Genomic DNA, 56106 nt, shown 5'->3' with positions numbered 1-56106 from the left:
CCTGTACTTCCTGGCCTGGGCCGTGCTGGGCGTGGGCATGCGGCTGTGCCTGTACGACGCGGCCTTCGCGTCCCTGGCGCGCGCGGCCGGCCCCCTGGCGCGCCGGCCCATGTCGCAGATCACGCTGTTCGGCGGGTTGGCCTCCACCGTGATGTGGCCGGTGGGCCATGCGCTGTCGGGCTGGCTGGGCTGGCGCGGCGCGGTGCTGGCCTACGCCGGCCTGGCGCTGGCCACGGTGCCGCTGTATCTGGCGCTGCCGCGCGAACGCTACGCCGCAGCCCCGGGCGGCAAGGACAAAACGTCGGCCGGCCTCACCCGCAACGCGGCCGAACGCCGGCTGGCGGGCGTGCTGTACGCGCTGATCGCCATGCTGACCAACTTCCTGGCGGCGGGCAACGCGGCCCACCTGATTTCGCTGCTATCGGGCCTGGGCCTGGCCGCGGCGGCCGCGGTCGGCGTGGCGGCCCTGTGGGGCGTCGGCCAGTTCGCGGCCCGGCTCGCGGACGTGGCGCTGGGCTCGCGCCTGCATCCGCTGACGCTGACGCTGGCGGTCGGGACGATCCTGCCCCTGTGTTTCCTGCTGGCCGTGCTGTCCGGCGGCAACCTCTACGCCACCGCCGCGTACGCGCTGCTTTACGGCGCCTGCAACGGCCTCTTGACCATCACGCGCGGCACCTTGCCGCTGGCGCTTTTCGATTTCCGCAGCTATGGCGCGCTGGTGGGCGCCCTGCTGGTTCCCAGCTTCCTGCTGACAGCGGCCTCGCCGGTCGCTTATGCCTACGTTGCCGAAAGCCACGGCGCGCGCGGCGCGATGATGCTGTCGCTGGGCCTGGCCGCGGTGATCCGCGCTGCGGCGTTCGCCCTAAGAGGCAAGTTCATTGCGCGCTGCTGACCCGCGGCCGCCGACGATGCGTTCGACCAAGGCAAGCTGGCCGCCATCGAGCGCGCGCAGGGGCAGGATCAGGGGTTCGCTTTCGCGCCGCAGCAGGATCAGATGCTCGCCCTGGCGCTCGACCCCTGCAAAGCTGGCCGCGTCGAAGCTGTTGCACCAGTCATCCTGCCAGACCTCGAGTCTGTCATCGTGGAGCCGTACCTCGTACTCTTCGGCCGGCATCCGCTGGTGCAGCCGCCGGGCAAGCGCTTGCGCCTGCCGACGCCGCGCCCAGGGCTGCAGGACGATGGTGGCCGCGGCGAGCGCCCAGAGGCCGAGCACATACTGCCAGATGGTGCTCGCGAACATCTCGGCGAAGAGCGGCAATGCGTGACGGAAGGGGATCCGCTCGGAGTCCAGCAGCCAGAGCACGATAAAGCACAACGGGACGAGGAGCGCGGTGATCAGGAAGGCCAGCATGTAGCCGCGGCGGCGACGGCGCTGCATGCCGGGACGCTCCATTTGCCAACGCAGCGCTACAACGCGGTCTTCCTCGGCGTACATGAAGCGGGACACCAGCAGCGGCGGCGGATCGGAAGCCGTGCCCTGTTCCAACGGAAGGCGAGCCGCCCCGCCGGCGCCGGCATGGCAGGTTGCGGCCCATGCCTTGATCTGCTCGACCTGCCCGGCAGACAGCGCGCTCAACGGCAGGGCGTAGACATCCTCGATGTTCCTGAGCCGGACGATGAGATGCGCGCGGACTTGCGCCACGCCATCGATGCGCGAGCAGGCGAGAACGGTCTTGCGTCCAGGCTGGGTCACGTCCAGGCCGTCCGGCCCGAAACGATAAGTCACGGCAATGGGCTGGTCGAGATGCTCGTCGCGGCACCAGCGCTGCAAGCTGCGGCGCACGATCGCGGGCTGAACCGCGTAATAGGCCAGGACCGGTATGGCAACAAACAGAATGGCCAGGCCGCCCAGGCCGAACAGATCATGGAAAAAGGTGGAGGCAAGGCGGCCCGCGCCCTCTCCCCCACTTTTCCGCCAGGTGGGGATCCCCATCGCCAGCAGCATCAGCAGCGCCACCCACCCGAGCAGGTACAGCAGGCGCCGGCGCGCCGCCGCAAACATGTCGGCAAAGGTGTAGAGCGCCGCCGCTGTCCGCGCCTCCAAGTCGATCGGAGCCACGACCCTGAAGGCGTCCGCCGGCTCCCCGGCGGTGTTCCCGCGTGGGGCTGCGTCGCGCGATGCGTGTCCCGCATGGCGGACAGCCTCGTGTTCAAGCATGGGGATTCCGTCGCCGTCGGCAGTGACTCGCCGGATCATCTCAACCTTCGGCGGCTGATGCCACCACCCACTTTTCCCAGCCGATCTTCCTGAGCTTGCAGGCGGGACATTCGCCGCAGCCATAGCCCCAGTCATGGCGCGCGCCGCGTTCGCCCAGGTAGCAGGTATGGCTTTCCTCGACGATGGTTTCCACCAGCGCGTCGCCACCCAGCTGATGCGCCAGCGCCCAGGTCTCGGACTTGTCGATCCACATCAGCGGCGTCTCGATCGTGACCCGGGATCCCAGGCCCAGCCCCAGCGCCACCTGCTGCGCCTTGATGGTGTCATCGCGGCAATCGGGATAGCCGGAGAAATCGGTTTCGCACATGCCGCCCACCAGCACGTCCAGCTGGCGGCGGTAGCCCAGCGCGGCGGCCAGGGTCAGGAACAGCAGGTTGCGGCCGGGCACGAAGGTGTTGGGCAGGCCATTGGCCTGCATCTCGATGGCGCGGTCGCTGGTCATGGCGGTATCGCCCACCTGGCCCAGCACCTTCAGGTCCAGCAGATGGTCTTCGCCCAGCCGCGGCGCCCAGTCGGGAAAGTTGGCGCGGATCTCGCGCAGCACGTTCAGGCGCGCGGTCAGTTCGATGTGGTGGCGCTGCCCGTAATCGAACGCCACGGTTTCCACATGGGCATAGCGCTCCAGCGCCCAGGCCAGGCAAGTGGTGGAATCCTGGCCGCCCGAAAACAGCACGAGCGCGCGACGTTGATGATTTTGCATAAAAGGGGGCTTCTGGAAAGACGAAGGGACGGCAGGCTTGTACGCACAGGGAGCAGCCAGCCTTTAGTGTAAACATGCTGCTGGCGGACTTTAAAGTGCCCCCGGCGGTTGCCGCTAAAAGTCTGCGTAAAATCTTCCTGATTCTTTTTCCCGGTTTACCTGCAACGCCTCTTCTTACCTACCTTTCCCCTTTCTCAGCAGCCTCGACGGATCCCCGCCAGATGAATGCCATGCGCCCGCAGTCCGATTCAGCAGAACCCTTGCGTCACGATATCCGGCTGTTAGGCCGATTACTGGGCACCGTCATCGAGGAATGCGAAGGAAAACGCGTCTTCGACACCATCGAGACCCTGCGCCGCACGGCCGTGAAATTCCGCCGCGAAGGCAACGACGCAGACGGCAAATTGCTGGAACAGCGCGTCAAGCGCCTGCAAGGCAGCGATCCCAACTCGGTGGCGCGAGCCTTCAGCTATTTCCTGCACCTTTCCAATATCGCCGAAGACCGCGACCAGAACCGCCGCCAGCGCGCCCGCGCCATCGCCAGCGGCGCGCCGGAGCGCGGCAGCCTGCGCGACGCCGTACAGACCCTGGGCCGCCAGGGCGTGGGCGTGGCGCGCATCCGCCGCCTGCTGGCCGAGGCCTGCGTGATGCCGGTGCTGACCGCCCACCCCACCGAAGTGCAGCGCAAGAGCACGCTGGATGTGCACCGCGAGATCGCCAGCGCGCTGACGCAGCGCGAAGGCACGCTGACGCCCGAAGAACTGGCCGACCTGGACGCTTCCCTGCTCGGCCGCGTGGCCACGCTGTGGCAGACCCGCATGCTGCGCTACACGCGCCTCACGGTGGCCGACGAAATCGAGAACGCGCTGTCGTACTACCGCAGCACCTTCCTGCAAGTCATTCCGCGCGTGTACGGCGACCTGTCCAAGCTGCTGAGCCGGGAATCCGCCAAGCCCTTTGCCGCCCCGCCCGCGCCGCTGGAACCGTTCCTGCGCATGGGCAGCTGGATCGGCGGCGACCGCGACGGCAACCCCAACGTCGACGCCAGCACGCTGGAACGCGCATTGCTGCGCCAGGCCACCGTGCTGTTCGAACACTATCTGCAAGAGGTCCACGCGCTGGGCGCGGAGCTGTCGGTCACCACCTTGCTGATCGGCGTGGACGCCGAACTGCTGGCGCTGGCCGATGCCAGCGGCGACGATTCGCCGCACCGCCGCGACGAACCCTACCGTCGCGCGCTGGTCGGCGTGTACGCGCGCCTGGCCGCCACCGCACAGCGCCTGACGGGCCAGGACCTGGCGCGGCGCAGCACCGTCGCGGCAGCCCCCTACGAAGGTCCGCAAGAGCTGTCCGCCGATCTGGCCGTGATCGCGGCGTCGCTGGCTGCCCACCATGGCTCGCCCATCGCCAAGCTGCGCCTGGCCGGCTTGCAGCAGGCCGTGGAAGTGTTCGGCTTCCATCTGGCCACGGTGGACCTGCGCCAGAGTTCCGACGTGCACGAACGCGCGCTGGCCGAGCTGTTCACCCTCGCTGGCACGCAGCGCGACGGCAAGCCGCTGGACTACCTGGCGCTGAATGAAGAGCAACGCGTCGAACTGCTACGCGCCGAACTGGCGCAGGCGCGTCCGCTGGCCTCGCCCTGGATCGCCTATAGCGAAGACACCACGCGCGAGCTGGCCGTGCTGCGCGCCGCCGCCGCCGGCCGCGCGCGCTACGGCAAGCAGGCCGTGCGCCAGACCATCGTGTCGCACACCGAAACGCTGAGCGACCTGCTGGAAGTGATGGTGCTGCAGAAGGAAGCCGGCCTCATCGCCCCCGCCGGCCAGGAGATCCAGCCCGAGGACGGCCTGATGGTCGTGCCGCTGTTCGAGACCATTCCCGACTTGGAGCGCGGCGCCGACATCATGGCCGCCTGGCTGGACCTGCCGGAAATCCGCCAGCGCGTGAAGCTGGCGCAGAACGGCGCGCAGGAAGTCATGCTGGGCTATTCGGACAGCAACAAGGACGGCGGCTTCCTCACGTCCAACTGGTCGCTCTACCAGGCCGAACGCGCGCTGGTCGACGTGTTCTCGGCCCGCAACGTGCGGCTGCGCCTGTTCCACGGCCGCGGCGGTTCGGTCGGACGCGGCGGCGGCTCCAGCTTCGACGCCATCCTGGCGCAGCCCCCGGGCACCGTGGCCGGCCAGATCCGCCTGACCGAACAGGGCGAGGTCATCCAGAGCAAGTACAAGGACGCCGAAGTCGGCCGCTGGCACCTGGAACTGCTGGTCGCCGCCACGCTGGAATCCAGCCTGGCGCCGCGCGCCGAGGCCACCAGCGCGGAAGACGCGCACATGGCCCAGCACGGCCCGGCCATGTCCTTCATGTCCGAAACCGCGCAGCGCACCTACCGCGGCCTGGTCTACGACACCCCGCGCTTCGCCGACTACTTCTTCGCCGCCACGCCCATCAGCGAAATCGCCGGCCTGAACATCGGCTCGCGTCCGGCCTCGCGCAAGAAGGGCCAGCGCATCGAAGACCTGCGCGCTATTCCCTGGGGCTTTTCCTGGGCGCAATGCCGCCTGATGCTGACCGGCTGGTACGGCATGGGCTCGGCCATCGAGGCCTATCTGGAAACCGGCGCCCCCGACGCGCCCCGCTCGCGCCGCGGCCGCCTGGCCCAGCTGCGCGAAATGGCGCGCGACTGGCCCGCCTTCCGCACGCTGCTGTCCAACATGGAAATGGTGCTGGCCAAGTCCGACCTGGCGATCGCCGCGCGCTACGCGCAGCTGGTGCCGCAGCGCGGCGTGCGCGAGCGTATCTTCGGCGCCATCAGCGCCGAGCACGGCCGCACGCTGGCCATGCTCAAGCTGCTGACCCAGCGCGAACTGCTGGCCGACAACCCCACGCTGCAGGCGTCGCTGCGCGAGCGCTTCGCCTACATCGATCCGCTCAATTACCTGCAGATCGACCTGATCCGCCGCCACCGCGCGGCACAGAAGCATCCCGAGGCCGAGGTCGACAAGCGCGTGCAGCGCGCCATCCACCTGACCATCAACGGGATCGCGGCGGGGCTGCGCAACTCGGGCTGAGTCCGGCCATCCCGGGGGACGGGGCCGCGCGCAGCGTCGCCCCGTCCCTTTTGCAGCAGCCCTTGGCTGCGTCTCTACCGCGGTGTCTCCACTGCGTATCCCTACTGCGATATCGCGGCGGCTGCATCCCTGGTGCGGTACCCGCCGCATTCGTCCGCGTCCGTCTCGCGCTGACGCCCCTCTCACCGTCCGCCAGACGGACACCCAAAAATCCCCATTTGTCCGCTCCCCGCGACTTTTAGTACTATCTCTTTCAGAAATTCTATATACGCACAAATGTTCGTATATAGAACATAAAGATTTTTCTGGCCAGGCGCACAGGAAGGCACACCGGAAGAGACAGAAAGCACCCTGGTTCCGCCCGTGCCCGCCCGCAAGCCCGGCGTCTCAGCACCAAGCGAACCATCATGGATACTCCCCTCAAGAATCTCGCCATCGTCGGCGCAGGCGCCATGGGCAGCGGCATCGCCGCGCTGTTCGCCTCGAAGGGACTGAACGTCGTCCTGATCGACCCGATGGCAGGCGCCCTGGAGCGCGCGCTCCAGACCATCGACCGCCAGCTCAATGTCTACGCTCCCGGCCAGGTCCAGGAAGCGATGCAGCGCATCCAGGTGGCGCCCGGGCTGGAAGCGGCCTGCAACAGCGACCTGGTGATCGAGGCCGTGCCGGAAAACCTGGAACTCAAGCGCGGCATCTTCGCCAAGCTGGATTCCCTGTGCCCCGCGCACACTCTTTTCGCCACCAACACCTCGGGCCTGTCCATCAACGCCATCGCCAGCGCGGTGGTGCGCCGCGACCGTTTCGTGGGCACCCACTTCTTTACGCCCGCCGACGTGATTCCGCTGGTGGAAGTCGTGCGCAACGACGGCACGTCGGAAGACACCGTGGCCCAGGTGATGGCCACCTTGCGTTACGTCGGCAAGCGCCCGGTGCTGGTGCGCCAGGACATCCCCGGCTTCATCGCCAACCGCATCCAGCACGCCCTGGCGCGCGAAGCCATCTCGCTGCTGGAGAAAGGCGTGGCCAGCGCCGAGGACATCGATGAAGTGGTCAAGTGGAGCCTGGGCATTCGACTGGCCCTGTCGGGTCCGCTGGAACAACGCGACATGAACGGCATCGACGTGCACTACGCGATCGCCAGCTATCTCTACAAAGACCTGGAAAACCGCACCGAACCTTCCGAACTCCTGAAGAGCAAGGTCGAAAGCGGCCAGATCGGCGCCAAGAGCGGCCAGGGTTTCTACACCTGGAGCCCCGAGCGCCGCGAACGCGTGCTGCGCGAGAAAAGCGCCGCGCTGGGCGAACTGGCCGCGTGGCTCAACGGCAAGGCCAGCGGCTCCTGACGGTTCCGCCAGCAAGCATTCACTACATAAGGCGCGGGGCTTCCCGCCACCAGCGCCAGCGGGCCACAAGCCCAACCACACAAAGAAAGCAATCGTCCCACCCGCCCCCGCCGACACCCGGCGCCGGGCGGCGCAAGACGCGAAAAAACAGCCTGACCGGAGTTTGTAGGAAGCATCATGAATAAACTGGCTTCATTCTTTACCGAGCTGATGCGCAAGTATCTGCCCGATCCCTTCGTCTTCGCGATCACGCTGACCCTGCTCACCGTGCTGCTGGCCATGGGCGTCGAAGGCAAGGGCATCGGCGACATCACCCGCGCCTGGGGCAACGGCTTCTGGAGCCTCTTGGCCTTCACGACCCAGATGGCCGTGATCCTGGCAATGGGCTATGTGCTGGCCACCGCGCCGCTCACCGACCGCCTGCTCAACCGCATCGTCAGCCACGTGCACAAGCCGCATACCGCCATCATCGTGGCGACGCTGGTCGGCGGCATTGGCAGCTACCTGAACTGGGGCTTCGGCCTGGTCATCGGCGGCATCGTCGCCAAGAAGCTGGCGCTCAAGGTCAAGGGCGTGCACTACCCGCTGATCATCGCTGCCGCGTACAGCGGCTTCACCATGTACGGCCTGGGCCTGTCGGCCAGTATTCCCGTGCTGGTGGCGACGCCCAACCACCCCACCGCCAAGCAGATGGGCACCATCCCGCTGTCGGAAACCATTTTCTCGGTGCCCATGCTGATCACCAGCCTGGTCATCATCGTGACGCTGCCGCTGCTCAATGCCTGGCTGCACCCGAAGAAGGGCGAGAAGATCGTTGAAGTGGACCCGGCCATCGATCGCGACGCCAACACGTCCAACGCCGCCGAAGACATGCTGGAAAAGGGCACCATCGCCTCCAAGCTGAACAACAGCCGCATCCTGAGCCTGCTGATCGGCGCGCTGGGCATCGCCTACGTGACCTTCCACTTCATGGACGGCGGCTCGCTGGACCTGAACCTGATCAACTTCATCATCCTGTTCCTGGGCATCATCCTGCTGGGCACGCCGGCCGCCTACGTGGCCAAGCTGACCGAAGGCATCAAGACGATCTCCGGCATCATCCTGCAGTACCCCTTCTACGCCGGCATCATGGCCATCATGGCCGCTTCCGGCCTGGTCACCACGATCTCCCAAGTGTTCGTCGACGTGGCCACGCCCGAATCGCTGCCGTTCTGGGGCCTGATCAGTTCGTTCGTCATCAACTTCTTCGCGCCGTCGGCCGGCGGCCACTGGGTCATCCAGGGGCCGTTCATGATCGACGCCGCCAAGGAAATCGGCAGCGCGCTGAACCAGACCACCATGGCCGTCATGCTGGGCAACGCCTGGAACGACCTGGTGCAGCCCTTCTGGATCCTGCCGGCGCTGGCGCTGTCCAAGCTCAAGCTGCGCGACGTGATGGGCTATACCGTCATCATGATGCTGTGGGTCGGCGTGATCCACATCACCGCCGTCCTCCTGTGGGGCTATCTGACCCACTGACCGGCGCGCTTACTCTAGGAACGGAACCGATATGAGCAAACCTACTGCGTATCTCGTGACCGGCGGCAGCGCCGGGATCGGGGCGGCGATCATCCGCATGCTGCTGGATGCGGGGCATAAGGTCGTCAACATCGACTACAAGCTGCCCGAGAACCCGCCCGCGGGACTGGTGTCGTATCAGGCCGACCTGACCGACGAAGCGCGCACCAAGGAAGTCGCCCGCGAGGTGACCGCGGCCTACAACATCGTGGGCCTGGTCAACAATGCGGGCGCGACCCGCCCCGGCACGGCCGACACGGCCACGCTGGCGGACCTGGACTACGTGGTCAACCTGCATCTGCGCACCGCGCTGATCCTGGTGCAGGCCGCGCTGCCCGCCATGCGCGAAGCCGGCTTCGGCCGCATCGTGAACATGTCGTCGCGCGCCGCGCTGGGCAAGCCGGACCGCGTGGTCTATTCGGCCACCAAGGCCGGCCTGGTGGGCCTGACCCGCACGCTGGCCATGGAACTTGGCGGCGACGGCATCACCGTCAATGCCATCGGTCCCGGCCCCATCGCCACCGACCTGTTCACCAAGAGCAACCCGGCAGGCGCGCCCCAGACCGAACGCATCATCAACAGCATCGTGGTCAAGCGCCTGGGCACGCCCGAGGACGTGGCGCGCGCCGCGATGTTCTTCCTGTCTCCGGACAACGGCTTCGTCACCGGCCAGATGCTGTACGTCTGCGGCGGCACGACGCTGGGCGTCGCCCCCATCTGAGGCCCGCCATGCGCACGCCAGCCGCCGGCATCCGCCCCCTGCCCCGCCTAACGGCGCAGCAGGGCGTGGTTGATCTGGTCGGCCGCGTGGCGCAGGGGCGGCAAGAAGGCCGCCAGCATTTCCTCGCGCGTAAAGCGATTGGCATGGCCGCTGACGTTCATCGCGGCGATCACGCGGCCGCTGCGGTCCATGATGGGCACGGCCACCGACTGCAGCCCCGGCTCCAGCTCCTGCGCGACGCAGGCGTAGCCGTCGGCGCGCACGCCGGCCAGCACGCGCTTGAGTTCGGGGATATCGGTGACGGTGTGCGGGGTGTAGGTCTGGATCTGGCTCAGCGCCAGCACCCGGTCCAGCTCCGGCTCCGCCAGCCCCGCCAGCAGCACGCGGCCCATCGAGGTCACCCAGGCCGGCAGGCGGCTGCCCACGGCCAGGTTGATGGTCATGACCTTGTGCGTGGACAGGCGCAGGATGTAGACGATGTCCGCGCCTTCCAGCACCGACACGGAGCACGACTCCCGCGTCTGCTCGGCCACTTCCTCCATGTACGGCAGCGCCAGGTTCCACAGCGGCGTGCCGGACAGGTAGGCGTAGCCCAGTTCCAGGATGCGCGGGGTCAGCGAGAACTTGCGGTCGTCGACGGTGACGTAGCCCAGGTGCTCCAGCGTCAGCAGGATGCGGCGCGCGCCGGCGCGGGTCAGCCCCGTCACCGCCGCGACCTCGGACAAGGTCATCTCCGAACGGTCGGGGCCGAAGGCCCGGATCACGGACAAGCCGCGGGCGAAGGACTGCACGTAGCTGTCGCTGGGTTGCTGGGTATCTTGCTCGGCCATCCGTCTACCGCGAAAAGAGTAAATGGGGATGACGCCGCGCCGGCTCGCCTTGACGCTCGGCTTATCCCCATGAAACGATGTTCTTCAGAAGAACGAAAGTTCTAATTAAGAACAAATTATGACACGCCACCTATGAGCAAACATCATGATTTCTAAGCTTGTTGCAAGCGCGGCGGCCGCCCTGGCGGACGTACCCGACGGCGCCACCGTCATGATCGGCGGCTTCGGCACGGCCGGCCAGCCCATGGAACTGATCGACGCCCTGCTGGAGCAGGGCGCGAAGGACCTGGTCATCATCAACAACAACGCCGGCAACGGCACCACCGGCCTGGCCGCGCTGCTGGGCGCCAACCGCGTGCGCAAGATCATCTGCTCGTTCCCGCGCCAGGTGGACTCGCAGATCTTCGACGGCCTGTACCGCAGCGGCAAGATCGAGCTGGAACTGGTGCCCCAGGGCAACCTGGCCGAGCGCATCCGCGCCGCCGGCGCCGGCATCGGCGCGTTCTTCACGCCCACCGGCTACGGCACGCCGCTGGCCGACGGCAAGGAAATCCGCGAGATCAACGGCCGCCAGTACGTGCTGGAGTACCCGCTGCACGCCGACTACGCGCTCATCAAGGCCGAACGCGGCGATCGCTGGGGCAACCTGGTCTACCGCAAGACCGCCCGCAACTTCGGCCCCATCATGGCCAGCGCGGCGCGCGTGGCCGTGGCGCAGGTGCGTGAAGTGGTCGAACTGGGCGAGCTGGACCCGGAAACCGTTGTCACCCCCGGCATCTTCGTGAAACGCGTCGTGCAGATCGCAGCCACCCCGGCCGCCAAGGAGCAGCAATGAGCACCAAACTGACCCGCGACCAGATCGCCGCCCGCGTGGCGCAGGACATTCCTGAAGGCGCCTACGTGAACCTGGGCATCGGCCTGCCCACGCTCGTCGCCAACCATCTGCCGGCCGACCGCGAAGTCATCCTGCACACCGAAAACGGCATGCTGGGCATGGGCCCCGCCCCCGCCAAGGGCGAGGAAGACTACGACCTGATCAACGCCGGCAAGCAACCCGTGACCGAACTTCCGGGCTGCTCGTTCTTCCACCACGCCGATTCGTTCGCGATGATGCGCGGCGGCCACCTGGACATCTGCGTGCTGGGCGCCTTCCAGGTGTCGCAGCACGGCGACCTGGCCAACTGGCACACCGGCGCGCCCGACGCGATTCCCGCCGTGGGCGGCGCGATGGACCTGGCCATCGGCGCCAAGGACGTCTTCGTGATGATGGAACTGCAGACCCGCGAAGGCCAGAGCAAGCTGGTCGAGGCCTGCACCTATCCGCTGACCGGCGTGCGCTGCGTGTCGCGCGTGTACACCGACGTGGCCGTGTTCGACATCCGCGCCGACGGCGTGACCGTCATCGACATGTTCGGCGACACCACCGCCGATGAGCTGCTGCGCCTGACCGGCCTGCCGCTGAAGTTTTCCCGCTGAGTTTTGTGCGCGCTCCGGCACCGCCGGAGCGGCTTTACAGGAGAGAGTCATCATGTTGTTCATGGTTCAAATGCAAGTCAATCTTCCCGTCGACATGCCCGCCGACCGCGCCGACAAGCTGAAGGCCGACGAAAAGGCCCTGGCACAGCAGCTGCAGCGCGACGGCAAGTGGAAGAACCTGTGGCGCGTGGCCGGCCGCTACGCCAACGTCAGCATCTTCGACGTCGAAAGCAACGACGAGCTGCACACGCTGCTGTCCTCGCTGCCGCTGTTCCCGTACATGGACATCAACGTCACGGCGCTGGCGCGCCACCCCTCGGCAATCTGACCAGGAGCGGCTGATGCCCTACATCATCGAAACCTTCGACAAGCCCGGCCACCAGGAAGTGCGCCAGCAGCATCGCGCCGCGCACCTGGAATACCTGGACGCCAACAAGCAGCTGCTGCTGGCCTGCGGCGCCAAGCTGCAGGACGACGGCAAGGACGCCGGCGGCGGCCTGTACATCGTGGCCCTGGAAACGCGCGAAGCCGCGCAGCAGTTCATCGACGCCGATCCGTTCTCCCTGGCCGACCTGTTCGAGCGCGTGACCATCACGCGCTGGCGCAAGGCCTATGTCGACGGCGTCTGCCATCTGTAATCGCAAGGAATAAACCCGCATGTCTTACGCCGATCTCAGCCAGGCACGGCTGTATTACGTCATCGATGGCCCCGCCGACGCGCCGGTGCTCGTGCTCTCCAACTCGCTGGGCACCTGCTCCGACATGTGGGCCCGCCAGATTCCCGAACTCAGCAAGCACTTCCGCGTGCTGCGCTACGACACCCGCGGCCATGGCAAGTCGTCGATTCCCGAAGGCGAGTACAGCTTCGAGCAACTGGGCAACGACGTCGCCGAACTGCTGGCGCACCTGAACATCAAGCGCGCGCACTTCTGCGGCCTGTCGATGGGCGGCCCCACCGGCCTGTGGCTGGCGCTGGCGCGTCCCGAACTGCTGGACAAGCTGATTCTCTGCAACACCGCCGCGCGCATCGGCTCGGCCGAAGGCTGGAGCGCCCGCATCGCCGCGGTCGCCGAACAGACCCTGGAAAAGATGGCGCCCACGCTGGTCGAACGCTGGCTCACCGACAGTTACCGCGCGGCCGAGCCGGGCCTGACCCAGGTGCTGATCGACATGCTGCGCCGCACGCCGGACGCTGGCTACTCGGGCAACTGCGCCGCGCTGCGCGACGCCGACTTCCGTGAGCAAGTGGGTGGCATCAAGGCGCCCACGCTGGTCATCAGCAGCACGCACGACCTGGCCGCCACCCCGGCCCAGGGCCGCGAACTGGCCGAAGCCATTCCCGGCGCGCGCTACTTCGAAATGAACACCTCCCACATCTCGAACTGGGAGCAACCGGAAGTCTTCACCCGCACGGTCGTCGACTTCCTGAAGGGGTAAGCGGCATGCAGCGCTGGAAACACCGGCCCGAAGGCTCCAATTGGGGCGACTTCGGGCCCGACGACCAACTCGGCCGCCTGAACCTCATCACCGAAGAACAGGTCCTGAAAGGCGCGCGTGAAATCCGCGCGGGCAAGACCTTCTGCCTGTCGCTGCCGCTGGACCTGCCCGGCGGCAACGTGCTCAACCCGCGCCGCCATCCGCCGCAGCTGAGCCCCACGCGCCTGGCGGACACGCCCTACCTGAACTTCCCGCTGCGCAACGTCAACCCGGACGCGGTGGACGTGCTGAGCGACGACCAGGTGCTGCTGTCGATGCAGTATTCGACGCAATGGGACGCGCTGGCCCACGTGGGCGCCCTGTTCGACGCCGATGGCGACGGCAAGCCCGAACTGCGCTACTACAACGGCTACCAGGCCGGCGTGGACGTCATCGGCCCGGCTGACGGCGACCATACCGGCTGCGGCTGCAACAGCGGCGGCCCGTCAGCGGCGCTGAAGCTGGGCGTGGAAAACCTGGCGCAAAAGGGCATGCAGGGCCGCGGCGTGCTGGTGGACCTGTTCCGCCACTACGGCCCCGGCCGCACGCTGATCGGCCACGCGGAACTGATGCATGTACTGAAGACGGACGGCATCAGCGTCGAAGCCGGCGACATGCTGGTGCTGCGCACCGGCTACGCGGAAGCGGTGGTCGCCATGAACGGCACGCCCGACGCCGAAACGCTGCACACCTACGGCGCGGCGCTGGACGGCACCGACCAGGCGCTGCTGCAATGGATCACGGACAGCGGCATCGCCGCCATCTGCGCCGACAACTACGCCGTGGAAGCCTACCCCGCGCGCGAGAAGACCGGCCCACGCGCCATGCTGCCGCTGCATCACCATTGCCTGTTCAAACTGGGACTGCCGCTGGCGGAACTCTGGTACCTGAAGGACCTGGCCGACTGGCTGCACGCCAACGGCCGGCACCACTTCATGCTGACCGCCCCGCCCCTGCGCCTGCCGCATGCAATCGGTTCGCCGGTCACGCCGATCGCAACGGTGTAATCGCCAGCAACCCGGCGCCATCGCGCAAATGAAAAGAGCTCCAGACCTGGAGCTCTTTTTTTGATGCGGCGATCGTTACTTCATGCCTTCCCAATGTGGTCCCGGCACGACGATATCGAACAGCTCCAGCACCCGCGCCACGGTATGGTCCACCATCTCTTCGATGGAAGCGGGCCGGTGGTAGAACGCGGGCAGCGGCGGAAACACGATGCCGCCCATTTCGGTAACGGCGGTCATGTTGCGCAGATGCGCCAGATTGAAGGGTGTCTCGCGCACCATCATCACCAGGCGCCGGCGTTCCTTGAGGGTGACGTCGGCGGCGCGGGTGATCAAGTTATCCGAGAGGCCGTGGGCCACGGCCGCCAGCGTGCGCATGGAGCACGGCACGATGACCATGCCGGCCGTCTGGAACGCGCCGCTGGCTAGCGTGGCGCCCACGTCTCGCACGCTGTGCACGTGGTCGGCCAGGGCATAGACATCGTGACGGCTGACGTCCAGCTCGTGCTTGATGTTCAGCACGCCGGAGGCCGACACCACCAGATGCGTTTCGACATCGTCCACGCCGCGCAATGCCTGCAGCATGCGCACGGCGTACAGGGAGCCCGTGGCGCCCGTGATGCCGATGACCAGTCGCCGCATGGGCTTGATCAGGCCGTTGCGCCGGATTGATCCAGCAGCGTCTTCAGTTCGCCGGACTCGTTCATCTCGTTCATGATGTCCGAACCGCCGATGAATTCGCCAGCCACGTACAGCTGCGGAATCGTGGGCCAGTTGGAGAATTCCTTGATGCCCTGGCGGACTTCGTCGTCTTCCAGCACATTGACGGTGACCAGCTTCTTCACGCCACAGCCCTTCAGGATCTGGATGGCCTTGCCGGAAAAGCCGCATTGCGGGAATTGGGCGGTGCCCTTCATGAACAGCACGACGGGGTGCTGGGTCACGGTTTCGCGGATGAATTCTTGAACGTCGCTCATGGTGGTCTCTTGGACAGGCATAACGGAATACGCCAATTATAGGTACAGCAGGAAAATCCGCCCGGATACCCTGGGCGCCCCGCCGGGAATCCGGTCAGGCGGCCAGCCGCCCCCCGGAAATACGCTCGATGCCGGCCAGGTCCTGTCGGCTGTGCACGTCCTGGAATCCGGCCGCGGCCAGCAGGTCCCGCACGGCTTGCGCCTGGTCCCAGCCATGCTCCATCCACAGGGCGCCGCCCCGTTTCAGGTGGCGGCCGGCGCCCTGGACGATGCGGGCCAGGTCTTCCAGACCGCCCGCGCCGTCGGTCAGCGCCCCGCGCGGCTCGAAACGCACGTCGCCCTGATCCAGGTGCGGGTCGTCGCAAGCCACATAGGGCGGATTGGACACGACCAGGTCGAAACCCTCGCCTGCAGGCACGGCGTCATACCAGCTACCTTCGACCAGGCGCACGGAAGCGGCCAGGTCCCAGGCGTTGGCGGCGGCGACCGCCAACGCGGCGGCGCTGACGTCGGAGGCCATCACCCGCGCGTCGCGGCGCGCCAGCGCAATCGAAATGGCGATGGCGCCGCTGCCAGTGCCCAGGTCCAGCACGGCGGGCGCGGCCAGGCCGGCCAGGCATTCCAGCGCGGTCTCCACCAGCACCTCGGTGTCCGGGCGCGGAATCAGCACGTCCGGGGTCACGCGGAAGCGGTGGCCCATGAATTCGCGGTGGCCCACCAGATAGGCCATGGGCTCCCCGGCCAGGCGCCGCTGGGCCAAGGCCTCGTAGGCCGCGGCCGTTTCCGGCAGCAAAGGATCAGTATCGTGCGCGAGCAGCCAGGCGCGCGGCTTGGCCAGCACGTGCTCCAGCAGCATGCGCACCTCCAGGCGGGGCAGGCGCGTGTCGAGCAGCAGGCTTTTCAGCTGGGGCGGCGTCATGGCCGGGCTCAGATATCGTCGCCCAGCGCCGCCAGCTGCTCGGCCTGGTGTTCGGAGATCAGGGCGCCGGTCAGCTCTTCCAGATCGCCTTCCATGATCTGCTGCAGCTTGTACAGCGTCAGGTTGATGCGGTGATCCGTCACGCGGCCCTGCGGGAAGTTGTAGGTGCGGATGCGCTCGGAACGGTCGCCCGAGCCGATCAGGCTCTTGCGCTCGGCGGCTTCCTTGCTCTGCCGTTCGCGGGTTTCCTTGTCCTTGAGACGCGCGGCCAGCACCTGCATGGCCTTGTCCTTGTTGCGGTGCTGGGAACGGTCGTCCTGGCATTCCACCACCAGCCCGGTCGGCAGGTGGGTGATGCGCACCGCCGAATCGGTCTTGTTGATGTGCTGGCCGCCCGCGCCGCTGGCGCGAAAGGTGTCGATGCGCAGATCGTTGGGGTTGATGACGATTTCCGACATCTCGTCCGCCTCGGCCATGATGGCCACCGTGCAGGCCGAGGTATGGATGCGGCCCTGCGCCTCGGTGGCGGGCACGCGCTGCACGCGGTGCGCGCCGGATTCGAACTTGAGGCGGCCATAGGCGCCGTCGCCGTCGATGCGCGCGATCACTTCCTTGTAGCCGCCCAGCTCGGATGCACTCTCCGACATCAGCTCCACGCGCCAGCCGCGCTGTTCCGCGTAGCGCGTGTACATGCGCAGCAGGTCGCCCGAGAACAGCGCGCTTTCGTCGCCGCCCGTGCCGGCACGGATTTCCAGGAACACGCTGCGTCCGTCGTTGGGGTCGCGCGGCAGCAGCAACAGCTGAAGCGCGCCTTCCAGTTCCTCGAGCTTGACGCGGCCGGACTTGATCTCGTCCTCGGCCATGGATTTCAGGTCCGGGTCGGACAGCATTTCCTGGGCCGCGGCCAGATCATCCTCGGTGCGGGCGAAGGCCGTGAACGCCTCGACCACGGGTTCCAGCTCCGCGCGTTCGCGCGAAAGCTTGCGGAAACGGTCCATGTCGGACGCGGTTTCCGGTTCGGCGAGCAGCGCGTCGACCTCGATCAGGCGGTGACACAGATGCTCCAGCCGGCTGCGCATGGAAGATTTCATGGGGAATGACCAAAAAGAAAAGCGGGAAAGCGGATAGCGGGCGCCCAAAAGACGAACGCCCGCCAGAAGGCGGGACGTGGGGCAGAGTCGCTAACGGCGGGAGTCGCGGCCGGGGAACAGGCGCGGCATCCAGGCAAGCAGCTGCTTGCGGTCGTCGCCCTCGCTGCGGTTCAGGGCCGCCAGCGGGCCGTGCAGGTACTTCTGCGTCAGGCCGTGGGCCAGTTGTTCCAGCACGGCTTCCGGCGATTCGCCCCGCGCCAGCAGGCGGCGGGCGCGCTCCAGCTCGGCGCTGCGCACGTCTTCGGCGGCCTGATGCAGGTCGCGGATGACGGGCACCACTTCGCGGGACTGCATCCAGTGCATGAAGCCCTGGACGCGGGTTTCGATGATGGCTTCGGCCTGCACCACAGCCGCGCGGCGCGCGTCGGTGCCGGTCTGCACCAGCCGGCCCAGGTCGTCCACCGAATACAGGTAGACGTCGTCCAGGCGGCCGACCTCGGGTTCGATGTCGCGCGGCACGGCCAGGTCGATCATGACCATGGGACGGTGGCGGCGCAGGCGCGTGGCCCGTTCCACCATCCCCAAACCGAGGATGGGCAGGGAGCTTGCCGTACAGGAAACGATGACGTCGAACTCGGACAGGCGGTCCGTCAGGTCCGACAGCTTCATGGTGCTGGCGGCAAAGCGGTTGGCCAGGACCTCGGCGCGTTCGGCCGTGCGGTTGGCCACCACCATGCTGCGCGGACGCTGCGCGGCAAAGTGCGTGGCGCACAATTCGATCATTTCGCCCGCGCCGATGAACAGCGTGCGGGCCTGGTCCAGGTTGCCGAACACGCGCTCGGCCAGGCGCACCGCGGCGGCAGCCATGGACACCGACTGCGCGCCGATGGCGGTCTGCGACCGGACTTCCTTGGCCACCGAGAAGGTGCGCTGGAACATCTGGTGCAACAAGGTGCCCAGCGACCCGGCCTCGCCGGCGGCGCGCACGGCATCCTTCATCTGGCCCACGATCTGGGTTTCGCCCAGCACCATGGAGTCCAGGCCGCTGGCCACGCGGAAGGCGTGGCGCACGGCGTCGTCCTGGTGATGGCGGTAGAGATGCGGGCGCAGCGTGCCGGCGTCCAGGCGGTTGTAGTCAGCCAGCCAGGCGGGCAGCTGATCGGCCACGTGGCCGTCGGCGGCGCAATAGATCTCGGTGCGGTTACAGGTGGACAGGATGGCGGCTTCGCGGACCGAGCCGCCGAACGCCGAGCGCAGGCCTTCCAGCGCGGGCTTCACCAGATCGACGGGCATGGAAACGCGTTCGCGGACCGAAACCGGCGCGGACGTGTGATTCAGACCGAAGGCAAGGACAGCTACCGACATGTGGGAAGGATGGCCGGGCCATCCGCGCGTAAGCGTTAAGTACTGCCACTAAGAACGAGGCGCCGCACCGGGATATACAAACCTGGCTGCAGCGTCAGACCGCTAATCATTATACCCCTGCGGGTTATCCCCAGGCCATTTCGCCCCCTGGCCGCGACCTTGGGTCGCACCTTTCGTGCCGTCCGCCCAACAATTTGCCCATGATTCATGCGGCGGCCCAGCCGGGAAACGAAATATCCAGGGATTTTCGCCCCCGACTGGCACAAGCCTAAAAAATTGTGTATAGTTGCGGACTTCGTTGGCCTGGTAGCTCAGTCGGTAGAGCAGAGGATTGAAAATCCTTGTGTCGGTGGTTCGATTCCGCCCCAGGCCACCAAAAGATTCAAGCAACGAGCCCCGCCTTGGCGGGGCTTTTTGTTTTTGTCGCCGATATCGTTCCGCCGCCTGGCGCTCCGGCGGCAATCCGAACCGCTACGCCACCCACTGTGTGCGGATGAATTCGAGCGCGTCCCGCTTGGACACCACATCCCCGTACTTGCTGTCGATATCGAAGAGATTGGCCTCGTGCGGATCCGGATGGCGGTCCCCTACCCCCTCCCGCACCACGATCACGTTCAAGCCATACTGCACGCCATCCACCGCCGTCGCACGCACGCAGCCGCTCGTGGAGCAGCCCAGCACGATCAGGGTGTCGACCCTGGCAGCCATCAGCGTGCTGGCCAGGCTGGTGCCGAAAAAGCTGCTGGCGTACTGCTTATGCAGGACGATCTCACCGGGCAGGGGTTCCACGCCGCCACAGAACTCGTTGTAGGGCGCGTGTTGGAACAGTTCAAGAATGGGCGACTTGCGATACCAGGCGCCGGCGTCGGCCAGCGTGCCGGACTGGTGCGTGATCATGGTGTGGATGACCATCATGCCGGCATCGCGCGCCGCGCGCAGGATTTCCGCGCCATGCGCCACGGCGTCCACGACGCCCGCGCCAAACATGGGCGATTCTTCGCGCGTGTAGGCTTGCACGAAGTCGACGAGCAGCAGCGCCGCCTTGTCGCCAAAGCCGACTCGATGCCCCCACACGCCCTTGTAGTTTTCCGCTGCGCTGCTCATGCAAAACTCCAAAACAGAAGGATTTGGCCGCCGTCACTCCACGCGGGCGCCGGTCTGCTCGATGATTCCGGACCAGGTCTTCAGGTCCGTGTCGATCAGCTCGGAGAACTGAGCGGGAGTTGCCTTCCCGGCTTCCGCGCCCTGGGCCTTCAAGCTGGCTTGAAACGACTTGTCCGCAAGTACGTCCGAGGTCTCGCGCCGCAGCGTTGCGACGACATCAGCCGGGGTCCCGGCCGGGGCGAACAGGCCATACCAGGACATGGCGGCGACGCCAGGCACGGTCTCCGCAATGGTCGGCACGTCCGGCAGCAACGATGACCGCTCGGACGACGCAACCGCGATCAGGCGCAGCTTGCCGGCATGGACGAAAGACATGACGCTGGGCCAGCTCGTGAAAGTCACCGACACCCGGCCAGACACCATGTCCGTATTGGCGGCAGACGCCCCCTTGTAGGGGATATGCAGCATGTCGACGCCTGCCGCCCGCTTGAACATTTCGCCGAGCAGGTGATCGAGCGTGCCGTTGCCCGCGGACGCCATGTGCAGTTGGCCCGGCTTGCTTTTCGCCAACGCAATCAGGTCCTGCACGGTCTTTACCGGCAGCTCAGGATTGACGATCAAGACGTACGGAGCCGTCGCCACCAGGCCGATGGGCTCGAAGTCCTTCCTGGGGTCGAATGGCACGCTCTTGTAGACGAACGGGCTGATGGTATAGCTGCTGCCCACGGTCAGCAGCAGGTTGTATCCGTCCTGGCTGCCGCGCGCCGATACGCCGATGCCGATATTGCCGCCCGCGCCCGCCCGGTTCTCCACCACGAAGGCCTGGTGCAGGCGCTCGCCGATTTTCTGGGCGAAGGGCCGGGCAACCGCGTCGTTGGCCCCTCCTGGTCCATGCGGAACAATGACCGTGACGGCCTTGGCCGGATAGCCCTGCGCATGGACGGCGCCAGACTGGGTAATGGCCAGGGCACAACTCAGCGCAAAGAAACTTAGTGTCTTTTTCATCTTGACCCATTCGTTCGAGTTGAAGTGGAACTTCCATGCTGCGACTGAAACAACCAGGTTGAAGGGAATTTTCGGCATCGGAATCAATATCGTCCAATACGAATTAAGGAATCATCTATAGTGCTTCCAAATAGATTGGACGGAACGCCCAGCCATGGACTTGCGGCAGCTTCGGTACTTTGCGGCGATTGCGGAAGAACAGAGCTTCACGAAAGCGGCCCAGAAGCTGCACATTTCGCAACCGCCGCTCAGCCAGCAACTCAGCAACCTCGAGGACGACCTCGGCGTGCGTCTTTTCATACGCACCAGCAGAAGCGTCCAGCTCAGTGAAGCGGGCAGCGTGCTGCTGCCCCATGTCCACGCCGTGCTGGATCGCCTGGACGAAGCCAGGCTCCAGGTACAGCGCGTGGCGCAGGGCCTGGAAGGGTGCGTGACGCTGGGCTTGACCGGGTCGCACTTCCTCGGCACGTTGCCGCAGTTCATACGCGAGTTCCGGCAGGAGCGGCCGCGGGTGGACGTGGCCTTGAAGGAAATGCCGCCCGTCGATCAGCTGACAGGGCTGCAGGACAGGCGCCTGGACCTGTGCCTCTCGCGAGGCATTCCTGCCGATCCAGCGTTCTCCGCCGAGCTGCTGTGGCACGATTCGTCGGTCGTGGTGCTACCGCCCGGCCATCCGCTGTCGCATCGCAAACGGCTACGCCTGCACGAATTGAAGAACGAGGATTTCGTCTTCTTCCGCCTGGGATCGTCCATCTTTGCCGACTCGGTGTACCAGGCCTGCCTGTTTTCGCGCTTCGAGCCGAAGATCGTCCAACAGGTGGTGGAAGTGCCCGCCGTGGTCAATCTGGTGGCGGCAGGGCTCGGCGTCTCCATCGTTCCCGAATCGATTGCGCGCCTGCGAGCCGATGCCGTCGCGATCTGCGAACTGAACCATGAAAAAGACATGCCGCGGATCTCATCCAGCGTCTATCTGATGCGCCGCTGCGACGAGGACCGCCAGGTTGTGCTGGGATTCGCCGCCGCGCTCAGCCTATGGGCCAGGGATTCGATGCCCGCGCCTCTTTCCCTGGCACGCCTTCCGCGATATCGTAAGACGCCCTCTCCGTAGCCCGCCGCATCCATCCACCGGAGCCGCGACATGCGCGCCCAAGCAACAGCAAGAGCAAAAGCGCTTTTCGGTCTGATTGCACTGCTGGCCAGCCTGCTCGGCCCCGCCTACGCCCAGGGCGCCGCGATGGCGCCGGCCTCCCCCGCCCCGGCTTCCACGCAAGCCCATGCGATCCTGGTGGCGGAAATTCCGCTGCGCGCGGACACCGATCACCGCTATGCCGAAAACGTCATGGAACGCATTGCGGGAGCCGACCCCACCGACTCGCTGGCGCCGCGCCTGGAATCGATTTCCCGGTCCGTCGACGAAAAGCTCCAGCAATTCCAGCCCACCCAGTTGCGCACCCTGCCCATCATGCGGCTGGAAAGCCTGGAGCGGCACTGGATGTTCGACGCGCGCCGCTTCATGGACTGGCAGGAAGACATGCGCCAGGCGACTGCCGCCTATGCCAGCGACGCCGCCGAGTTGGCGCGCCGCCGCGAGGCATGGCAGGCCCTCAAGATCGCGCCTGGCGCCGCCGACCTGCCGCCCGCCCTGACAGGCCGGATCGATTCCGTCATTGCCCAACTGACGCGGGCCGAACAGGCCCTCTCCGTACCGCTGGGCCGCCAGATCGCGCTGGGCCAGCGCGCCAACTCCGTCGAGGAACGCATCCAGGCCGGGCAGCGCTCGGTCGCCGGCGCCATCAGCTACATCGACGCCCGCCTGCTCGAGCTGGATGCGCCACCGCTATGGGCCGCGACCTTCACGCCCACCGCGCGCAGCGATGCGATGGCCTATCTGCGCACCGGCCTGGACATGGAACTGCGCTTCGCCCGCCAATACGCAGCGGCCGATACCGGCAACCAACTCGCCCTGCACGTGCTGCAAGTGGTGCTGCTGCCGCTGCTGCTCTGGCTGGCCTGGCACAGCCGCCACGCGATCCGGGCTGGCGAAATGAGCCAGACTGCCGCGCGGGTGCTGGGACGCCCGCTGTCAGCCTGGCTGCTGCTGGCCATGATGGGCGTGCAACTGCTGGAGTCAGACGCGCCGCTGATCGTGCTGCAGATCGCGCTGCTATTGGCGGTCGTCCCCGTGCTACGCCTGCTGCCGCCGACCGCGCGCGAGCAGCTCGACCTGTGGCCCTACGCCATCACCGGGCTGTACCTGGCCGAGCGGCTGGGCGTTTTCTTCCTGGCCAGCGAAACGCTGTACCGGCTGCACAATCTCGTCATCACCCTGCTGGCCCTGGCCACGGCGCTGTGGCTGCATGCCCGCGCCAAACGCCGCGGCGCCATCCAGGCGCCCGGCCGGCTGCACCAGGCCGTGCGTATCGGCGCGTGGGCCGCGGTGGCGCTGCTGACCGTTGCCGGCATCGCCAACCTCGTCGGCAACCTGTCGATGGCGGAAATGCTGACCAGCGCCGTCATCAGCAGCGGCTACTTCGGCCTGATGCTCTACGCCGGGGTCACCATCATCGTCACCCTGCTGCAACTGATGCTGGCCCGGCCCGGCGTGTCGCGCTTTCGCATCGCGCGCGAACACGCCCCGCCCCTGGTGCAGCTGCTGATCCGGCTGGTGATGGCCAGCGCCGTCGTGGGTTGGACCCTCTACACGATGGACCGCTTCCGCATCCTGCGCGCCAGCTACGCCTTCACCACGAAGGTGCTTTCGTACACCCTGGCGCTCGGCGACATCACCATCAGCCTGGGCAACATCCTCGTGTTCGCGATCTCGGTGCTGATCGCCTTCTGGGCCGCGCGCGCGATCCGCCTGGTGCTGCACGACGAAGTGCTGGCCCGCATGCCGCTGCCGCGCGGCGTGGGTAACAGCATTGCCTCGCTGACCTACTACTCGGTGCTGCTGCTGGGCCTGGCGGTGGCGCTGTCGGCCGCCGGCGTCAGGACCAGCCAATTGGCCCTGGTGCTGGGCGCCCTGGGCGTGGGCATCGGCTTCGGCCTGCAGAACGTGGTCAACAACTTCGTGTCGGGCCTGATCCTGATGTTCGAGCGCCCGATCCAGCCTGGCGACGTGGTGGAAATCGGCGAAACCTCCGGACAGGTGCGCGAGATCGGCATGCGCGCCACCCGCATCAGGACCTTCGAAGGCGCTGACGTGGTGGTCCCCAACGGCACCCTGCTGTCGGAAAAACTGACCAACTGGACCATGCTGGACCGCAACCGCCGCATCGAGATCAACGTCGGCCTGGCCTACGGCACGGATCCCGCGCAAGCCATCGAACTGCTGGGCTCGGTGGCGCGCGGCACCCTGGGCGTCTCCACCCAGCCGGCGCCGATCGCGCTCTTCATGGGATTTGGCGCCAGCACCCTGGATTTCAGTATCCGCGCCTGGACGCCGGACTTCGACCAGTGGATGTCCATCCGCAGCGACATGCTGTCGCGCATGTACGAGGCGCTGACGCAGGCCGGCATCGAGATCCCCTATCCGCAGACCGATCTGCACCTGCGCAGCATTTCCCCGGAAGCCGGCGCCGTCCTCGCGCAAGCCCGCCGCGCCGCGCCGGATGGCGGGCCGCCGCCCACGTGACGCGGATATTGTGTATAGTGGCGGACTTTCGCGTTGGCCTGGTAGCTCAGTCGGTAGAGCAGAGGATTGAAAATCCTTGTGTCGGTGGTTCGATTCCGCCCCAGGCCACCAATGAATTCAAGCACTTGGCCCCGCCTTTGGCGGGGCTTTTTGCTTTGCAGCGCGGCGGCGTTTGTCGGATAGCATAGTCATGCCGTGCCATTCCTGACTTCCCCCTCCACGCGATGAAGCCTGATTCTTCTTCCCCCTCTTCCTCCATCGGCATGGGCCGCGCGGCGCTCGTGCTGTATCGCGCGCTCTGGCACTACGCCGACGGCGCGCGGCGGCAGTTGGTGGGCGCCATCGCGCTGCTGTCGGGCGCGCAACTGGTCAAGCTGACCCTGCCCTGGCTGGCCTCGCACGCCATCAATGCCTTGCAGCAGAACGACATGCCCACGGCCGGCCTGTGGATCCTGTTCCTGGTCGGCAGCTACATGATGTCCTGGGTGTTCCACGGACCGGGGCGCGTCCTGGAAGGCAACGTGGGCGTGCATGTCCGCGAACGGCAGGCCGACGATCTCTATGCCCGCATCGCCGCCGCCCCGCTGACCTGGCGCGACGGCCGGCATTCCGGCGACCTGCAACACCGCGTGCTGCAATCCAGCCGCGCCTTGTCGACGTTCGCCCGCAGCATGTATGGCTACCTGCACAGCGCCTTGAATTTCATCGGCCCGCTGGTGGCCTTGACCTTGTTATCCCACGTCAGCGGCATCATCGCCGTAAGCGGGTACCTGATCATCGCCCTGGTCACCTTGCGCTTTGACCTCGCGCTAATGCGGCTGGCCCGTTCCGAAAACGACCAGGAACGCCGCTACGTCGCGGCGCTGCTCGACTTCGTCAGCAATGCCGGCACCGTGATCGGCCTGCGGCTGCAAGCCGCCTCGCGCAAGATCCTGGGCCGCCGCCTGGAAGCAGTGATGAGGCCCTTGCGCCGCGCCCTATGGGTCAACGAAGTGAAGTGGTGCGTGGTGGACCTGGCGGGCATGTGCCTCACCTGGATCCTCGTGGTGGAGTACGTACTGCGGCATCGCGAGCCTGGGCAGGCGTTGTTGTTGGGCACCATCTTCATGATCTACCAATACGCCCAGCAGGCCGCGTCCGTGGTCAGCGCCATCGCCTCCAACTTCCAGAGCTTCGCGCGCATGCACACCGATTACAGCAGCGCCGAACCCATCTGGCAGGCCCCGGGCAACCCCAATGCCGCCGTCCCCGCGGTCCAAGCCGACGCGCCGTGGCAGACCTTGGAACTGCGCGGCGCCACCTGGCGCTATTCGGACGAAGGACGCGGCGGCCTGCATGGCGTCGACCTGGTGCTGCGCCGCGGCTCGCGCGTCGCGCTGATCGGCGCCAGCGGCGGCGGCAAGAGCACGCTGCTGCGCACCCTTGCCGGACTCTATCCGCCGCAGCAAGGCGAACTGCTGCGCGACGGCAAGCCGGTGGAATGGGCCGAACTGCGCACGCTGGCCACGCTGATTCCGCAAGAAGCCGAAGTCTTCGAAGCCAGCGTGCAGGAGAACCTCACCTTCGGCGAACCTGCCGATGCGGCGGCGCTGCAAGCCGCCGTGCATACCGGCGTGTTCGACGAAGTCCTGCAACGCATGCCCGAAGGCCTGGCCAGTCCTATGAACGAAAGGGGCAGCAACCTGTCCGGCGGACAACGCCAACGCCTGGCCCTGTCGCGCGGGGCGCTGGCCGCGCACGGCAGTTCCCTGCTGCTGCTGGACGAGCCCACCAGCGCGCTCGACCCGCAGGCCGAAGGCCGGGTGTTCGACCGCATGTACGCCGCGTTTCCCACGGCTTGCATCGTGGCCTCGGTGCACCGGCCCAGCCTGCTCAGCCGCTTCGACACCATCGTGGTGATGGAAGCCGGACGCGTGGTGGATGCGGGTCCGCGCGACGAAGTGCTGGCCCGGCATCAGCCTTGATGGGCGACGCCGGCCACCCAGACCAATCCACTCGCCATCCATGACACAGCCGCCCACTCTCCCTGCCGCGCAGCGCCCTCCCCACCGAAAGCGGACCAGCCTGCTCGTCTACGTCTGCCTGATCATCAGCCTGGTGTTTGTCTACCTGGGCACGAAAATGATTCGGGACGGCGCCGACGCAGGCATTCCCGTCACGCTGTTCTTCGGCATCTGCGCCGCGACCGGCGTCCTGCAGATATGGCCACAATTGCTGCAGCGCGACTCGCGCTCGGCCGCAACGATGCTGGCGCGGTATCCAGGCCCCCTCGAGCTCAAGGCAGCGAAAGGCAAGCTGCTGGTGTTCTCCCTGCTGTCGGCGGGCTTCGGCGGCGTGATCCTGTGGATGCTGCTGCACGAATCGCTGCCGCCGCTGAAGCAATTGATCCTGTGGCCAGGCGCCGCGTTCTTTCTGTTCGGCGCGGTCATGCTGCTGGTGCGCGCCTCCAAGGACGACACCGGCCTGCGCCTGGGCCGCGATGGCTTCGAAACACAACAGGTATGGAACGGCAGGACGATACGCTGGCAAGACACCAGCGAGTTCACCGTGGTCAGCGTCAGCCGCGCGGTGCCCAAGCTCATTGTTTTCGACGATGCGGCGGTCGAACGCAGCGGCACTGCGGGGCTCAACAGGCATGTCGTCGGGCGTAATTCCAGCTTGGGCGAAACGTATGGACTGACCCACGAGGCGTTGGCTGATTTGCTCAACGCGTGGCGCAAGCGGGCGCTGGAGCAGGATGCGATTTTCACGCGGTGGCCTGACAACGCATAAAGCTATCAGACCAGCACATTGTGTCGGAGTGCACCCACCCGCCCCTGCAACATTACAAAAAAGTAATCCCCACGTAACCTCCCCGCCCCCGTCAGCCCCCCACACTGGACTCCATGCACTTCCAGACCACAGAAAGGAGCTGACCATGAAGACCCTGACCACCTTGTTCAGCGCGTGCGCGTTGAGCCTGGGATTGATCGGCGCGGCCCACGCGCAGGCGGGGAGCGGCGACCATGCCACGCATCATCCCGCGCCGGCGGCGGCGGGCGAATCGGCCCCGAAGCCGCGGATGGCGCCGGGCGCCGGCATGATGGAGAACATGGAAGCGCACATGCGGGCCATGAACGGCATGCACCAGAAGATGGCAGCAGCCCGGACGCCTGAAGAGCGCCAGGCCCTGATGGCCGACCACATGAAGTCCATGCCCGCCAATGGCGCCGACATGCAAGGCTGCCGCCAGATGATGGGATCGATGATGACCCCCACGGGCGATGCGCCCTCGGCGGCGGATCCCGCGACTTCCTCGGCGGCCCAAGGCTGACGCCATGAGTCATCGCTGCGGCTAGCTCCGCTGCGATGACACTGCGGCCAGCTGTTGAGCCGCAAACGCCCCGCCTGGGCATAATAGGCGCACGAAGGATCACACCGGCACTCGAAAGGGATGGGTATGAATCACTCTCGTCACGGCGACGCGGCATCCAAGGACGGCACGCTCTACGTGTGCCCCATGCACCCGGAAATCCGCCAGGACCATCCGGGCCGCTGCCCGAAGTGCCAGATGCATCTGGTGCCGCAGGGACAGGCAGAGGATCAGGCCGCGCCCGCACACGGCGGCCATGATGCACGCCAGCACCAGCATCACCCTCACGGCCACGATCGCGGCAACCGCGACGCTGCTCACGACGGCGCCTCCGTGTTGCCAGCCGCGCCCGCCGACGGCCTCACCGATGTCCCCGCCGGCACGATCTACACCTGCCCCATGCATCCCGAGATCCGCCAGGATCACCCCGGGAACTGCCCCAAGTGCGGCATGACGCTGGAACCGCTCATCCCCCTGGACGAGGAAGACAACACCGAACTGCAGGATTTCCAACGCCGCTTCTGGTGGACGCTGCCCTTGACCCTCATCGTGGCCGTGATGGCCATGTTCGGCCATCGCCTGGGCTGGTTCGACATGGCGACCCAGAGCTGGCTGGAGCTGGCGCTGTCCTTGCCGGTGGTGTTCTGGACGGGCTGGCCGTTCTTCGTGCGCGGCTGGCAATCCCTTGTGCATCGCAGCCCGAACATGTGGACCTTGATCAGCCTGGGCACGGCGGCGGCGTTCATCTACAGCGTGGTCGCCACGCTGGCGCCGGGCGTGTTCCCGGATTCCTTTGTGTCGATGGGACGCGTGGCGGTGTACTTCGAGGCCGCCGTGGTCATCATTTCGCTGACCATGCTGGGGCAGATCCTGGAGCTGAAGGCGCGTTCGCAGACGTCCGCCGCGATCAAGGCCCTGCTCGGGCTGGCACCCAAGACGGCGCGGCGCATCAACGCCGACGGCAGCGAGGAAGACGTGCCGCTGAACCACGTGCACGTGGGCGACCTGCTGCGCGTGCGCCCCGGCGAGAAGATTCCGGTGGACGGCGCCGTCACCGAGGGCCGCAGCGCCGTGGACGAATCCATGCTGACGGGGGAGCCCGTGCCCGTCAGCAAGCGTGAAGGCGACAAGCTGATCGGCGCCACGCTCAACACCAGCGGCACCCTGGTGATGCGGTCAGAAAAGGTCGGTGCGGCCACGATGCTGGCGCAGATCGTGCAGATGGTCGCCAACGCCCAGCGCTCCAAGGCGCCCATGCAGCGCATGGCGGACGTGGTGGCGGGCAAGTTCGTCATCGCCGTGGTGCTGGTGGCGATCTCCACGCTACTGGTGTGGGGCTTTTTCGGGCCGGAGCCCAGCTGGGTGTACGGCCTGATCAACGCCGTCGCGGTGCTCATCATCGCCTGCCCCTGCGCGCTGGGGCTGGCCACGCCCATGTCGGTCATGGTGGCCACTGGCCGCGCCGCGGCGCAGGGCGTGCTGTTCCGCGACGCCGGCGCAATCGAAAAAATGCGCGAGGTGGACACGCTGATCGTGGACAAGACCGGCACCCTGACTGAGGGCAAGCCGGCCTTCGACACCGCGATCGCGGCGCCCGGGTACACGCCCGACGAAGTGCTGCGCCTGGCGGCCAGCCTGGACCAGGGCAGCGAGCATCCGCTGGCCGACGCCATCGTCAGCGCGGCGCGCGCCCAGGGCCTGGCGCTTGCCAAGGCCGAGGACTTCGATTCGGGCAGCGGCATCGGCGTGCGCGGCACCGTGGAAGGCAAGCGCCTGGCGCTGGGCAACACTGCCCTGATGGAACTGGAAGGCGTGCAGGTCGACGCGCTGCGTGCCGACGGCGAACGCCTGCGCGGCGAAGGCGCCAGCATCATGCACCTGGCCGTGGACGGCCAGTTCGCCGGCATCCTGGCCGTGACCGACCCGATCAAGCCCAGCACGCACGAAGCCATCCAGAACCTGCACGACAACGGCCTGCGCATCGTGATGGCGACAGGCGACGGCCTGACCACCGCCCGCGCCGTCGGCGCCGCGCTGCGCATCGACGAGGTGCATGGCGAGGTCAAGCCGGCCGACAAGCTGGCGCTGGTGGAAAAGCTGCAAAAGGACGGTCATGTGGTGGCGATGGCGGGCGACGGCATCAACGACGCGCCCGCATTGGCGCGCGCCGACGTGGGCGTGGCCATGGGCACGGGCACCGACGTGGCCATGAACAGCGGCCAGGTGACACTGGTCAAGGGCGACCTGCGCGGCATCGCCGCCTCGCGCCAGATCTCGATCGACACCGTGCGCAACATGCGGCAGAACCTGATGTTCGCCTTTGTCTATAACGGCATCGGCGTGCCGATAGCGGCGGGCGTCCTGTATCCGTTCACGGGTTGGCTGCTGTCGCCGATGATTGCGGCGCTGGCGATGAGTTTGAGTTCGGCTTCGGTGATTTTCAATGCATTGAGGTTGCGGGGCGAAAAATAGGCGCCCCATACTGCATGGAAATCTCTTTACTTGGAGCCGTACGTCCGCGCGTACGTGATGTTCCAATAAGTCGGTACTTATCAAAATTTACCGATGTTTTGGAACACGTTCCTTCCCGCCCAACCGCGCCAGCGTCCTCTCCACCACCCTGTCGCAATCATCCCCATCGAACTCGAACAAGCTCTTCTCCACCACCCCGACATCCCGCGACAGCGCCTCGCGCAGCAAGGCATTGGCGCGGAAGTGGCGGCTGCGGACGGTGGCCTCGGGGATACCCAGGCAATGCGCCGTTTCCTCGACGGACAGTTCCTCGACCGAGCGCAATACGAACACGGTCCGGAACGAGACCGGCAAGGCATCCAGCCGCGCTTCCAGCAGGCCCCGGAGTTCGGCGCGGGCGGCGGCGTGATAAGGCGGGTTGAAGTCGTTGATGGTCATCGCATCAACCTCATTCTCTATGTCGTCGGCGATGGGGAACAGCGCTACGCGGCGGCTGTGCTTGCGCAGCCGGCCGTAGCATTCGTTGAGCAGGAGCCGCGACAGCCAGGTGAACAGCGTCGATTCACCGCGAAACCTGTCCATGCTTCGATAGGCCGCGAGGTAGGCTTCCTGCAGCGCATCCTCGGCATCGGCATCGTTGCGCAAAGTGGCCCGCGCCAGGCGGTAGAGCCGCCGGTTGTGCCGCCGCATCATCAATTCGAACGCGGCCTGTTCGCCCGCCGCGATGCGGCGCGCGAGCGCCAGGTCGTCATCCTCGGCCGGCGTTGCCGCCAGCGCCGCAAGTGCAGTCATAGGTCGGACCTCCGCCATGCGTCATTGCGCGTTCAAGGTGCCCTGCATCGTCGGATGGAACAGGCAGACATAGGCGCTGCTGCCCTCCTCCCGCACAGTGTAGGTCCAGGAGGCGCCGGCGGCGATCACCCCTGAGTCGAACGCCCTGGAAACGGCGGTGGCGGTGTGCGGGACCAGGTCCTTGTTGATCCAGGTCACCTTGTCGCCCCGCTTGACGGCCAGCTCGGCGGGCGTGAACTGCATCCCTTCGATGGTCACCACGTGTTCGGCCAGCTGGGTGCCAGGCGGGTTCTGTTGGGCGGCGGCCGACCCGCCCGACAGCAACAGGCTCAAGGCCAGCGCAACCAGGCTTGCGCGTCCTGACCCGCGCGCTCCGGGGGTCGTTCTTTCAGCCACCGTTGAGCCTCTTTTGCAGGGATTTGGCATGCTCCAGATGCGCGATGAACGCGGGCCGCACCTTGACCAGCAGCGCCTTCAACTCCGCGTTGTGCGCGCCCGGAATCAGGGTCGTGTCCAACGCCTGGATCACGGCCTCGTGATAGGCCACTTCGTGATCCACGTAAGCCTTGTCGAAGGCGGCGCCGCTCATGCCCTTGAGCGCGGCGAGGTTCTTGTCGCCGCCTTGCTGCAGGCTGTCGCTGGTCGGGTTCGGCTCAGGCGTGACCTTGAGCTTCTGCACCAGTTCGCCGGCCGACTTGTTGACGGCGGCATGGTCGGTCACCATCAGCGTGGCGAACTCGCGCACTTCCTTGTTGCCGGTCCTGTCCTGCGCCAGCTTGCCGGCGTCGATGTCGACCTGGTTGGCGACCACGACGATGGCCGCGATCTGCGGATCCGTCGGCCCGTTGCCGTGGGCAAACACCCCGCAGCTCACCAAGGCCAACGCATAGAACCATCTTGCTTGAATCGCTTTCATCTCATCCCCCCGGAACCATGGACGCAGGCGCGGCCGGAATGGCCAGGAATCTTGCCTGCATATGGGGTTGGATGTCGCGAAAACGCGCCGCGTTCCGGCGCGGCGCCTGGCCGCGGGCGTCAGCCCACCGGCACCGCCATGCCGTACTTGGCGCGGTTCAGCACCACCAGCGTGGAAAAGCGCTTGACGTTGGGATTGCCCCAGAAGTTGCGCTGGGCGAAGGTCTCGTATTCAGCCATGTCGCGCATGGTGATGGTCAGGACGAAGTCCACCTCGCCTGTCACCGACAGGCACTGCATGATTTCCGGGGCGGATTGCATGGCGCGCTTGAACTGGTCGAGCTTGTCGGCGCGCTCGCTTTCCAACGTCACCAGCACGACCATCATGATGCCGCGGCCCACGGCGGCGGGATCGACCACGGAAACGTCGCCCAGCACCACCTTGGATTCGCGTAGCCGCTTCATGCGGCGCAGGCAGGACACCGGCGACAGGTTCACGCGCTGCGCGACTTCCTGGCTGGTGCGCTGGTTGTCCTCCTGCATGCTTTGCAGGATCTGGAGGTCGAAATCGTCTAGTTCCATAAGGGTCTCGGAACGGCTGGAAACGGGCCGGAAGGGGTCCGCCGGTAGATTCTAAGCCCGGCCGCGCCGGAATCCGGCCCCATTTTGACGGGAAACTTCATTTCCGCGCCCCGCGATGCAGGAATTATTCAGCAGGCTTGCTTACACTGGGAGCCCTCTGCCCGCGCCGCGGGTACGTACGCCCTCCGTATCATGCCGTCACTCCAGCTTTTCCTGCTGTTTCTCGCCGCCGACGCGGCGCTCAAGCTCACGCCCGGCCCCGACATGGCGCTGACCCTGTCCCGCGGCATGACGCAGGGCTTCCGGCCCGCCTTCCACAGCGTCCTGGGCAACGTCGCCGCCGGATTCATCCAGGTGCCGGCGGTGGTGCTGGGACTGGCCTCGGTGCTGCAGGCGTTCCCGTCGCTGTTCATGGGCATCAAGGCGGCCGGCGGCCTGTACCTGGGCTACCTGGGCATCAAGGCCATCGTCCGCTGCGCGCGCTCGGCCGACGTGTCGCTGGCCGCGCGCCCCGGCGACGCCCGCGACGCGTTCTGGCAAGGGTTCACGACCAATCTGCTGAATCCCAAGGTGCTGCTGTTCATGATCGCCTTCCTGCCGCAGTTCACCACGCCGGACAACGGGCCGGTGTGGATCCAGATGCTGGTGCTGGGCGTGACGATGAAGGTCTTGAGCCTGCCCTACGGCAGTTTCTTTGCCTACGGCGCTTCTCGCATCCGCGGCTGGGTGGGGCGCAATCCCTGGTTCCTGCGCATGCAGCAAGGTCTGCTTGGCGCCGTCATGCTCGGCCTGGCGCTGTATGTGCTCTACTCCACCGCCGCGAATCTGACTCCCTGAACCGTCCGCCGTCCTGTACGTATCCCGCCTTTCCGCCATTGCCATGACCGCCGCAACCCTGAACACCGGACGCAACGCGTCGTCCTCCACCCTGCTCCCCATCCTGTCGTTGATCGGCGCGATGGCCTCGCTATGCGTCGGCACCTCGTTCGCCAAGTCGCTGTTCCCGATGGTGGGCGCGCAGGGCACGACCGCCTACCGCATCGCCATCGGCGCGCTGATCCTGGTGGCGATCTGGCGCCCGTGGCGCTTTCCGCTGACGCGCCAGGCAGCGGCCAAGATCGCGCTGTACGGGGTGACGCTGGCCTGCATGAACCTGCTGTTCTACATGGCCTTGCGCACGCTGCCGCTGGGGGTGGCCATCGCCATCGAATTCATCGGGCCGCTGACCCTGGCGGTGGCGCTGTCGCGGCGCGCCATCGACTTCGTCTGGATCGGCTGCGCCATCGCCGGCCTGGTGCTGCTGATTCCCACGGGGCAATCGGTGCATGACCTGGATCCCGTCGGCATCGCCTTTGCGCTGGGCGCGGCGGTGTGCTGGGCGCTCTACATCATCTTCGGCAAGATGGCCGGCAATGTGCATGGCGGACAGGCCACGTCGCTGGGTCTGACGGCAGCGACCCTGGTGGCACTGCCCATAGGCGCGGCGCACGCCGGCACAGCCCTGCTGGATCCGACCCTGATCCTGGCCGGTATCGCCGTGGGCGTGCTGTCCAGCGCCTTGCCCTATTCGCTGGAAATGGTGGCGCTGCGGCGCCTGCCGCAGAAGACCTTCGGCGTGCTGCTCAGCATGGAGCCCGCCATGGGCGCGCTGGCCGGCGTGATCGTGCTGAACGAGCAGCTGTCGCAGACGCAATGGCTGGCCATTTGCGGGATCATCGTCGCTTCCGCGGGCTGCGCGGCCACCGCCCGCCGGCAAAATACCGCCCCCACGCCCGCGCCGGACTGAGCGCGGACCCGCGCCGCCGCCGCGGCCCGCGAGCGTTTCAGCCGAATCCGATCTCGCGCTGGGGCGGCGCCAGCGGGTCGAAATCTTCCCAGTGGTTGTTGCGCCAGCGGCCGTTGGCGTGTTCCACGTCCGCACCGCCGGCATCGCGCAGGATGCGGCATGCCAGCATTTCGCGTTGCGGCCGCGTGCGTACGGCCACCATCACGCCGGCCTGGCGGATCTCGGCATGGGAATCGGGATTGAAGTGGCCATGCAGGGTACTGCCGTGGCCCGTCACCCAGAGGGCGCCGAACAGCGACCCCAGATAGGCGCCGACCCCGGCCGCAGCCAGGATCAGCGGCGTGGAATCGCTGATCTCGGACATCACGAACCCGCCAAAAACCGCGAAGCCTGCGCCCACCCCGCCCGCCCCCAGGAAAGCGCCTATGTCGGCGCGTCCCGAGTCCGGGTCGGAGCGGCGGTCGCCGCCCAAGGGGTAGCGGCCATGCTCGCCGGCCGGATTGACATAGAAGGTATTGATGTCCCAGTCGGGAAAACCACTGGCGGACAGGCGCTCGGCCGCGGCGTTCGCCGCTTCGAAACCCTCGAACCGGGCTGCTACGATCAGAGACATGATGTGCTCCTTGCCCGGGCTGCCGGGCAGGATGTACGTGCCTTTATCGTACGCCCGCGCCGCCTGCGCGCGCGCGCCGGTTACACCTTGCGGCGGCTGTTACCGTCCGCCGTCAATTGGCCGAAATGTTCTTGTTGCGGATCACCGCGCCCCAACGCTCGTACTCCTTGCGCGCGTAGTCCGCGAAAGCCTGCGGCGTGCTGCCCGTGGGCTCCATGCCTTGCAGCCTCAATTGCTCGACCACTTCCGGCGCGCGCAGGGCCTGCGCGATCGCCTGGCTGAGTTTCTCCACCACTGGCGCCGGCGTGCCGCCGGGCGCCACCACGCCCTGCCAGGCGGCAGCCTCGAACGCCGGACCGCCCGCCTCGGCGAAGGTCGGCACTTGCGGCAATTGTCCGGAACGCTGCGCCGCCGGCACCGCGATGGCGCGCAGCTTGCCCGCCTGGATCAGCGGCCGGGCGGCGGCCAGGTCGGCCATCATCATCGGCACCACGCCGGCCGCCACGTCCTGCAAGGCGGGCGGCGTGCCCTTGTAGGGAATGGCCGTGGCCCGGCCCTGGATGGTATCCAGGAACAGTTCCATGGCCAGGTGATGGGGACTGCCCACGCCCAGGGACGCATAGCTGCCGGGCTTGTCGAGCTTGAGGTACGCCTTCACGTCGGCCAGCGTATGCATCTGGGAATCGGGCGACACCACCAGCACGATGGGCAACGCCACCAGGGTGGAGACCGGGGTCAGATCCTTCCCCGGATCGTAGGGCAGCTTCTGGTACAGCCAGGGGTTCAGCGCCAGGGTGCTCATCCCGGCCGTCAGCAAGGTGTAGCCGTCAGGCGCCGCGCGAGCGGTTTCCTGCGCGGCGACGATGGTGGCCGCGCCCGGACGGTTTTCCACCACCACCGGCTGGCCCAGCGCGTCGCCCACATGCTTGGCGACGATGCGGGTGGCGATGTCGCTGCCACCGCCCGCGCTGAACGGCACCAGCCAACGGATCGGATGATCGGGAAACCCGGCCGCCGCGGCCTGGCCCGGGACGATCGCAGCCCCGGTCAGCGCCGCCGCCAACAGGGCGCGATGCAGTATGCCTTTGAACATGACGCGCTCTCCTCGCCTGCTTATTTATTTAACACATTAACGATTTATTATCGGACTCCGCGCGCTGGCACACACCACGGGAGAAACCCGGAGTCCGTGGATCCGGCACGGGTCAGTTGCGAGCGGCGGCCAGCCAGCGCAAGCCGGCCGACGTGCCTGCGGCCGGACGATACTCGCAGCCTATCCAGCCGCCGTACTCCAACTCGCGCAGCACGCCGAAGATCCAGCCGTAATCCAGTTCGCCGCGATCCGGTTCCTGGCGCAGCGGCACGCCGGCAATCTGCAGATGGCCAACCCGCCCGGTAGGCAGGTATTCGCGCAGCTTCATGCTGACGTCGCCTTCGACGATCTGGCAGTGGTAAAGATCCATCTGCACTTTCAGATTGGACGCATTGACCGCCTGCACCACGGCATGCGCCTCGTCCTGGCGGTTAAGGAAATAGCCGGGGATGTCGCGGGTGTTGATCGGCTCGATCAGCACGGTGACCCCGGCCGAACGCGCCTGGCGCGCGGCCCAGTCCAGGTTCTCGCGATAGCAGTCCAGCATGGCCTCGCGCGAGGCGCCAGGCGCGACCAGGCCCGCCATTACGTGGAGATTCGGGCAGGCCAGCGCCGTGGCGTAGCACAACGCCTGCTCGATCCCCGCCTGGAATTCCGCCTGCCGTCCCGGCTGCGCGGCCAGGCCGCGATCGCCGCGGGCGGCGACGCCCGGCGGCGCGTTGAAGAGCACCTGCGTCACGCCGGCCGCGTCCATGCGCTCGCGCACGAAGGCGGCCGGGGCCTCGTAGGGAAACATGCATTCCACGCCGGCGTATCCATCCGCCGCGGCGGCCGCGTAGCGGTCCAGGAACGCGTGTTCCGTGTACATCATCGACAGATTGGCGGCGAACTTCAACATGGCGGGGCTCCGGACCGGGCGGCATGCATGGAAATTAGCACAACCGCCCGCCCCGCCTGCTCCGCAGCGCTAGGCGCCGAAGTCGGGCGCCGGATGCAAGGTCAGGCGCGGTCCCGCCTTGAGCAGTTGGCTGGGAATGTCGTGCCCCACCAGCGCGGGCAAGGTCGCCGACGCGCCGAGTATGGCGTCCAGGTCCACGCCAGTGTCGTAGCCCATCAGTTCCAGCATGTGCACCAGTTCTTCCGTGCACACGTTGCCGCTGGCGCCCGGCGCATACGGGCAACCGCCCAGGCCGCCGAGCGAGGCGTCGAAGCGGTCGATGCCGGCCTCGATGGCCGTCAGGGTATTGGCCAGCGCCATGCCGCGCGTGTTGTGGAAATGCATGGTGGTGGCCAACCCAGGGAACAGCTTGCGGACCTCGCGGCCGATCTTGCCGACCTGGGTGGGATAGGCCATGCCGGTGGTGTCGCACAGCGTCACGCCGTCCACGCCCAGCGCCGCGAAGCGTCCCACCAGCTCGAATACCTCGAAGGCATTGATGTCGCCTTCCATCGGGCAGCCGAACACGGTGGACAGCGACACGTTGATGGCGACCCGGCTGCCGCGTACCGCGTTGACCACGTCGCTCAGTTGCTCGAACGATTGTTCGCGCGTCATGCGCAGGTTGGCGCGGTTATGGGTCTCGCTGACCGACATCACCAGGTTGACCTCGTCCACCTTGCACTCCAGCGCCCGCTGCGCGCCGCGCACGTTGGGCACCAGCACCGTGTAGACGACGTCCGGATTGCGCTCGATCTCGTGCATCACGATCTCGGCGTCGCGCAAGGCCGGGATGGCCTTGGGCGAGGTGAAGGACGTCGCCTCGATCTTGGCGAACCCGCTGGCGGACAGCCGGTTGATGAAGGCAATCTTGTCCTGCGTTTCAATGAACTGCTTTTCGTTCTGGAAGCCGTCGCGCGGCGCGACTTCCTGGATGTACAGCCGTGGACGGCTGGCAGTGGTTCCGGGCTTGCTCACATTCATGGCCGCTATCCTCAGATGATGCCGCGCGCGCGCCAGTCCTGGCGCTGCGCCTCGCCGATGCCCAGGCCGGCCAGCACCTCGTCGGTGTCCTGGCCCAGGGCGGGCGCCGGGCTGCGCACCTCGCCCGGCGTTGCCGACAGCTTGGGCACGATGCCCGGCACCTGCACCGGCGTGCCGTCGGCCAAGGCGCCGTCCAGGATCATGCCGCGCGCCCGGTAATGCGGGTCCGCGGCGATGTCGGCCACGTCATAGATCTTGCCGGCAGGAATCTGTCCGTCGTTCAGGCGCTCCAGCACCAGGTCCAGCGGATGCTGTCCGGTCCATTGCGAAATCGCGTCGTCCAGCATGACCACGTGCCGCACGCGCCCGGCGTTGTTCGCCAGTTCCGGCGCCTCGGCCAGGTCGGGCCGGCCGATCACGCCCATCAGGCGCTTGAAGATGCTGTCGCCGTTGCCGGCGATCAACACGTACTTGTTGTCCTGGCAGCGATAGGCGTTGCTGGGCGCAATGCCCGGCAGGCTGCTGCCGGCGGGCTGGCGGATCTCGCCGAACACGGAGTACTCGGGCAGCAGGCTTTCCATCATGTTGAAGACGGATTCGTACAGCGCCACGTCGATCATCTGGCCCGTGCCGTTCTGGTCGCGCGCGCGCAGCGCCAGCAGGATGCCGATGACGCCATGCAGCGCCGACAGCGAATCGCCGATGGACACGCCCACGCGCACCGGGGTGCGATCCGGCTCGCCGCTCAGATGGCGCAAGCCGCCCATGGCTTCGCCTATGGCGCCGAAGCCCGGCAGGTCGCGGTAGGGACCCGTCTGGCCGTAGCCCGACACGCGCAGCATCACCAGACGCGGATTGATGGCGCGCAGTTCTTCCCAGCCCAGGCCCCAACCTTCCATGGTGCCGGGCTTGAAGTTCTCGACCACCACGTCGATGTCCTTGATCAGGGCCCGGATCAGATCCTGCGCCTCGGGCTTGCGCAGGTCCAGGCTGACCGACTTCTTGTTGCGCGACTGCACTTGCCACCAGACGGAAGTGCCGTCGTGGATCAGGCGCCAGTTGCGCAGCGGATCGCCCTTGCCGGGCGGTTCGATCTTGATGACTTCGGCGCCGAATTCGCCCAGCATCTTGGCGGCGAACGGTCCGGCGATCAGCTGGCCCAACTCCAGCACTCGGATCCCGCTCAATGGTTTGGATGACATGATTGCCTCGTCAGCTCTTGTGTTTGCCCAGATAGGCCTCGCGCACGCGCTCGCTGGCCAACAACTCCTGGCCCGTGCCCTCCATCACGATGGAGCCCACTTCCAGGACATATGCGCGGTCGGAGATCGCCAACGCCTGGTTGGCCATCTGTTCGACCAGCAGGATCGTCATGCCGCGCTCTTTCAGCGACTTGATGATCTTGAAGATCTCGGCCACGATCAGCGGCGCCAGTCCGAGCGAGGGCTCGTCCAGCATCAGGATGCGCGGCTTGCTCATCAGCGCGCGGCAGATCGCCAGCATCTGCTGTTCCCCGCCGGAAAGCGTGCCCGCGTACTGCGCGCGGCGCTCTTTCAAACGCGGGAACATCGCGAAGCACTGCTCGATCTCCGCAGCCAGTTCAGCGGGCGGTTCCTTGCGCAGGAACGCGCCCAGCATCAGGTTGTCGTGGACGGTCTGGTCAGGGAACACCTGGCGCCCTTCCGGCACGTGGGCGATGCCCAGCCCTACCCGCTTGTGCGCGCTGATCGCGCCCAGGTCCTGCCCGGCGAACGCGATGTCGCCGGTGGATTTTTCGATGCCCGACAGCGCGCGCATCATGGTGCTCTTGCCCGCGCCGTTGCCGCCGATGATGGTCACGATCTCGTTCGTGTCCACATGCAGCGACACCTGCTTCAGGGCATTGACGGCGCCATAGCTGACCGCCAGGTTCTTGATGTCCAGTAAACGGCTCATTACGGTCTCCTATGCCGGCGCGCCCAGGTAGGCTTCGATGACTTTCGGATTCTCCTGGATGTGGTTCGGCAGGCCCGAGGCGATCTTCACGCCGTAGTCCAGCACCACGATATGGTCGGAAATGGCCATGACCAGATCCATGTGGTGCTCGATCAGCAGGATGGTCAGGCCCATGTTCTTGAGCTTCACGATCAGGTCCGTAAGCTGGTCGGTTTCCGCGGGATTCAGGCCTGCGGCAGGCTCGTCCAGCAACAGCAGGTCCGGCATGGCCGCCACCGCGCGGGCGATTTCCAGGCGGCGCTGCAGGCCATAGGGCAGGCTGTTGGCCGCATCATCCGCGTAGCGGTCCAGTTCGAAGAACTTGAGGATGGCATAGGCCTGGCGGCGGATACGCCGCTCTTCGGCCAGGCTGCCCGGCAGGCCCAGCAGATTGGAGAAGAAGCTCGACTTCTGCACCCGGTAGAAGCCCACCATCACGTTCTCCAGCGCGCTCAGCCCGTCGAACAGCTTCAGGTTCTGGAACGTGCGGCCGATGCCAGACGCAGCGATCTCATTGGGCGACAGGCCCACCATCTGGCGGTTCTTGAAGCGGATGCTGCCGGCGTCCGGCACCACCAGGCCCGACAGCAGGTTCAGGGTCGTGGTCTTGCCCGCGCCATTGGGGCCGATCAGCGACACGACGGAGCCCTGCTCCAGCATGAACGACACCTTGTTGGTAGGCACCACGCCGCCGAAGGCCTTGTACAGGTCCTTCACTTCCAGGAAGCCGGACGCCGCGCCGCCGCGGTTTGCCGGAGGCGCCGGGGCCCAGTCTGCATCGCCCGCTGCGGCCGCCAGCGCCTCGCGCTGGCCGCGCTTGGGCAGCACCTTCGCCAACAGGCCGGCCAGTCCGTCCGGCATGGCGTACAGCGCGAACAGCAGGATCAGGCCGTAGGCGAAATGCTGCACTTCCGGCCAGCGCGCCAGCATGGCGTCGATCACCGTCAGCACCACCGCGCCCAGGAACGAGCCCGCCGGCGTACGGCCGCCGAACAGCACCAGCACCAGAAAGAACACCGACAGGTTGAAATTGACGAAATCCGAGTTGATGTACTGGTTCTGCTGAGCCACCAGGCCGCCCGCGATGCCGCAAGTGATGGCGCTGATGGCGAAAGCCAGGATCTTGAAGCGGTAGACGCTGATGCCCACGCTCTCGGCCGCAATCTCTGACGTGCGCACCGCGGCGAAGCCGCGGCCGAATCGGCCGTTCAACAACAGCGAGGTCATGGCGTGCAGCGCCAGGCCCAGCACCACGACCACCACCACCCACTGCCGGCTGTCCAGCGGCGCGCCGCCGAAGGTCAGGCCGGTGATGCCGTAGAAACCTTCCTGGCCCTTGAACACGTCGGTCCATTCGGACACGATCTTTTCGATCAGAAGGCCAAAGGCGATGGTCACCATCGCGAGGCTCGGCCCCTTGACCTTCAGCGCAGGAATGGCGATCACCACGCCGAAGACCGCGGACACCACCGCGGCGCAGCCCAGCGCCAGCCAGGGATCGACCTGGTAATTCACGGTCAAGAGCGCGACCGTATAGGCGCCCACGCCGAACAGGCCGGCGTGGCCCAGCGACTTCTGGCCGGTCTGGCCGACCAGGATGTTGAAGCCGGTGGCGGCGATGTAATAGACCCCGATGTTGAACAGGATCAGCAGATAGAAGTCATTCAGGCCCGAATAGGCGTAGCCGATGGCGAGCGCCGCGATGACCAGCGGAATGAGGATCTTGGAGAGCTTCATACTTTCTCCGCATGCACGCGACCGAGGATGCCGGCCGGACGGAAATACAGCACCACGATGATCAGCGCGAACACCGCGATCTCGCGCAGGTTCGAATACCAAAGGCCGATCAGCGATTCCAGCAGCCCGATCAGAAAGCCGCCAAAAATGCAGCCGCGCGGATTCTCCAGCCCGCCCAGGATCGCGGCCGAAAAGGCCTTGAGCGACAGCAGCGTGCCCACGAATACCGAAGCGGTTGCAATCGGCGCCACCATCACGCCGGCGATCGCGGCCAGCGCAGAACTGATGGCGAACACGGCGATCGCCACCGCGTTGGCGTTGATGCCCATCAGGCTGGCGGCGGTCTTGCTGAACGCCACCGCGCGCACCGCCTTGCCCATCTTGGTCTTGTGCAAGGCCCAGTCGAACACGATCATCAGCACCAGCGTGGTGCCGAACACCAGGATCTCCTGCGGCCGCACGCCGGTCCCCAGGACCGTGATGATGCCCTCGCCCAGCGGCGAAGCCACCGCGATGGGCGCCGGGCCCCAGACCAGCAACGCCAGGTTCTGGATGATGATGCCAAAGCCGATGGTGCTCATCACCCAGGACAGGCCCGCCTCGCCCACGAAGTGGCGGATGGCGGTGATGTAGAGCACGTAGCCCAGCAGGCTCAGGACCAGCATGGCGGCCAGCAGGGCGAACAGGAACGTGCCCCAGGTCACGTCCTCCGGATTCGGAAACCCGATCAGCTTGCCCTGGCTGACCAGAAGGATGGCGCTGATGCCGATCAGGCCGGCCAGCGCCAGGAACGCGCCCTGTCCGAAGTTGAAGGTCTTGGTCGTGGTGTACGTGATGCTGAACCCGAACGCGACCAGGGCATAGACGCTGCCCATGGCCAGCCCGCTCAAGATGGCTTGTAGTATTTGCATGCTGGATGCCCCCCCTATTGACGACTCCCCGGCGAGCCTCGGCGCACCGGGGAGAGATCTTTCTCGTTGCCGCGCCTTCTTACAGCCTCAGGTCTTCCGGCTTGATGGCGCGGGTGTATTCGTCATCCACCGACACCACTTTGCCGTCGATCCAACGCACCAGACGGAAGTCCTTCACCGACAGGGCTTCGTGGTTTTCCGCGGTGAACGGCTTCTCGTAGGTCTTGATGACGCCCTTGGCCTGCGTCAGGTTCTGCAGCGCGGCCTGCACGGCTTCGCCTTCGGTCGACTTGGCCTGCTCCATGGCGGCGGCGATGAGCTTGACCGAGTCATAGGCCTGCGCGGCCATGACGTAGGTCGGCACGCGGCCGTCGCGCTTCATCAGCGTGTCGTACAGCGCCTTGGACTCGGGCGAGGAGTCTTCGGTGATCGACGCCGTGAAGATCATCTTGCTGGCCAGCTCGGGGCCGGCGATGCGCAGGAACGGCGAGCTCAGGTTGGCCCAGGAGGCCAGCGTGGTCGGGAAGTAGCTGATCTTCTCCAGGCTGCGCATGACGTGCGCGTTGGAATCCGCCAGCGCGTAGACGATCAGCGTGTCGGCGCCCGAACTCTTGATCTTGTTCAGCTGCGACGACATGTCCGTGTCCTTGGGACCGAACTTCTCGTTGGCCACGGGCGTGATCTTGTGCAGGGCCAGGATCTCGACCGCGTCCTTGGCGCCTTGCTGGCCGTAGCCGGTGGTGTCGGCAATGATGGCAACCTTGCCGTTCTTGCTGGCGCGGGCCGCATAGGCCGCCAGCAGCGCGATCTGGTCGCGGTCGCGCATGGACACGCGGAACACGTAGTTGGCGGGCGACTTGGCGTAGCGGCCGGTGATGTCGGTGGCGGTGGCCACCGGCGAGATCGTCGGAATCTTCTTCTGCTGCACCAGATGCAGCCAGGCCAGCATGTTGCCGGAGTTGACCCCGCCCAGCATGGCGTTGACCTTGACGTTATCGACCAGTTCGTTGGTGTTCTGGATGGCCTTGGGCGGCGCGCCCACGTCGTCGCGCTCGACGATGACGACCTTCTTGCCCAGCACGCCGCCGGCTGCGTTCAGCTCGTCGGCGGCCTGGCGCGCGCCGGCCAGCGCGGAAATGCCAAAGTCCGCCGAGCCGGTGGCCGACATGTCGCTGTTGAAGCCGATCTTGATGTCGTCGGCCAGCGCCGCGCCGCTGGCGCCCGCCAGCGCTGCCGCCAGCAGCAGGGATTTCATGGTCTTGGGGAAATGTTTGAAGTACATCTTGTCTCCTTCTGGATCACTCTGGTGACCGCTGATTGGCAATTCAGGATTGTTTGATGAGGTCGGCGGCCTTGTTGCCGATCATCATGGTGGCCGCGCAGATGTTGGCCGACGGCATGGCCGGCATCACCGAGGAATCGATGACGCGCAGATTGCCCACGCCGTGCACCCGCAGCTGCGGGTCGACCACTGCGTACTTGTCGTCGGCCTGGCCCATGCGGGCCGTGCCGTTGACGTGATACGACGACACGCCATAGCGGCGCGCGAAGTCCAGCAATTCGGAATCGGATTCGCACAGCGGACCGGGCAGCACTTCGCTGTCGAAATACTGCGAAAGCGCCTGCGAACGCAGCAGCTGCCGCGCCAGGCGGATGCCGCGCACCAGCGTCATCTGGTCGCGCTCGTTTTCGAGGTAGTTGGCCAGGATCACGGGGTCCTGCAGCGGATCCGCCGAACGGATGCGCACCTGGCCGCGGCTCTCGGGGCGGTGCTGCCAGACACCCGCGGTCATGCCGGGGAAGTCATCCAACATGCCCACATAGCCTTCCTTGTAGCTGGCCGGCGTGAACACGCCCTGCAGGTCCGGCAAGGCGAGGTCGGGCGTGGACTTCCAGAAGTAATGCAGCAGCGACGGGCTCAGGGCCATGATGCTGGGCCGCTTCATCATCCAGCGACTGATCTGGCCGGCCAGGCTCAGGCCCTTGACCAGCTGGTTCATGGTCTGGCTGTTCTTCACGCGCGCCACGACCCGCACCGAATAGTGGTCGCTCAGGTTTTCGCCCACGCCCGGCAGGTCGCACACCACGTCGATGTTGTGCCGGCGCAGCAGCTCCGCCGGCCCCAGGCCCGATAGCTGCAGCAGCTTGGGCGTGTTGATTGCGCCGCAGGACACGATCACCTCGCGGCGCGCGCGCGCCGCGCGGACCTGCGAGGGATGAGCCGGATGGCAATAGGCCACGCCGGCGGCCTTGCCGTCGTCGAACAGGATGCGCGTCGCCTGCGCGTAGGTGCGCACTTCCAGGTTCTTGCGGCCCATGGCGGGCTTGAGGAAGCACTTGGCCGTGCTCATGCGCCAGCCACGGTCGATGGTGCGCTGAAAGTAGCCCACGCCGGCCTGATCCGCGCCGTTGTAGTCGGGATTGCGCGGGATTCCCTGCTCCACCGCGCCGGCGATGAAGGCCTCGCACAGGGGGTGGATCCAGTCTATGTCCGTGACCGGCAGCTCGCCCTGGCGGCCGCGGTAGCGGTCGTCGCCGCCCACGCGCCGCTCCATGGACTTGAAGTACGGCAGCACCTCGTCATAGGACCAGCCGGTGTTGCCCAGCGCGGCCCAATGATCGAAGTCGGCCGCCTGGCCGCGGTTGTAGACCAGACCGTTGATGGAGGTCGAACCGCCCAGGGTACGGCCCTGCGGAATCGGCACGCGCCGGCCGTTGGTCTGCGCAGTGCCCTCACTGGAAAACTGCCAGGCGTACTTCTTGTTGAACACCGCCTTGATAAAGCCGGCGGGAATGTGCAGATAGGGGCTGCGGTCCGGCGGGCCGGCCTCCAGCACGCAGACCGTGGAGCCGTCCGCGCTCAGGCGGTTGGCCAGGATGGAACCGGCCGCGCCGGATCCCACGATCACATAGTCGAACTGATCCGCGTCGCGGAGAGAAGGCTGTGCTTGGCTCATGTCTGGATCCGCGTACGTCAGGGAATCGCGTTGAACGACTTGCCGGCAAGGCAGACGTACTTGATTTCCAGGAACTCTTCGATGCCGTACTTGGAGCCCTCTCGGCCCACGCCCGACTCCTTGATGCCGCCGAAGGGACCGACCTCGTTGGAAACGGCGCCGGTGTTCACGCCGACGATGCCATACTCCAGCCCTTCCATCATGCGCCAGACCCGTTCCAGGTTGGCGGTATAGAAATAGGCGGCCAGACCCGAGGCGCTGTCGTTGGCTCGCGCCAGCACCGCGGCTTCGGATTCGAAGGTGCTGATGCCCACCACCGGGCCGAAGATTTCCTCGTGCGCCAGTTCCATGGCGTCGGTGATGCCGGCAAGCAGGGTCGGCTCATACAGCAGGGTGCCGTGTGCGCGCAGCTTGCCGCCCGCCAACAGGCGCGCGCCGCGCGCGGTGGCGTCATCCACCAGGCGGGCCACCTTGTCCACGGCGCGCTGGTCGATCAGCGGCCCTTGCGTGACTCCTTCTTCCAGGCCGCCGCCCACCTTCATGCGGCGGATTTCCGCCAGCAGCTTGTCGTTGAAGGCGTCGGCGACGCTGGCATGGACGTAGACGCGGTTGGCGCAGACGCAGGTCTGGCCGGCGTTGCGGAACTTGGAGAGCACCAGGCCTTGCACGGCCTCGTCCAGGTCGGCGTCCTCGAACACGATGAAGGGCGCGTTGCCGCCCAGTTCCAGCGACAGCTTCTTGATGTTGGAAGCGCTTTGCTGCATCAGCAGCCGGCCCGTCTGGGTGGAACCGGTGAAGGTCAGCTTGCGCACCGTGGGGTTCTGCGTCAGCTCCGTGCCGATGGGCGCGGGGTCGCCGATGACCACGTTGAGCACGCCGGGCGGGATGCCGGCCTGCTCGCCCAGCCAGGCCAGTGCCAGCGCGGTGAAAGGCGTCAGTTCGGACGGCTTGAGCACCACCGTGCAACCGGCGGCCAGCGCCGGGCTGACCTTGCGCGTGACCAGGGCCGAGGGAAAGTTCCAGGCAATGATGGCCGCGCACACGCCCACGGGCTGCCGGACGGCCAGCATGCGCTGGTCGCCGCGGGTATGGGGCAACACGTCGCCATAGACGCGCTTGGCCTCTTCGGCGAACCATTCGACGAAGGACAAGGCGTAATTCAGTTCGCCGCGGGCTTCGGCCAGCGGCTTGCCCTGCTCCAGCGTCAGCAGCAGCGCCAGGTCGTCGGCGTGCGCCTCGATCAAGGCATGCCATTTGCGCAGGATGGCGCCACGCTCCTTGCCCGTCCTGGCCCGCCAGGCCGGCAGGGCGTCATCGGCCGCCGCGATGGCGCGGGCCGTCTCGGCTTGGCCCAGATTGGGCACCGTGCCCAGCGCGCTGGCGTCAAAGGGATTGCGCACCGTGATGGTGGCGCCGTTGTCGGCGTCGCACCAGGCGCCGCCGATGTAGGCCTGCTGCCGTAGCAGCTGGCTATTCTGCAGATTCATTTGTCTCGCGCTCCATCCGTCATGCTCCGCACGGTCCGCGCTATGGGGCCGGGCGAAATTTTTTGGGGAGGATAGCCCTGGCGCCGGCCTGCGCAACAGCAGTCATTAGCGATGCCGCCATCACCATCCGCGATGACAAGCCCGTCCGTGGCTACAATGGACCGTCTCGTCCGCTTTCCCGTCCGTCCCCCATGCGTCTCGATCCCACCTCCCTCAAGCTCTTCATCAGCGTGGTCGAGCAAGGCACCATCGCCGCGGCGGCCGAGCACGAGCACATCGCCGCGGCCGCCATCAGCAAGCGGATCAGCGAGCTGGAAGAGAACCTCAAGATCCGGCTGCTCATCCGCACCAACAAGGGCATCCGCCCCACGCCGGCCGGCATCGCGTTGTCCACCATGGCGCGGCGCGCCCTGCATGAACTCGATGAAATCTCGGTGCACATGCGCGACTACTCGCGCGGCCTGCGCGGCTTCATCCGGGTGCACGCCAATATTTCCGCGATCACGCAGTTCCTGCCCCAGGACATCAAGCTCTTCCTGAACGACTACCCCAACGTGCAGGTCGACCTGGAAGAGAAAATCACCTCGACCATCATCAAGTCGGTCGCCGAAAACGCAGCCGACGTAGGCATCTTTTCGGGCACTGCGCCGGACCACGACGTGGAGATCCACCCCTACCGCGAGGACACGCTGGCACTGGTGGTGCCCGCCGACCATCCCCTGCAGGACAAGCCGGGCTTTCGCTTCGCCGACGCGCTGGAACACGACTTCGTCGGCTTGCACCGCGGCAGCGCCATCAACCGCATCCTGTCCAACGCCGCCAGCGACGAGAAGCGCAACATACAGCTCAAGGTGCAGGTCACCGGTTTCGACGCGCTGTGCTTCATGGTGAATTCGGGGCTGGGCATAGGCGTGCTGCCGCTGGACATCGCGCGCCGCTACTCGGCCATGTTCGACATCCGCATCATTCCTCTGACCGAACCCTGGGCGCGGCGCCAGATCCAGATCTGCGTGCGCTCCTTCGACGCACTGCCCACTGCCGCCAAGCTCTTCGTGAACCACCTGAGCAAGCGCCAGCCCTGAGCGGGCGCCATGGCGCCAGCCCCGGCATCGGCGTTCGTGCAAAAAAAAGCGGAGACGGGGTGTCCGTCTCCGCTGCTGCCGCGTATTTCCCTGCCTCAGTACGTCATGCGCACACCCAGCAGCACGCTGCGCCCCGGCAGCGGCGCCACCGTCGAAATGAAGGACGCGTGGTTGTACGCCAGCTTATTCAGCAAGTTGGTGCCGCGCAGGTAGACCTCGTAGCCCGTGGCGCCATACTGGCCGCGATAGGCCACCACCGCATTGACCATGTTGTAGCCGGGCGTGCTTTCCTCGTAGGCGGCAATGTCCTTCTGGGCGAACACGCGGGCGTACTCCACGCCGCCCGACCATTGCTGCCATTTCATGTCGGCGCGCACGCCGGCACGGCCTGCGGGGATGCGCGGCAGGTTGCCATCGCCGCCCGTCAGCTTGCCGCGCACGTAGTCGCCGAACACCGCAGCCGAAAACACCGGGGTGAACTGGTGGCGCAGTTCGCCTTCCACGCCCGTGAACTCCGCGTCGCGCTGGGTGTACTCGATCAGGCGGAAATCCTCGTAGCGGTCCAGCGTGTTGGCATAGATGTAGTTCTTCACGCGGTTGTGGAACACGCTGGCCGAGAACGTCGTGTCGCCCGAGTGCTTGCGCAAGGTCAGGTCGATGTTGTGCGAGGTCTCGCGGCCCAGGTCCGGATTGCCCAGCTCGTAGGTGTTGGTGGCCAGGTGCACACCGTCCGCATACAGTTCTTGCGCGGTCGGCAGGCGCTGCGAGCGCGACAGCGACAGGGCCACGGAATACTGCGGCGCGAAGTCCCAGATGGCCGCGGCCGACAAGGACGTGCCCGACAGGCTGCTGCGTTGCGCGCCGCCGGTAGGCGAGATGCGCTGCCAGTCCTGCCGTGCGCCCAATTCGAAGCGCCAGTCGTTCAGCTGGTATTCCTCCAGCACGAACAAGCCGTAGGAGCGCGTCTTGCTGCGCGGCAGGAACGCCTCTTCGCCATCGGCGCGGAAATCGCTGTAGGCATTCTGCACGCCCACCACGCCGCGCCAGCCTGCGATGGGCTTGTGCTGCATTTCCACGCGCAGGTCGTAGCCCTTGTTCTTGAAGCGGGTACCGACCTCGCCGCCTTCGATCTCGTCGTGCTGGTAGTCGGTCAGTCCACCGCGCACGCGGATCTTCTCGAAGCCCGCGAACGGGTCCTGGTACTCGGCGCGCAGATCGAGACGATTGCTGCGCAGCTTCACGTAAGGCACGCCGCCATGTTCGTGCTCATGGTCGTGATCGTGGCCTGCTTCGTCGTGGTCATGGTCATGGCCGCCGCAATGCAGATGGGTGCCGTGCGGGTGGCAGCCTTCGTATTCGTGGTTGTGTCCGGGCAGGCCGTATTTGCTTTCCAGATGCGTGAACGCCAGGCCGACATAGCCGCGCGGCGTGATCCAGGACATGCCCACCGTGCCCTGCGTCGACTCGCTGTACGAGCCTTCCAGCTTGCCGCCCGGCCAATCCGGCACGTCGTAGTCGCTGGTGCGGCGCTTCAGGCCCTCCACGCGCACCGCGAACTGTCCTTCGCCCGCGGTGATACCCACCGCGCCCGCGCGCTCCTTGGTGCCGGTGGCGCCGCGCAGCTCGGCCTCGGCCTCTATGCCTTTTTCCGGCACCGCCGTCGGGATCTTCTTATCCACCACATTGACCACGCCGCCGATCGCGCCGCCGCCATACAGCAGCGTGGCCGGCCCCCGCAGCACTTCGATGCGTTCGGCCAGCAGCGGCTCCACCGTCACCGCATGGTCCGGAGAAATGCTGGACGCGTCCATCACCTCGGAACCGTCGGACAGCACCTTCACGCGCGGCGCCGTCTGGCCGCGGATCACGGGGCGGCTGGCGCCGCCGCCGAAGGTGTCGCTATTGACGCCGGGCAGGTTCTTCAGCGTGTCGCCAAGGGTGCCGTTGCGCTGCTCGATCAGCGCGTCGCCTTCCAGCACCGAGGCCGGCAAGGTGGTGCTGTTCAGGTCCAGTCCCAACGGGTTGGCGGATACCGTGATCGGCGCCAGCGTCTTGGCGGCCGCGCGGTCCGCCGCGGCTTCCTCGGCCTGCGCCGCGGGCGCGGCCAGCATCAGCGCGCAGACCAGGGGTTTCAGCGCGCCCCGGCGCCCCGCCCGCAAGGCAGCCCGGCCGCCGCGCTTGCCCCGCCACCCCAGTTTCTTGCCATTCATCATCGCCCTCTTTCAAATGTTATAACGTACCAAATAATTAACGAATGATATAACATTTCGAATTCTAGGGAAGACAGATTGCCGGTAGCCTCGCCTTCTCCATGCGCAAAAATGCAAAAAGGCCAGCAGTGAACGCCACTGCCGGCCGGATGTCGGGCGGCCAGCCGGCCGCCTTGGTTGCTGCGCGGGCAGGAGCCCGCGGCGGACTAGTGCGTCCGGCCCGCGATCTCGCCCACCACCCTCACCCGCGCCCGCACGGCATTGCCTGGCAGATAGGCCAAGGGGATGTCTTCCTGCTCGATGACGGTGACAGTCTGCGCGTCCGCGCCCGCCGCAACCGCGCGCTCCACCGCGATGGAGCGCGCGCGCTCCAGCAGTTCTTCGCGGCCCATGTTGGTGAAGATCTGGTCCACTTCCCCGGACACCTGGGCGATGGCTGCGCCGACCGCGTTGGCGACAGCGTGGTTCGCCACCCGGACCACTTCCGAGAATCCCGGCACCTGGTCGGGGATCAGCACCGAACCGCCGCCCACCGCAATGAGCGGCACGTCACGCGCGTCGCTCTTCATGCGATCGCAGGCCTCGGAAATGGCCTCGTGGATACGCGCCAGCGCGCCACGCACCATCGCAGCATCCAGATGGGCCACGCGTGAACGGTCGCCGATATCGGCCAGACCCGCGGCCACGGCTATGTCGGTGCAGGTGAGTTGCTTGCCGCCAAACACCAGCGCCTCTTCCAACAGCCGGTGACCCACGCTGACGGGACCGACCTGCAAGGTCCGCGGGTCGACCAGCGTGCCGCCGCCCACGCCGATGGACAGCAGGTCAGGCATGCGGAACGCGGTGCGCACCCCGCCCACCTCGACCATATTGTTGGCCTGGCGCGGAAAGCCGTTCTGCACGCAACCGACGTCCGCGGTGGTGCCGCCCACGTCGCACACTACGGCATCGTTGATCGAGGCCAGAAAGACCGCGCCGCGCATCGAGTTGGTGGGGCCGGAGGCAAACGAATGCACAGGGAAGTCGCGTGCGTTCTCCGCCAGCGTGACGGTGCCGTCGTTCTGTGTCAGGAATAGCGGCGCGCGGATGCCGCTGTCTGCCAGCGCCTGGACGAAGGCGTCTGTGGTCTTGTGCGCCAGATCGATCAGGGTCGCGTTCAGCAGTGCCACGTTCTCGCGGCCCAGCAGGCCGATGCGGCCCAACTGGTGCGAGTAAGTAATGCGGCAGTCCGGGTGTTCCTGCAGCAGGATCTCGCCCGCGCGCAGTTCGGCCGTGCCGATCAAGGGCGAGAACACGCCGCTGATAGCGACGGTGGAGACGCCCGACGCGCGAATGGCGCGGGCCGCGTCGCGCACGGCCGCCTCGTCCAGCGGCATGAGCTCGCGGCCGTCGAATTCGTGGCCGCCCTGCACCAGGTAGGTGCCACCATTGACCTTCTGCGCCAGATCCTCGGGCCAGTCGCAAAACGGCAGCAAAGAGGCCGCCGCCGGCAGGCAGACGCGCAGCGCCGCTGCCGGCTCCAGATCGCGCCGTTGCACCACCGCGTTGGTGAAGTGCGTGGTGCCGATCATCACCGCGTCCGGGTTTCCAGCCTCGGGGCAGGCCTGGATCAGCGCCGCCAGGGCGCGGCGCACGCCCGTGGTCACGTCCGCGGTGGTGGGTGACTTGACGGCGCCCAGGACCTGGTCGTCCCGCACAAATACGGCGTCCGTGTTGGTGCCGCCTACGTCGATGCCGATGTGTTTCATATCAAGTTTCTATGCGAAGACCGAGCGATAGTCGAAGTCGAAGCCGAAAGCCCGCGGCCCCACCAATTCCAGGCCGCGCGGCGTGGTAAACACGGACGGCGCGGGCAAGGCCAGCACGCTGACGCGCTGGCCGAAGCGCAGCACATCGGTGCCGATGCCGTCGCCACTGACCGAATCCAGCACGCAGATAAGGTCCGGCGTCATCACCTCGGGCACGCCGTCGCGCTCACCCACCGAAAATTCGTTCTGGAAATGCAGCGCGTAGCGCGAACCGCGGTCATCTCCCAAGCCCTCCAGGATGGCGCAGCCGCGCAGAAAGCCTGCGGTGGTGCGGCGCTCCACGTCCACCACCTTGCCGGTGAACATGCGCTTGCCAGCGGTTTCCTGCAGCACGGCGCCGATCACGTCGTCATGCTGGCGCCGCGCGCGCAGCACCACCTCGCCCAGGCGAATCGCCTTGCTGACGGTATAGAGAATGCCGTGGTCTTTCACTTCGCTGCCGCTGCGCGGCGTCTTGCAGGTGGCAGCGGTGGAACCCATTTCCACCACCACCTTGCGGCTCAGGCGCTCCACCCATGTGGCCGAGGCCGCGCGCGTGACGATAACTTCGTTGTCGCGGATGTCGGCCACGGCCAGCGGATACATGGGCAAGCCGTTGGCGGCGAAGCTGGTCATCTGCGCTTCGGGATAGGCGCGGCCCATGCTGTCCGCGTCCACCACCGGCAGCCCCATGAGCGCTGCCACCATGAAGGGTTGCAGGCCGTTTCCGCCGCCGATTTCCAAGGCCATGATCGCGCGGAAGCGCGCTCCGCAATACTCCTCCATCATGCGCACCGGCTTGACCGCGAAATGCGGATCGGCCAGGCGCTCCTGTCCGACCAGCGGCGCACCCATGCCCGACACCACCGCAACACGGTCGTCGTCGTTCAGGTACATGGGGTCCAACAGCGACGCGCGATAGCCCTTCTTGTAGAGCTGTCGCATGTTCAGCAGTTTCTGGTAGGGATCGCCGCCGCCGCCAGTGCCCAGAATCCAGGCGCCCACGGCCAGGGCTTCCATCTCTTCGGCGGATACGACGCGCGTTCCGGTGGTTGTGCTTGCGGCTACAGATAGCATGGTTCGATGTGTTCTGAAGGGAACCGGGATGGGAAGCAAACCTTACTTCGCGAGAAAGAGGCCGGGCAAATTGAATATGCGCATGACGCGCATAGACCCAAATCATGCGCCCTGCATGTGTTGAACCTATGTGCCGCATTCTTCGTATTTATTTGCCGCCGGGTGGTGCATCTGCAAATATCAGGCCACGGTTTCCGGCACCAACCGGCGAGCGATATACAAGGGGAAATACCAATGCGGCAACGCCTGAGCAACTTCCTACTGGCAGCGGCCATCGCCTGCGCGCCGGCGGCCTCGCATGCGTTCGAGACCTCGAACGGCAAGCGCATACTGGTCATCGGCGGCCAGCAGGCCGTGTCCGTGATGGACCCGGCCCAGAAGTACGACCTGTCCATCCGCACCATCCAGCAAGCCACGTATGACGCCTTGCTGAAGTACGAGGGCGACCCGCCGGAGCTCAAGCCCTGGCTCGCCACCTCGTGGTCTGCCAACGAGGACGCCACCGAGTGGACCTTCAAGCTCGATCCGCGCGCCAAGTTCCAGAATGGCGATCCCGTGGATGCGGCCGCGGTAAAAGCCTCGTTCGAGCGCACGCTGAAGCTGAACAAGGGCCCCGCCTGGATGTTCTCGGACTTCCTCAAGGCTGAGAACATCGTGGTCGACGATCCCCAGACCATCCGCTTCAAGCTGACCCGACCCTATGCGGCATTCCTGGGACTGGTGCCCTGGTGGTACGTGGTCAACGTCAAGGAAGCGATGGCGCACGAGCAGAACGGCGATTATGGCCAGCAATGGCTGACCGAGCACACCGCCGGCTCCGGCCCGTTCCGCGTCAAGCGCGTGGAACCGAACTCGCTCTACGAGCTGGAAACCTGGAACGACTACTGGAAGGGCTGGCCCCAACCCGAGAAAGCGCGCCTGGGCGGCATCATCTACCGCGTCATCACCGAGAACTCCAGCCGCCGCGCCGCGCTGGCGCGTGGCGAGATCGACATCGCCGGCAGCCTGTCGCCGGAAGACATCGACCAGCTCGCCACGGTCAAGGGCGTCAAGATCGGCCGCAAGCCCGGCATGGGCGGCTTCGGTCTCAAGTTCAATACGCAGGGCAAATACACCTCCGACCTGAACCTGCGGCGCGCCCTGGCCTACGCCTTCGACTACGACTCGCTGCTGAAGATCTATAACGGCAAGGCCCGCTTGATGGACAGCCCGTTCCCGCCGTCGGTGCAGGGCCATATCGCGGTGCCGGACATGCCTCGCCGCGACATGGACAAGGCGCGCGCCTACATGGGCAAGTCGAAGTGGCCGCAAGGCGGCATCGAGCTCGAGTACGTGTACGTGCAAGGCCTGGAAGAAGAACGCCAGATGGGTCTGCTGCTGATCGACAATCTCAAGCCCTTGGGCATCACGATCCGCATGGTGCCGCTGACCTGGCCCAACATGGTGGCGCGCGGCGCCAAGGTCGAGACCTCGCCGGACATCTTCGCGTCATTCACCTCGGTGATGTCGATCGATCCGGAATCCGTGGCCTACATGTATCACAAGGGTTCCTGGGGCCAGTACTACGGCACGCACTTCCTGGATGACCCCGAACTGTTCGCGCTGATCGACCGCGCCCGCACGCTGTCGGCCTGGCCGCAGCGCCAGCCGCTGTACGAAGAGATCCAGCGTCGCATCGTCGCCGACCAGCCCGAGATCTTTGGCATGATCCGCGACCGCACCACGGCCTCCCGCGACTACGTGCAGGGCCTGCTGGATTCGCCGATCCGCATGGCCAGCGAGTTCGATCTCTACCCGCTGTACATCGGCCGCTAGGAAATACAGGCGTCATGCTGCGCTTCATACTCAAACGTTCGGCCTTCATGCTGCTGATGCTGGCCGGGCTGCTGGCCATCACCTTCACGATCTCGCACGTGGCGCCGGGCGATCCCGCGCGCCTGGCGGCCGGCCCCAACGCCACCGAGGCGATGGTGCAGACCATCCGCGCCGAATACGGCATGGACCGGCCGGTGCTGGTGCAATTCGGCAACTACCTGGGCGGCGTGCTGCATGGGGACCTGGGACGTTCCATCACCACCACGCGGCCAGTGTTTCAGGATCTGCTGCGCTACTTCCCCGCCACGCTGGAACTGGTGAGCTTCGCGATCCTGCTATCCATCGTCGGCGGCGTGACGCTGGGCACCATCGCGGCGGCGACGCAGAACCGCTGGCCGGACCATCTGATCCGGCTGCTATCGACCTCCGGCGTGGCATTTCCGATGTTCTCCCTGGGCCTGCTGCTGAAATACCTGTTCGCGCAGCACATGGAATGGCTGCCGCTGGGGGGCCGACTGGACATGCTGGCGAGTCCGCCGGATCCCTTCACGGGCTTCTACACCATCGACAGCCTGCTGCGCGGCGACTTCGAGACCTTTGTTTCCGCGCTCAGCTACATGATCCTGCCGGCGCTGGCGCTGGCGTTTCCCGCGCTAGCCTCCATCATCCGGGTGAACCGCGCGGAAATGCTGGAAGTGCTGAGGCAAGACTACATCGTGGCGGCGCGGGCGCACGGGGTAGCGCCCTGGCGCGTGATCGCCAAGTACGCGCTGCGCAACGCCATGTTGCCCACGCTGGCCATGATAGGCCTGCGCTTCGGCTGGATGCTGGGCGGCACCGTGCTGATCGAATCGGTGTTCGACTGGCCCGGCATCGGCCTGTATGCGGTGCAAGCCACCATGAACTCCGATTTCCAGCCCATCATGGGTGTCACGCTGGTGCTGGGCGCAAGCTTCATGCTGATCAACTTCATCATCGACATCATCTACGGCATGCTGGACCCGAGGGTCCGTCATCAAGGCTAGAGTCCTATGTCCACCACGGCCATCTCC

General features: G+C 66.4%; 51 protein-coding genes and 2 tRNA genes (2 of these 53 only partly in view). 25 read left to right on the top strand and 28 right to left on the bottom strand.

All coding sequences use genetic code 11. The annotated features are described in order from the left end of the window. A protein-coding gene (locus BRO63_RS29620; RefSeq protein ID WP_088143196.1) for an MFS transporter crosses the window boundary here: on the top strand, nt 1-892 show its 3' portion. 284 nt of this gene lie to the left of the window's left edge; only the last 892 of its 1176 coding nucleotides appear in the window; its start codon lies off the left edge, out of view; it ends in the stop codon at nt 890-892. On the opposite strand, the gene BRO63_RS29615 is transcribed toward BRO63_RS29620, so the two are convergent. Together BRO63_RS29615 and queC are read right to left on the bottom strand one after the other, a co-directional pair. Continuing rightward, nucleotides 863-2158, bottom strand: a complete 1296-nt coding sequence (locus BRO63_RS29615; RefSeq protein ID WP_088143204.1) for a YcxB family protein — start codon at nt 2156-2158, stop codon at nt 863-865. The genes BRO63_RS29620 and BRO63_RS29615 overlap by 30 nt on opposite strands. Before the next feature lie 40 nt (nt 2159-2198). After that, a complete protein-coding gene (queC, locus tag BRO63_RS29610) occupies nt 2199-2918 on the bottom strand; it encodes a 7-cyano-7-deazaguanine synthase QueC (protein WP_088143195.1) in 720 nt (239 codons plus the stop codon). Nucleotides 2919-3139: 221 nt separating this feature from the next. On the opposite strand from queC, the gene ppc reads away from it, so the two are divergent. The 4 genes from ppc to BRO63_RS29590 all read left to right on the top strand — a co-directional run bounded on the left by ppc (nt 3140) and on the right by BRO63_RS29590 (nt 9610). Then, the gene (gene ppc, locus BRO63_RS29605) at nt 3140-5989 is read left to right on the top strand and encodes a phosphoenolpyruvate carboxylase (RefSeq protein WP_088143194.1); all 2850 of its coding nucleotides are present in this window, start codon (nt 3140-3142) and stop codon (nt 5987-5989) included. 407 nt (nt 5990-6396) lie between these two features. Beyond that, nucleotides 6397-7332 (top strand): 3-hydroxyacyl-CoA dehydrogenase family protein, encoded by a 936-nt coding sequence (locus BRO63_RS29600; RefSeq protein ID WP_088143193.1) that lies wholly within the window; start codon nt 6397-6399, stop codon nt 7330-7332. A 177-nt stretch (nt 7333-7509) separates the two neighbouring features. Continuing rightward, the gene (locus tag BRO63_RS29595; protein ID WP_088143192.1) at nt 7510-8850 is read left to right on the top strand and encodes a short-chain fatty acid transporter; all 1341 of its coding nucleotides are present in this window, start codon (nt 7510-7512) and stop codon (nt 8848-8850) included. A 31-nt stretch (nt 8851-8881) separates the two neighbouring features. Continuing rightward, nucleotides 8882-9610: an SDR family NAD(P)-dependent oxidoreductase gene (locus tag BRO63_RS29590; RefSeq protein ID WP_054459427.1), complete on the top strand. Its 729-nt coding sequence runs from the start codon at nt 8882-8884 to the stop codon at nt 9608-9610. Nucleotides 9611-9657: 47 nt separating this feature from the next. On the opposite strand, the gene BRO63_RS29585 is transcribed toward BRO63_RS29590, so the two are convergent. Beyond that, nucleotides 9658-10440, bottom strand: coding sequence for an IclR family transcriptional regulator (locus tag BRO63_RS29585; protein ID WP_088143191.1), 783 nt, complete (start codon nt 10438-10440; stop codon nt 9658-9660). Between the two features lie 145 nt (nt 10441-10585). Here BRO63_RS29585 and BRO63_RS29580 point away from each other — a divergent pair, with 145 nt between their 5' ends. Genes BRO63_RS29580 through BRO63_RS29555 form a run of 6 tightly spaced genes read left to right on the top strand, consistent with a single transcriptional unit; the run spans nt 10586 to nt 14399 of the window. Further along, nucleotides 10586-11275, top strand: a complete 690-nt coding sequence (locus tag BRO63_RS29580) for a 3-oxoacid CoA-transferase subunit A (RefSeq protein ID WP_013396544.1) — start codon at nt 10586-10588, stop codon at nt 11273-11275. Beyond that, complete coding sequence (locus BRO63_RS29575) at nt 11272-11916, top strand: 3-oxoacid CoA-transferase subunit B (protein WP_013396545.1); 645 nt, start codon at nt 11272-11274, stop codon at nt 11914-11916. Before BRO63_RS29580 ends, BRO63_RS29575 begins: the two co-directional genes overlap by 4 nt. A 52-nt stretch (nt 11917-11968) precedes the next feature. Beyond that, the gene (gene catC, locus BRO63_RS29570; protein WP_043546701.1) at nt 11969-12244 is read left to right on the top strand and encodes a muconolactone Delta-isomerase; all 276 of its coding nucleotides are present in this window, start codon (nt 11969-11971) and stop codon (nt 12242-12244) included. Between the two features lie 13 nt (nt 12245-12257). Beyond that, the gene (locus BRO63_RS29565; RefSeq protein WP_088143190.1) at nt 12258-12554 is read left to right on the top strand and encodes a YciI family protein; all 297 of its coding nucleotides are present in this window, start codon (nt 12258-12260) and stop codon (nt 12552-12554) included. A gap of 19 nt (nt 12555-12573) precedes the next feature. Beyond that, entirely contained in the window at nt 12574-13353 is a 780-nt protein-coding gene (gene pcaD, locus BRO63_RS29560) for a 3-oxoadipate enol-lactonase (RefSeq protein WP_088143189.1), read from the top strand. A gap of 5 nt (nt 13354-13358) precedes the next feature. After that, entirely contained in the window at nt 13359-14399 is a 1041-nt protein-coding gene (locus BRO63_RS29555; protein ID WP_088143188.1) for a cyclase family protein, read from the top strand. A gap of 75 nt (nt 14400-14474) precedes the next feature. Here BRO63_RS29555 and BRO63_RS29550 read toward each other — a convergent pair whose 3' ends face one another. From BRO63_RS29550 to hemA, 5 genes are all read right to left on the bottom strand, one after another. Further along, the gene (locus BRO63_RS29550; protein ID WP_088143187.1) at nt 14475-15038 is read right to left on the bottom strand and encodes a UbiX family flavin prenyltransferase; all 564 of its coding nucleotides are present in this window, start codon (nt 15036-15038) and stop codon (nt 14475-14477) included. 8 nt (nt 15039-15046) lie between these two features. Further along, complete coding sequence (gene grxD / locus BRO63_RS29545) at nt 15047-15373, bottom strand: Grx4 family monothiol glutaredoxin (protein WP_042797530.1); 327 nt, start codon at nt 15371-15373, stop codon at nt 15047-15049. A gap of 94 nt (nt 15374-15467) precedes the next feature. Continuing rightward, nucleotides 15468-16292 (bottom strand): peptide chain release factor N(5)-glutamine methyltransferase, encoded by an 825-nt coding sequence (gene prmC, locus BRO63_RS29540; RefSeq protein ID WP_088143186.1) that lies wholly within the window; start codon nt 16290-16292, stop codon nt 15468-15470. Between the two features lie 8 nt (nt 16293-16300). Then, nucleotides 16301-17383: a peptide chain release factor 1 gene (gene prfA, locus BRO63_RS29535; protein WP_059378014.1), complete on the bottom strand. Its 1083-nt coding sequence runs from the start codon at nt 17381-17383 to the stop codon at nt 16301-16303. A gap of 90 nt (nt 17384-17473) precedes the next feature. Further along, nucleotides 17474-18748: a glutamyl-tRNA reductase gene (gene hemA, locus BRO63_RS29530; protein ID WP_042796220.1), complete on the bottom strand. Its 1275-nt coding sequence runs from the start codon at nt 18746-18748 to the stop codon at nt 17474-17476. Nucleotides 18749-19048: 300 nt separating this feature from the next. Between hemA and BRO63_RS29525 the strand changes: the two genes are divergently transcribed. Next, nucleotides 19049-19124 (top strand) — tRNA-Phe (locus tag BRO63_RS29525). A 95-nt stretch (nt 19125-19219) separates the two neighbouring features. On the opposite strand, the gene BRO63_RS29520 is transcribed toward BRO63_RS29525, so the two are convergent. Together BRO63_RS29520 and BRO63_RS29515 are read right to left on the bottom strand one after the other, a co-directional pair. Next, nucleotides 19220-19852: an isochorismatase family protein gene (locus tag BRO63_RS29520; protein ID WP_088143185.1), complete on the bottom strand. Its 633-nt coding sequence runs from the start codon at nt 19850-19852 to the stop codon at nt 19220-19222. A gap of 33 nt (nt 19853-19885) precedes the next feature. Continuing rightward, nucleotides 19886-20857 carry a Bug family tripartite tricarboxylate transporter substrate binding protein gene (locus BRO63_RS29515; RefSeq protein ID WP_256943436.1) on the bottom strand — a complete coding sequence of 324 codons (972 nt, stop codon included), beginning with the start codon at nt 20855-20857 and terminating at the stop codon, nt 19886-19888. A gap of 154 nt (nt 20858-21011) precedes the next feature. On the opposite strand from BRO63_RS29515, the gene BRO63_RS29510 reads away from it, so the two are divergent. The 7 genes from BRO63_RS29510 to BRO63_RS29475 all read left to right on the top strand — a co-directional run bounded on the left by BRO63_RS29510 (nt 21012) and on the right by BRO63_RS29475 (nt 30315). Next, nucleotides 21012-21965 (top strand): LysR substrate-binding domain-containing protein, encoded by a 954-nt coding sequence (locus tag BRO63_RS29510; protein WP_088143183.1) that lies wholly within the window; start codon nt 21012-21014, stop codon nt 21963-21965. A 30-nt stretch (nt 21966-21995) separates the two neighbouring features. Then, nucleotides 21996-24491 carry a mechanosensitive ion channel family protein gene (locus tag BRO63_RS29505; protein WP_088143182.1) on the top strand — a complete coding sequence of 832 codons (2496 nt, stop codon included), beginning with the start codon at nt 21996-21998 and terminating at the stop codon, nt 24489-24491. Nucleotides 24492-24526: 35 nt separating this feature from the next. Then, nucleotides 24527-24602, top strand: a tRNA-Phe gene (locus BRO63_RS29500). Nucleotides 24603-24715: 113 nt separating this feature from the next. Further along, nucleotides 24716-26455: an ABC transporter ATP-binding protein gene (locus BRO63_RS29495; protein WP_256943435.1), complete on the top strand. Its 1740-nt coding sequence runs from the start codon at nt 24716-24718 to the stop codon at nt 26453-26455. 40 nt (nt 26456-26495) lie between these two features. Continuing rightward, complete coding sequence (locus BRO63_RS29490; protein WP_088143180.1) at nt 26496-27263, top strand: hypothetical protein; 768 nt, start codon at nt 26496-26498, stop codon at nt 27261-27263. A 145-nt stretch (nt 27264-27408) separates the two neighbouring features. Then, complete coding sequence (locus BRO63_RS29485; RefSeq protein WP_088143179.1) at nt 27409-27804, top strand: hypothetical protein; 396 nt, start codon at nt 27409-27411, stop codon at nt 27802-27804. A 126-nt stretch (nt 27805-27930) separates the two neighbouring features. Then, the gene (locus BRO63_RS29475) at nt 27931-30315 is read left to right on the top strand and encodes a copper-transporting P-type ATPase (RefSeq protein WP_256943434.1); all 2385 of its coding nucleotides are present in this window, start codon (nt 27931-27933) and stop codon (nt 30313-30315) included. An 87-nt stretch (nt 30316-30402) separates the two neighbouring features. Here the strand turns inward: BRO63_RS29475 and BRO63_RS29470 are convergent, their stop codons facing one another. The 4 genes from BRO63_RS29470 to BRO63_RS29455 all read right to left on the bottom strand — a co-directional run bounded on the left by BRO63_RS29470 (nt 30403) and on the right by BRO63_RS29455 (nt 32604). After that, a complete protein-coding gene (locus BRO63_RS29470) occupies nt 30403-31107 on the bottom strand; it encodes an RNA polymerase sigma factor (RefSeq protein WP_088143176.1) in 705 nt (234 codons plus the stop codon). Between the two features lie 21 nt (nt 31108-31128). Continuing rightward, on the bottom strand, nt 31129-31503 hold the full coding sequence (locus tag BRO63_RS34090; protein WP_256943433.1) for a cupredoxin domain-containing protein: 375 nt from the start codon (nt 31501-31503) through the stop codon (nt 31129-31131). After that, the gene (locus BRO63_RS29460) at nt 31496-32023 is read right to left on the bottom strand and encodes a DUF4142 domain-containing protein (protein WP_088143175.1); all 528 of its coding nucleotides are present in this window, start codon (nt 32021-32023) and stop codon (nt 31496-31498) included. The genes BRO63_RS34090 and BRO63_RS29460 overlap by 8 nt, the downstream gene beginning before the upstream one ends. Before the next feature lie 119 nt (nt 32024-32142). Continuing rightward, entirely contained in the window at nt 32143-32604 is a 462-nt protein-coding gene (locus BRO63_RS29455) for an Lrp/AsnC family transcriptional regulator (protein WP_013396567.1), read from the bottom strand. A gap of 192 nt (nt 32605-32796) precedes the next feature. Between BRO63_RS29455 and BRO63_RS29450 the strand changes: the two genes are divergently transcribed. Together BRO63_RS29450 and BRO63_RS29445 are read left to right on the top strand one after the other, a co-directional pair. After that, nucleotides 32797-33441, top strand: a complete 645-nt coding sequence (locus BRO63_RS29450) for a LysE family translocator (RefSeq protein WP_088143174.1) — start codon at nt 32797-32799, stop codon at nt 33439-33441. A 43-nt stretch (nt 33442-33484) separates the two neighbouring features. Next, on the top strand, nt 33485-34390 hold the full coding sequence (locus tag BRO63_RS29445; protein ID WP_088143173.1) for an EamA family transporter: 906 nt from the start codon (nt 33485-33487) through the stop codon (nt 34388-34390). Between the two features lie 37 nt (nt 34391-34427). Here BRO63_RS29445 and BRO63_RS29440 read toward each other — a convergent pair whose 3' ends face one another. From BRO63_RS29440 to BRO63_RS29390, 11 genes are all read right to left on the bottom strand, one after another. Beyond that, on the bottom strand, nt 34428-35003 hold the full coding sequence (locus BRO63_RS29440) for a hypothetical protein (protein ID WP_088143172.1): 576 nt from the start codon (nt 35001-35003) through the stop codon (nt 34428-34430). Nucleotides 35004-35115: 112 nt separating this feature from the next. Further along, entirely contained in the window at nt 35116-36096 is a 981-nt protein-coding gene (locus tag BRO63_RS29435; RefSeq protein WP_088143171.1) for a Bug family tripartite tricarboxylate transporter substrate binding protein, read from the bottom strand. 112 nt (nt 36097-36208) lie between these two features. Then, nucleotides 36209-36994, bottom strand: a complete 786-nt coding sequence (gene otnI / locus BRO63_RS29430) for a 2-oxo-tetronate isomerase (RefSeq protein ID WP_088143170.1) — start codon at nt 36992-36994, stop codon at nt 36209-36211. A 69-nt stretch (nt 36995-37063) separates the two neighbouring features. After that, nucleotides 37064-38017, bottom strand: coding sequence for a hydroxymethylglutaryl-CoA lyase (locus BRO63_RS29425; RefSeq protein WP_088143169.1), 954 nt, complete (start codon nt 38015-38017; stop codon nt 37064-37066). Between the two features lie 11 nt (nt 38018-38028). Continuing rightward, nucleotides 38029-39219 carry a CaiB/BaiF CoA transferase family protein gene (locus BRO63_RS29420; protein ID WP_088143168.1) on the bottom strand — a complete coding sequence of 397 codons (1191 nt, stop codon included), beginning with the start codon at nt 39217-39219 and terminating at the stop codon, nt 38029-38031. Between the two features lie 10 nt (nt 39220-39229). Then, entirely contained in the window at nt 39230-39952 is a 723-nt protein-coding gene (locus BRO63_RS29415) for an ABC transporter ATP-binding protein (RefSeq protein WP_088143167.1), read from the bottom strand. Nucleotides 39953-39961: 9 nt separating this feature from the next. Then, complete coding sequence (locus tag BRO63_RS29410) at nt 39962-41728, bottom strand: branched-chain amino acid ABC transporter ATP-binding protein/permease (RefSeq protein ID WP_088143166.1); 1767 nt, start codon at nt 41726-41728, stop codon at nt 39962-39964. Next, nucleotides 41725-42639, bottom strand: a complete 915-nt coding sequence (locus tag BRO63_RS29405) for a branched-chain amino acid ABC transporter permease (protein ID WP_080551115.1) — start codon at nt 42637-42639, stop codon at nt 41725-41727. Before BRO63_RS29405 ends, BRO63_RS29410 begins: the two co-directional genes overlap by 4 nt. A gap of 79 nt (nt 42640-42718) precedes the next feature. Then, a complete protein-coding gene (locus BRO63_RS29400) occupies nt 42719-43921 on the bottom strand; it encodes an ABC transporter substrate-binding protein (RefSeq protein ID WP_088143165.1) in 1203 nt (400 codons plus the stop codon). 43 nt (nt 43922-43964) lie between these two features. Further along, nucleotides 43965-45596, bottom strand: a complete 1632-nt coding sequence (locus BRO63_RS29395) for a GMC family oxidoreductase (RefSeq protein WP_088143164.1) — start codon at nt 45594-45596, stop codon at nt 43965-43967. Between the two features lie 17 nt (nt 45597-45613). Then, nucleotides 45614-47083 carry an NAD-dependent succinate-semialdehyde dehydrogenase gene (locus BRO63_RS29390; protein WP_088143163.1) on the bottom strand — a complete coding sequence of 490 codons (1470 nt, stop codon included), beginning with the start codon at nt 47081-47083 and terminating at the stop codon, nt 45614-45616. 191 nt (nt 47084-47274) lie between these two features. Here BRO63_RS29390 and BRO63_RS29385 point away from each other — a divergent pair, with 191 nt between their 5' ends. Beyond that, nucleotides 47275-48165: a LysR family transcriptional regulator gene (locus BRO63_RS29385; RefSeq protein WP_088143162.1), complete on the top strand. Its 891-nt coding sequence runs from the start codon at nt 47275-47277 to the stop codon at nt 48163-48165. 95 nt (nt 48166-48260) lie between these two features. Here the strand turns inward: BRO63_RS29385 and BRO63_RS29380 are convergent, their stop codons facing one another. From BRO63_RS29380 to BRO63_RS29370, 3 genes are all read right to left on the bottom strand, one after another. After that, nucleotides 48261-50276 carry a TonB-dependent receptor gene (locus BRO63_RS29380; RefSeq protein ID WP_256943437.1) on the bottom strand — a complete coding sequence of 672 codons (2016 nt, stop codon included), beginning with the start codon at nt 50274-50276 and terminating at the stop codon, nt 48261-48263. Between the two features lie 305 nt (nt 50277-50581). Further along, nucleotides 50582-52123 (bottom strand): hydantoinase/oxoprolinase N-terminal domain-containing protein, encoded by a 1542-nt coding sequence (locus BRO63_RS29375; RefSeq protein WP_088143161.1) that lies wholly within the window; start codon nt 52121-52123, stop codon nt 50582-50584. A gap of 9 nt (nt 52124-52132) precedes the next feature. Next, nucleotides 52133-53239, bottom strand: coding sequence for a DUF917 domain-containing protein (locus BRO63_RS29370; protein ID WP_088143160.1), 1107 nt, complete (start codon nt 53237-53239; stop codon nt 52133-52135). A gap of 234 nt (nt 53240-53473) precedes the next feature. On the opposite strand from BRO63_RS29370, the gene BRO63_RS29365 reads away from it, so the two are divergent. The 3 genes in view from BRO63_RS29365 to nikC are tightly spaced (at most 14 nt apart) and all read left to right on the top strand, a layout consistent with a single transcriptional unit that may run on beyond the window. Then, nucleotides 53474-55054 carry an ABC transporter substrate-binding protein gene (locus tag BRO63_RS29365; protein WP_088143159.1) on the top strand — a complete coding sequence of 527 codons (1581 nt, stop codon included), beginning with the start codon at nt 53474-53476 and terminating at the stop codon, nt 55052-55054. 14 nt (nt 55055-55068) lie between these two features. Then, nucleotides 55069-56079, top strand: coding sequence for an ABC transporter permease (locus BRO63_RS29360; RefSeq protein WP_088143158.1), 1011 nt, complete (start codon nt 55069-55071; stop codon nt 56077-56079). 6 nt (nt 56080-56085) lie between these two features. Further along, a protein-coding gene (gene nikC, locus BRO63_RS29355; RefSeq protein ID WP_088143157.1) for a nickel transporter permease crosses the window boundary here: on the top strand, nt 56086-56106 show its start. 876 nt of this gene lie beyond the right edge of the window; only the first 21 of its 897 coding nucleotides appear in the window; it begins with the start codon at nt 56086-56088; the stop codon falls past the right edge of the window.

It is taken from the genome of Achromobacter xylosoxidans (assembly GCF_002192695.1).
Taxonomy (GTDB): domain Bacteria; phylum Pseudomonadota; class Gammaproteobacteria; order Burkholderiales; family Burkholderiaceae_B; genus Achromobacter; species Achromobacter xylosoxidans_C.
The sequence above is the reverse complement of the archived record's forward strand: the minus strand, read 5'-3'. Positions and strand labels throughout refer to the sequence as shown.

Coding starts and splice junctions, on each gene's coding strand:
- BRO63_RS29405 (WP_080551115.1), bottom strand. CDS start 42,639: ATGCAAATACTACAAGCCATCTTGAGCGGGCTGGCCATGGGCAGCGTC.
- otnI (WP_088143170.1), bottom strand. CDS start 36,994: ATGTTGAAGTTCGCCGCCAATCTGTCGATGATGTACACGGAACACGCG.
- BRO63_RS29395 (WP_088143164.1), bottom strand. CDS start 45,596: ATGAGCCAAGCACAGCCTTCTCTCCGCGACGCGGATCAGTTCGACTAT.
- grxD (WP_042797530.1), bottom strand. CDS start 15,373: ATGAGCGACGTTCAAGAATTCATCCGCGAAACCGTGACCCAGCACCCC.
- BRO63_RS29445 (WP_088143173.1), top strand. CDS start 33,485: ATGACCGCCGCAACCCTGAACACCGGACGCAACGCGTCGTCCTCCACC.
- BRO63_RS29565 (WP_088143190.1), top strand. CDS start 12,258: ATGCCCTACATCATCGAAACCTTCGACAAGCCCGGCCACCAGGAAGTG.
- prmC (WP_088143186.1), bottom strand. CDS start 16,292: ATGACGCCGCCCCAGCTGAAAAGCCTGCTGCTCGACACGCGCCTGCCC.
- BRO63_RS29595 (WP_088143192.1), top strand. CDS start 7,510: ATGAATAAACTGGCTTCATTCTTTACCGAGCTGATGCGCAAGTATCTG.
- BRO63_RS29435 (WP_088143171.1), bottom strand. CDS start 36,096: ATGTTCAAAGGCATACTGCATCGCGCCCTGTTGGCGGCGGCGCTGACC.
- BRO63_RS29425 (WP_088143169.1), bottom strand. CDS start 38,017: ATGAATGTGAGCAAGCCCGGAACCACTGCCAGCCGTCCACGGCTGTAC.
- BRO63_RS29490 (WP_088143180.1), top strand. CDS start 26,496: ATGACACAGCCGCCCACTCTCCCTGCCGCGCAGCGCCCTCCCCACCGA.
- BRO63_RS29440 (WP_088143172.1), bottom strand. CDS start 35,003: ATGTCTCTGATCGTAGCAGCCCGGTTCGAGGGTTTCGAAGCGGCGAAC.
- prfA (WP_059378014.1), bottom strand. CDS start 17,383: ATGAAATCTTCCATGCGCAGCCGGCTGGAGCATCTGTGTCACCGCCTG.
- BRO63_RS29600 (WP_088143193.1), top strand. CDS start 6,397: ATGGATACTCCCCTCAAGAATCTCGCCATCGTCGGCGCAGGCGCCATG.
- BRO63_RS29515 (WP_256943436.1), bottom strand. CDS start 20,857: ATGAAAAAGACACTAAGTTTCTTTGCGCTGAGTTGTGCCCTGGCCATT.
- hemA (WP_042796220.1), bottom strand. CDS start 18,748: ATGTCGGTAGCTGTCCTTGCCTTCGGTCTGAATCACACGTCCGCGCCG.
- BRO63_RS29410 (WP_088143166.1), bottom strand. CDS start 41,728: ATGAAGCTCTCCAAGATCCTCATTCCGCTGGTCATCGCGGCGCTCGCC.
- BRO63_RS29460 (WP_088143175.1), bottom strand. CDS start 32,023: ATGAAAGCGATTCAAGCAAGATGGTTCTATGCGTTGGCCTTGGTGAGC.
- BRO63_RS29415 (WP_088143167.1), bottom strand. CDS start 39,952: ATGAGCCGTTTACTGGACATCAAGAACCTGGCGGTCAGCTATGGCGCC.
- ppc (WP_088143194.1), top strand. CDS start 3,140: ATGAATGCCATGCGCCCGCAGTCCGATTCAGCAGAACCCTTGCGTCAC.
- BRO63_RS29365 (WP_088143159.1), top strand. CDS start 53,474: ATGCGGCAACGCCTGAGCAACTTCCTACTGGCAGCGGCCATCGCCTGC.
- BRO63_RS29580 (WP_013396544.1), top strand. CDS start 10,586: ATGATTTCTAAGCTTGTTGCAAGCGCGGCGGCCGCCCTGGCGGACGTA.
- BRO63_RS29390 (WP_088143163.1), bottom strand. CDS start 47,083: ATGAATCTGCAGAATAGCCAGCTGCTACGGCAGCAGGCCTACATCGGC.
- BRO63_RS29555 (WP_088143188.1), top strand. CDS start 13,359: ATGCAGCGCTGGAAACACCGGCCCGAAGGCTCCAATTGGGGCGACTTC.
- BRO63_RS29385 (WP_088143162.1), top strand. CDS start 47,275: ATGCGTCTCGATCCCACCTCCCTCAAGCTCTTCATCAGCGTGGTCGAG.
- BRO63_RS29575 (WP_013396545.1), top strand. CDS start 11,272: ATGAGCACCAAACTGACCCGCGACCAGATCGCCGCCCGCGTGGCGCAG.
- BRO63_RS29450 (WP_088143174.1), top strand. CDS start 32,797: ATGCCGTCACTCCAGCTTTTCCTGCTGTTTCTCGCCGCCGACGCGGCG.
- BRO63_RS29420 (WP_088143168.1), bottom strand. CDS start 39,219: ATGTCATCCAAACCATTGAGCGGGATCCGAGTGCTGGAGTTGGGCCAG.
- catC (WP_043546701.1), top strand. CDS start 11,969: ATGTTGTTCATGGTTCAAATGCAAGTCAATCTTCCCGTCGACATGCCC.
- BRO63_RS29585 (WP_088143191.1), bottom strand. CDS start 10,440: ATGGCCGAGCAAGATACCCAGCAACCCAGCGACAGCTACGTGCAGTCC.
- BRO63_RS29370 (WP_088143160.1), bottom strand. CDS start 53,239: ATGCTATCTGTAGCCGCAAGCACAACCACCGGAACGCGCGTCGTATCC.
- BRO63_RS29485 (WP_088143179.1), top strand. CDS start 27,409: ATGAAGACCCTGACCACCTTGTTCAGCGCGTGCGCGTTGAGCCTGGGA.
- BRO63_RS29400 (WP_088143165.1), bottom strand. CDS start 43,921: ATGTACTTCAAACATTTCCCCAAGACCATGAAATCCCTGCTGCTGGCG.
- BRO63_RS29380 (WP_256943437.1), bottom strand. CDS start 50,276: ATGCTGGCCGCGCCCGCGGCGCAGGCCGAGGAAGCCGCGGCGGACCGC.
- BRO63_RS29470 (WP_088143176.1), bottom strand. CDS start 31,107: ATGACTGCACTTGCGGCGCTGGCGGCAACGCCGGCCGAGGATGACGAC.
- BRO63_RS29590 (WP_054459427.1), top strand. CDS start 8,882: ATGAGCAAACCTACTGCGTATCTCGTGACCGGCGGCAGCGCCGGGATC.
- pcaD (WP_088143189.1), top strand. CDS start 12,574: ATGTCTTACGCCGATCTCAGCCAGGCACGGCTGTATTACGTCATCGAT.
- BRO63_RS29455 (WP_013396567.1), bottom strand. CDS start 32,604: ATGGAACTAGACGATTTCGACCTCCAGATCCTGCAAAGCATGCAGGAG.
- BRO63_RS29520 (WP_088143185.1), bottom strand. CDS start 19,852: ATGAGCAGCGCAGCGGAAAACTACAAGGGCGTGTGGGGGCATCGAGTC.
- BRO63_RS29495 (WP_256943435.1), top strand. CDS start 24,716: ATGAAGCCTGATTCTTCTTCCCCCTCTTCCTCCATCGGCATGGGCCGC.
- queC (WP_088143195.1), bottom strand. CDS start 2,918: ATGCAAAATCATCAACGTCGCGCGCTCGTGCTGTTTTCGGGCGGCCAG.
- BRO63_RS29360 (WP_088143158.1), top strand. CDS start 55,069: ATGCTGCGCTTCATACTCAAACGTTCGGCCTTCATGCTGCTGATGCTG.
- BRO63_RS29375 (WP_088143161.1), bottom strand. CDS start 52,123: ATGAAACACATCGGCATCGACGTAGGCGGCACCAACACGGACGCCGTA.
- BRO63_RS29505 (WP_088143182.1), top strand. CDS start 21,996: ATGCGCGCCCAAGCAACAGCAAGAGCAAAAGCGCTTTTCGGTCTGATT.
- BRO63_RS29475 (WP_256943434.1), top strand. CDS start 27,931: ATGAATCACTCTCGTCACGGCGACGCGGCATCCAAGGACGGCACGCTC.
- BRO63_RS29510 (WP_088143183.1), top strand. CDS start 21,012: ATGGACTTGCGGCAGCTTCGGTACTTTGCGGCGATTGCGGAAGAACAG.
- BRO63_RS29615 (WP_088143204.1), bottom strand. CDS start 2,158: ATGCTTGAACACGAGGCTGTCCGCCATGCGGGACACGCATCGCGCGAC.
- BRO63_RS29550 (WP_088143187.1), bottom strand. CDS start 15,038: ATGCGGCGACTGGTCATCGGCATCACGGGCGCCACGGGCTCCCTGTAC.